This window comes from Thermobifida fusca NBRC 14071 = JCM 3263, assembly GCF_001592045.1.
In the GTDB taxonomy this organism is placed as follows: domain Bacteria; phylum Actinomycetota; class Actinomycetes; order Streptosporangiales; family Streptosporangiaceae; genus Thermobifida; species Thermobifida fusca.
This window is the reverse complement of the sequence record NZ_BCWB01000014.1, coordinates 1-57,671: the sequence shown is the minus strand read 5'-3', so window position 1 is coordinate 57,671 and position 57,671 is coordinate 1. Positions and strand designations below refer to the sequence as shown.

Annotated in this window: 55 protein-coding genes and 1 riboswitch (1 of these 56 running past the window's edge); of the genes, 37 read left to right on the top strand and 18 right to left on the bottom strand. The window is 69.9% G+C overall.

Translation table 11 applies throughout. The features are described from left to right. Positions 1–323, bottom strand: the beginning of a protein-coding gene (locus TF1_RS02395) for an SDR family oxidoreductase (protein ID WP_061783590.1). It extends 595 nt beyond the left edge of the window; only the first 323 of its 918 coding nucleotides appear in the window; it begins with the start codon at positions 321–323; its stop codon lies beyond the left edge, outside the window. Positions 324–507: 184 nt separating this feature from the next. Between TF1_RS02395 and TF1_RS02390 the strand changes: the two genes are divergently transcribed. Further along, positions 508–1,014, top strand: a complete 507-nt coding sequence (locus tag TF1_RS02390; RefSeq protein ID WP_011291495.1) for a YbaK/EbsC family protein — start codon at positions 508–510, stop codon at positions 1,012–1,014. Positions 1,015–1,039: 25 nt separating this feature from the next. Further along, complete coding sequence (locus TF1_RS15700; protein ID WP_011291496.1) at positions 1,040–1,648, top strand: GNAT family N-acetyltransferase; 609 nt, start codon at positions 1,040–1,042, stop codon at positions 1,646–1,648. Here TF1_RS15700 and metF read toward each other — a convergent pair. Continuing rightward, positions 1,566–2,504, bottom strand: a complete 939-nt coding sequence (gene metF / locus TF1_RS02385) for a methylenetetrahydrofolate reductase [NAD(P)H] (protein WP_061783589.1) — start codon at positions 2,502–2,504, stop codon at positions 1,566–1,568. The genes TF1_RS15700 and metF overlap by 83 nt on opposite strands. An 85-nt stretch (positions 2,505–2,589) precedes the next feature. On the opposite strand from metF, the gene TF1_RS02380 reads away from it, so the two are divergent. After that, the gene (locus tag TF1_RS02380) at positions 2,590–3,660 is read left to right on the top strand and encodes a polyprenyl synthetase family protein (RefSeq protein WP_011291498.1); all 1,071 of its coding nucleotides are present in this window, start codon (positions 2,590–2,592) and stop codon (positions 3,658–3,660) included. A gap of 403 nt (positions 3,661–4,063) precedes the next feature. On the opposite strand, the gene bldD is transcribed toward TF1_RS02380, so the two are convergent. Next, positions 4,064–4,561 (bottom strand): transcriptional regulator BldD, encoded by a 498-nt coding sequence (gene bldD / locus TF1_RS02375; RefSeq protein ID WP_011291499.1) that lies wholly within the window; start codon positions 4,559–4,561, stop codon positions 4,064–4,066. A 518-nt stretch (positions 4,562–5,079) separates the two neighbouring features. On the opposite strand from bldD, the gene pyrR reads away from it, so the two are divergent. The 13 genes from pyrR to metK all read left to right on the top strand — a co-directional run bounded on the left by pyrR (position 5,080) and on the right by metK (position 20,274). Then, positions 5,080–5,703, top strand: a complete 624-nt coding sequence (gene pyrR / locus TF1_RS02370) for a bifunctional pyr operon transcriptional regulator/uracil phosphoribosyltransferase PyrR (protein ID WP_011291500.1) — start codon at positions 5,080–5,082, stop codon at positions 5,701–5,703. Next, positions 5,703–6,644 carry an aspartate carbamoyltransferase catalytic subunit gene (locus TF1_RS02365; RefSeq protein ID WP_011291501.1) on the top strand — a complete coding sequence of 314 codons (942 nt, stop codon included), beginning with the start codon at positions 5,703–5,705 and terminating at the stop codon, positions 6,642–6,644. The genes pyrR and TF1_RS02365 overlap by 1 nt, the downstream gene beginning before the upstream one ends. Next, positions 6,641–7,936 carry a dihydroorotase gene (locus TF1_RS02360; RefSeq protein WP_011291502.1) on the top strand — a complete coding sequence of 432 codons (1,296 nt, stop codon included), beginning with the start codon at positions 6,641–6,643 and terminating at the stop codon, positions 7,934–7,936. Before TF1_RS02365 ends, TF1_RS02360 begins: the two co-directional genes overlap by 4 nt. A gap of 83 nt (positions 7,937–8,019) precedes the next feature. Continuing rightward, a complete protein-coding gene (gene carA, locus TF1_RS02355) occupies positions 8,020–9,183 on the top strand; it encodes a glutamine-hydrolyzing carbamoyl-phosphate synthase small subunit (protein ID WP_061783594.1) in 1,164 nt (387 codons plus the stop codon). Positions 9,184–9,275: 92 nt separating this feature from the next. Further along, on the top strand, positions 9,276–12,587 hold the full coding sequence (gene carB, locus TF1_RS02350; protein WP_061783588.1) for a carbamoyl-phosphate synthase large subunit: 3,312 nt from the start codon (positions 9,276–9,278) through the stop codon (positions 12,585–12,587). 182 nt (positions 12,588–12,769) lie between these two features. Continuing rightward, on the top strand, positions 12,770–13,660 hold the full coding sequence (locus TF1_RS02345; protein WP_011291505.1) for a dihydroorotate dehydrogenase electron transfer subunit: 891 nt from the start codon (positions 12,770–12,772) through the stop codon (positions 13,658–13,660). Between the two features lie 45 nt (positions 13,661–13,705). Next, a complete protein-coding gene (locus tag TF1_RS02340) occupies positions 13,706–14,659 on the top strand; it encodes a dihydroorotate dehydrogenase (RefSeq protein WP_038043548.1) in 954 nt (317 codons plus the stop codon). 307 nt (positions 14,660–14,966) lie between these two features. Beyond that, entirely contained in the window at positions 14,967–15,668 is a 702-nt protein-coding gene (gene pyrF, locus TF1_RS02335; protein WP_011291507.1) for an orotidine-5'-phosphate decarboxylase, read from the top strand. A gap of 306 nt (positions 15,669–15,974) precedes the next feature. Continuing rightward, entirely contained in the window at positions 15,975–16,292 is a 318-nt protein-coding gene (gene mihF, locus TF1_RS02330) for an integration host factor, actinobacterial type (RefSeq protein ID WP_011291508.1), read from the top strand. 182 nt (positions 16,293–16,474) lie between these two features. Beyond that, entirely contained in the window at positions 16,475–17,065 is a 591-nt protein-coding gene (gene gmk, locus TF1_RS02325; RefSeq protein ID WP_011291509.1) for a guanylate kinase, read from the top strand. 145 nt (positions 17,066–17,210) lie between these two features. Then, the gene (gene rpoZ, locus TF1_RS02320; protein ID WP_011291510.1) at positions 17,211–17,477 is read left to right on the top strand and encodes a DNA-directed RNA polymerase subunit omega; all 267 of its coding nucleotides are present in this window, start codon (positions 17,211–17,213) and stop codon (positions 17,475–17,477) included. A gap of 133 nt (positions 17,478–17,610) precedes the next feature. Further along, on the top strand, positions 17,611–18,849 hold the full coding sequence (coaBC, locus tag TF1_RS02315) for a bifunctional phosphopantothenoylcysteine decarboxylase/phosphopantothenate--cysteine ligase CoaBC (protein WP_011291511.1): 1,239 nt from the start codon (positions 17,611–17,613) through the stop codon (positions 18,847–18,849). A 231-nt stretch (positions 18,850–19,080) separates the two neighbouring features. Beyond that, the gene (gene metK, locus TF1_RS02310) at positions 19,081–20,274 is read left to right on the top strand and encodes a methionine adenosyltransferase (protein ID WP_011291512.1); all 1,194 of its coding nucleotides are present in this window, start codon (positions 19,081–19,083) and stop codon (positions 20,272–20,274) included. Between the two features lie 66 nt (positions 20,275–20,340). On the opposite strand, the gene TF1_RS02305 is transcribed toward metK, so the two are convergent. The 5 genes from TF1_RS02305 to TF1_RS02285 all read right to left on the bottom strand — a co-directional run bounded on the left by TF1_RS02305 (position 20,341) and on the right by TF1_RS02285 (position 25,178). Then, positions 20,341–21,546 carry a DUF418 domain-containing protein gene (locus TF1_RS02305; protein ID WP_011291513.1) on the bottom strand — a complete coding sequence of 402 codons (1,206 nt, stop codon included), beginning with the start codon at positions 21,544–21,546 and terminating at the stop codon, positions 20,341–20,343. Between the two features lie 219 nt (positions 21,547–21,765). Next, positions 21,766–22,230 carry a nitroreductase/quinone reductase family protein gene (locus TF1_RS02300; RefSeq protein ID WP_011291514.1) on the bottom strand — a complete coding sequence of 155 codons (465 nt, stop codon included), beginning with the start codon at positions 22,228–22,230 and terminating at the stop codon, positions 21,766–21,768. 76 nt (positions 22,231–22,306) lie between these two features. Further along, positions 22,307–23,497 carry an acyl-CoA dehydrogenase family protein gene (locus TF1_RS02295; RefSeq protein ID WP_011291515.1) on the bottom strand — a complete coding sequence of 397 codons (1,191 nt, stop codon included), beginning with the start codon at positions 23,495–23,497 and terminating at the stop codon, positions 22,307–22,309. A 74-nt stretch (positions 23,498–23,571) separates the two neighbouring features. After that, complete coding sequence (locus TF1_RS02290; RefSeq protein WP_011291516.1) at positions 23,572–24,807, bottom strand: CaiB/BaiF CoA transferase family protein; 1,236 nt, start codon at positions 24,805–24,807, stop codon at positions 23,572–23,574. Beyond that, positions 24,804–25,178, bottom strand: coding sequence for a DUF3870 domain-containing protein (locus tag TF1_RS02285; RefSeq protein WP_016188475.1), 375 nt, complete (start codon positions 25,176–25,178; stop codon positions 24,804–24,806). The genes TF1_RS02290 and TF1_RS02285 overlap by 4 nt, the downstream gene beginning before the upstream one ends. Positions 25,179–25,560: 382 nt before the next feature. Here TF1_RS02285 and TF1_RS02280 point away from each other — a divergent pair, with 382 nt between their 5' ends. Beyond that, positions 25,561–26,280, top strand: coding sequence for an SAM-dependent methyltransferase (locus TF1_RS02280; RefSeq protein WP_011291518.1), 720 nt, complete (start codon positions 25,561–25,563; stop codon positions 26,278–26,280). Positions 26,281–26,287: 7 nt separating this feature from the next. Here the strand turns inward: TF1_RS02280 and TF1_RS02275 are convergent, their stop codons facing one another. The 3 genes from TF1_RS02275 to TF1_RS02265 all read right to left on the bottom strand — a co-directional run bounded on the left by TF1_RS02275 (position 26,288) and on the right by TF1_RS02265 (position 30,617). After that, entirely contained in the window at positions 26,288–27,082 is a 795-nt protein-coding gene (locus TF1_RS02275) for a nucleotidyltransferase domain-containing protein (RefSeq protein WP_011291519.1), read from the bottom strand. A gap of 68 nt (positions 27,083–27,150) precedes the next feature. Next, positions 27,151–29,184 (bottom strand): primosomal protein N', encoded by a 2,034-nt coding sequence (locus tag TF1_RS02270; RefSeq protein ID WP_011291520.1) that lies wholly within the window; start codon positions 29,182–29,184, stop codon positions 27,151–27,153. A gap of 107 nt (positions 29,185–29,291) precedes the next feature. Beyond that, positions 29,292–30,617, bottom strand: coding sequence for a glycoside hydrolase family 6 protein (locus TF1_RS02265; protein ID WP_011291521.1), 1,326 nt, complete (start codon positions 30,615–30,617; stop codon positions 29,292–29,294). A 567-nt stretch (positions 30,618–31,184) separates the two neighbouring features. Here TF1_RS02265 and fmt point away from each other — a divergent pair. The 9 genes from fmt to TF1_RS16095 all read left to right on the top strand — a co-directional run bounded on the left by fmt (position 31,185) and on the right by TF1_RS16095 (position 38,652). Beyond that, positions 31,185–32,117, top strand: a complete 933-nt coding sequence (gene fmt / locus TF1_RS02260; protein ID WP_011291522.1) for a methionyl-tRNA formyltransferase — start codon at positions 31,185–31,187, stop codon at positions 32,115–32,117. An 88-nt stretch (positions 32,118–32,205) separates the two neighbouring features. Beyond that, on the top strand, positions 32,206–33,636 hold the full coding sequence (locus TF1_RS02255) for an RsmB/NOP family class I SAM-dependent RNA methyltransferase (RefSeq protein WP_011291523.1): 1,431 nt from the start codon (positions 32,206–32,208) through the stop codon (positions 33,634–33,636). A 43-nt stretch (positions 33,637–33,679) separates the two neighbouring features. Beyond that, complete coding sequence (gene rpe, locus TF1_RS02250; RefSeq protein WP_011291524.1) at positions 33,680–34,348, top strand: ribulose-phosphate 3-epimerase; 669 nt, start codon at positions 33,680–33,682, stop codon at positions 34,346–34,348. A 223-nt stretch (positions 34,349–34,571) separates the two neighbouring features. Next, positions 34,572–34,702, top strand: a riboswitch (FMN riboswitch). A gap of 100 nt (positions 34,703–34,802) precedes the next feature. Beyond that, the gene (locus TF1_RS02245) at positions 34,803–35,420 is read left to right on the top strand and encodes a riboflavin synthase (RefSeq protein ID WP_011291525.1); all 618 of its coding nucleotides are present in this window, start codon (positions 34,803–34,805) and stop codon (positions 35,418–35,420) included. Next, on the top strand, positions 35,417–36,079 hold the full coding sequence (gene pnuC / locus TF1_RS02240; protein ID WP_011291526.1) for a nicotinamide riboside transporter PnuC: 663 nt from the start codon (positions 35,417–35,419) through the stop codon (positions 36,077–36,079). The genes TF1_RS02245 and pnuC overlap by 4 nt, the downstream gene beginning before the upstream one ends. A gap of 41 nt (positions 36,080–36,120) precedes the next feature. Then, the gene (locus TF1_RS02235) at positions 36,121–37,353 is read left to right on the top strand and encodes a bifunctional 3,4-dihydroxy-2-butanone-4-phosphate synthase/GTP cyclohydrolase II (RefSeq protein WP_011291527.1); all 1,233 of its coding nucleotides are present in this window, start codon (positions 36,121–36,123) and stop codon (positions 37,351–37,353) included. 21 nt (positions 37,354–37,374) lie between these two features. Further along, positions 37,375–37,887: a 6,7-dimethyl-8-ribityllumazine synthase gene (gene ribH, locus TF1_RS02230; protein ID WP_011291528.1), complete on the top strand. Its 513-nt coding sequence runs from the start codon at positions 37,375–37,377 to the stop codon at positions 37,885–37,887. Between the two features lie 60 nt (positions 37,888–37,947). Then, positions 37,948–38,418 (top strand): PH domain-containing protein, encoded by a 471-nt coding sequence (locus tag TF1_RS02225; protein ID WP_011291529.1) that lies wholly within the window; start codon positions 37,948–37,950, stop codon positions 38,416–38,418. A gap of 93 nt (positions 38,419–38,511) precedes the next feature. Continuing rightward, positions 38,512–38,652, top strand: a complete 141-nt coding sequence (locus TF1_RS16095; protein ID WP_155983531.1) for a hypothetical protein — start codon at positions 38,512–38,514, stop codon at positions 38,650–38,652. Between the two features lie 39 nt (positions 38,653–38,691). Here the strand turns inward: TF1_RS16095 and TF1_RS02220 are convergent, their stop codons facing one another. From TF1_RS02220 to TF1_RS02205, 4 genes are all read right to left on the bottom strand, one after another. After that, complete coding sequence (locus tag TF1_RS02220) at positions 38,692–39,600, bottom strand: aldose 1-epimerase family protein (RefSeq protein WP_016188478.1); 909 nt, start codon at positions 39,598–39,600, stop codon at positions 38,692–38,694. 173 nt (positions 39,601–39,773) lie between these two features. Beyond that, positions 39,774–42,275 carry a protein kinase domain-containing protein gene (locus TF1_RS02215; RefSeq protein ID WP_011291531.1) on the bottom strand — a complete coding sequence of 834 codons (2,502 nt, stop codon included), beginning with the start codon at positions 42,273–42,275 and terminating at the stop codon, positions 39,774–39,776. A gap of 155 nt (positions 42,276–42,430) precedes the next feature. Next, entirely contained in the window at positions 42,431–42,757 is a 327-nt protein-coding gene (locus tag TF1_RS02210; protein ID WP_011291532.1) for a DUF2470 domain-containing protein, read from the bottom strand. Between the two features lie 101 nt (positions 42,758–42,858). Further along, positions 42,859–43,404: a YceI family protein gene (locus TF1_RS02205; RefSeq protein WP_011291533.1), complete on the bottom strand. Its 546-nt coding sequence runs from the start codon at positions 43,402–43,404 to the stop codon at positions 42,859–42,861. Positions 43,405–43,530: 126 nt separating this feature from the next. On the opposite strand from TF1_RS02205, the gene TF1_RS02200 reads away from it, so the two are divergent. The 11 genes from TF1_RS02200 (at position 43,531) to TF1_RS02150 (ending at position 52,737) form a co-directional block, all read left to right on the top strand. Next, on the top strand, positions 43,531–44,007 hold the full coding sequence (locus TF1_RS02200; protein ID WP_016188480.1) for a MarR family winged helix-turn-helix transcriptional regulator: 477 nt from the start codon (positions 43,531–43,533) through the stop codon (positions 44,005–44,007). Between the two features lie 69 nt (positions 44,008–44,076). Further along, a complete protein-coding gene (locus TF1_RS02195; RefSeq protein WP_011291535.1) occupies positions 44,077–44,781 on the top strand; it encodes an SseB family protein in 705 nt (234 codons plus the stop codon). An 81-nt stretch (positions 44,782–44,862) separates the two neighbouring features. Continuing rightward, positions 44,863–45,669, top strand: coding sequence for a prepilin peptidase (locus TF1_RS02190; RefSeq protein ID WP_011291536.1), 807 nt, complete (start codon positions 44,863–44,865; stop codon positions 45,667–45,669). An 82-nt stretch (positions 45,670–45,751) separates the two neighbouring features. Beyond that, on the top strand, positions 45,752–46,933 hold the full coding sequence (gene aroC / locus TF1_RS02185; protein WP_011291537.1) for a chorismate synthase: 1,182 nt from the start codon (positions 45,752–45,754) through the stop codon (positions 46,931–46,933). Between the two features lie 33 nt (positions 46,934–46,966). Continuing rightward, the gene (locus TF1_RS02180) at positions 46,967–47,485 is read left to right on the top strand and encodes a shikimate kinase (RefSeq protein WP_011291538.1); all 519 of its coding nucleotides are present in this window, start codon (positions 46,967–46,969) and stop codon (positions 47,483–47,485) included. Positions 47,486–47,694: 209 nt separating this feature from the next. Then, on the top strand, positions 47,695–48,801 hold the full coding sequence (gene aroB / locus TF1_RS02175; protein ID WP_011291539.1) for a 3-dehydroquinate synthase: 1,107 nt from the start codon (positions 47,695–47,697) through the stop codon (positions 48,799–48,801). Positions 48,802–48,954: 153 nt separating this feature from the next. Continuing rightward, positions 48,955–49,518, top strand: coding sequence for an elongation factor P (efp, locus tag TF1_RS02170; protein ID WP_011291540.1), 564 nt, complete (start codon positions 48,955–48,957; stop codon positions 49,516–49,518). Next, on the top strand, positions 49,518–49,946 hold the full coding sequence (gene nusB, locus TF1_RS02165) for a transcription antitermination factor NusB (protein ID WP_011291541.1): 429 nt from the start codon (positions 49,518–49,520) through the stop codon (positions 49,944–49,946). The genes efp and nusB overlap by 1 nt, the downstream gene beginning before the upstream one ends. A 40-nt stretch (positions 49,947–49,986) precedes the next feature. Then, positions 49,987–50,745 (top strand): methyltransferase domain-containing protein, encoded by a 759-nt coding sequence (locus TF1_RS02160; protein ID WP_011291542.1) that lies wholly within the window; start codon positions 49,987–49,989, stop codon positions 50,743–50,745. 71 nt (positions 50,746–50,816) lie between these two features. Beyond that, a complete protein-coding gene (locus TF1_RS02155; RefSeq protein ID WP_011291543.1) occupies positions 50,817–52,091 on the top strand; it encodes a DNA polymerase IV in 1,275 nt (424 codons plus the stop codon). 268 nt (positions 52,092–52,359) lie between these two features. Further along, positions 52,360–52,737, top strand: a complete 378-nt coding sequence (locus TF1_RS02150; RefSeq protein ID WP_011291544.1) for a DUF3040 domain-containing protein — start codon at positions 52,360–52,362, stop codon at positions 52,735–52,737. A gap of 39 nt (positions 52,738–52,776) precedes the next feature. On the opposite strand, the gene TF1_RS02145 is transcribed toward TF1_RS02150, so the two are convergent. The 3 genes from TF1_RS02145 to TF1_RS02135 are packed head-to-tail and all read right to left on the bottom strand — an operon-like array spanning position 52,777 to position 57,373. Further along, on the bottom strand, positions 52,777–55,143 hold the full coding sequence (locus TF1_RS02145) for a transglutaminase TgpA family protein (RefSeq protein WP_255266126.1): 2,367 nt from the start codon (positions 55,141–55,143) through the stop codon (positions 52,777–52,779). After that, positions 55,140–56,360 carry a DUF58 domain-containing protein gene (locus TF1_RS02140; protein WP_061783586.1) on the bottom strand — a complete coding sequence of 407 codons (1,221 nt, stop codon included), beginning with the start codon at positions 56,358–56,360 and terminating at the stop codon, positions 55,140–55,142. Before TF1_RS02140 ends, TF1_RS02145 begins: the two co-directional genes overlap by 4 nt. Before the next feature lie 26 nt (positions 56,361–56,386). Continuing rightward, positions 56,387–57,373: an AAA family ATPase gene (locus TF1_RS02135; protein ID WP_011291547.1), complete on the bottom strand. Its 987-nt coding sequence runs from the start codon at positions 57,371–57,373 to the stop codon at positions 56,387–56,389. Positions 57,374–57,671: the final 298 nt, after the last annotated feature.

Genomic DNA, 57,671 nt, shown 5'->3' with positions numbered 1-57,671 from the left:
GACAGGTAGACGATGTGGCGCACCCCTTCGGCCACGGCCGCGTCGATGACGGCCCGGTGGAGTTCCTCGCGGTTCTCCGCGTGGTCCGCGGCGACGAGGAACAGCACCTCGGCGCCGCGGACTGCGCGGCCGAAAGCGGCAGGATCCTCGTAGGCGGCCAGGACCGCGCTCGACTTCGGGAGTTCGGGGGCGCGGTTGAGGTCACGGACAATGAGCCGCTGCGCAAGGCCCAGCCGTGCCAACTGGGCGGCTACTTTGCCGCCGACGGCTCCGGTCGCCCCAGTCGTCGCGATAACACGTTCCGCTCTCAGATCCTCACCCATAGTGTTTATCTTCGGCAAACAGTCCCGGACGTGCACTGACCGGCGCGCCGGACCGCGCGCGAAACGTGCCGGTACCGCCCCGCGCAACGCGGCCCCGGCACCGGGAATCCCCCACACGCGCGGGATGCCCGCACGCCTGCCGGAAGCTGAGCACAACCCGGGGGCTATGTCCTAGGATCGCGCCATGCACCCCAATGTTCGCGCTGTCGCCGAACTGCTCGCTGCCCACGGCGCTTCCGGCACCGTCAAAGAGCTGCCGGACTCTGCCCGGACCGCCGCGGACGCCGCGGCACAGTTGGGCTGCGAGATCGGCGCGATCGCCAACAGCCTTGTTTTCGCCGCGCGCTACGACTCGGCGGACACCTCCCCCGATACGCTCCACCCGGTACTCGTCCTCACCAGCGGCGCCCACCGGGTCGACACCGGCAAAGTCGCCGCCCTCCTCGACGCAGCGGAGGTCGTCCGCGCCACCCCGCAGTTCGTCCGGAAACACACCGGCCAGCCCATCGGCGGGGTCGCTCCGATCGGCCACCCCAAGCCGCTTCCCACCCTGGTCGACGAGTGGCTGGAGCGTTACGAGACTGTGTGGGCCGCCGCAGGCCACCCCAACGCGGTATTCCCCACCTCGTTTACGGAACTCTGCCGCCTCACCGGGGGAAGACCGGCTGACGTGGGGCAAGAGTCGTCCTAAGAGACCGGGAACACCTGGGGGCGGTGTGGAAACCGAGATCGAGTTCTGGGAACTGGCCGCGCCAGCCTTCATCCGCGCCCTGCCCGCGCTGATGGAGATCTACGCGGCTGCCATGGCACCGCCCCCACGGCAGCTGCCGGGGCGGCAGGCCATCATGCGCCAGCACGCCCACTATCCCCGGTTCCATTCCGTGGTCGCGGTGACCGGGGAGCGCAACGCGGTCGCGTTCGCCTACGGGTTCCACGGCTGCCCCGGGCAGTGGTGGCACGACGTGGTCACCGCGGAACTGGGGCGCATCGACCCGGAAGGGGTGCGCCGCTGGTTCGCCGACTCGTTCGAAGTCGCCGAAGTCCACGTGCTGCCGGAGTGGCAGGGCAACGGGATCGGCCGGGCACTCCTGTACCGGCTGCTGGAGCCCCGGCGGGAGCGCACCGCGGTGCTGTCCACTCCCACCGGGGCCACTCCCGCCCACGGGCTCTACCGTTCGTCAGGGTTTGTGGATCTGATCACCGGATTCCGGTTCCCGGGCACAGTGGACCAGGAGTTCACCATCATGGCAGCGCAGCTACCGCTGCCGGCTGGGTGGCGCCCACGAGCCGGTGGTAGACCTCGCGGGTCGCCGTCGAACGGTTGAACGTGATGAAGTGGATGCCCGGCGCCCCTTCGGCGAGGAGCCGTTCGCACAGCCGAGTGGCGTGCTCGATACCGAGCGCGCGCACCGCCTCGGGGTCGTCGGCGACCCGTTCGAACTCTTCCGCCAGCCTGTGGGGGAACGGCGCTCCCGACAACTGCTCGGAGCGGGCGATCGTGCTGAACTTCGTGACCGGCATGATCTCAGGGATGATGGGCACGTCGCAGCCCCGGGCCGCGACCCGGTCCCGCAGCCGCAGGTAGTCCTCGGCTTCGAAGAACATCTGGGTGATCGCGTAGTCCGCTCCTGCCCGGCATTTGCGGACGAAGAAGTCCGTGTCGGTCTCCACGTCGGGGGAGCGGGGGTGCTTGTAGGGGAATGCGGCCACCCCGACGCAGAAGTCACCGCTCTCCTTGATCAGCCGCACCAGTTCTTCGGCGTGGGTGAGGCCCTCCGGGTGCTTGACCCATTCGCCCAGCGGGTCGCCGGGCGGGTCGCCGCGCAGCGCGAGCATGTTGCACACCCCCGCCGCCGCGAACCGGCCGATGAGGTGGCGGAGCTCCCGCACCGAGTGGTTGACCGCGGTGATGTGCGCCACGGGCAGCAGAGTGGTGTTGGTGGCGATCTTCTCGGTGACGTTCACGGTCCGGTCCCGGGTGCTGCCGCCCGCACCGTAGGTCACCGAGACGAAGGAAGGGCGTAGGGCCTCGATCTCCCGGATCGCCCGCCAAAGCATGCGCTCCCCCTCGGGCGTTTTCGGGGGGAAGAACTCGAAGGAGAACGTGGGCTCTTTACGCGCCAACAGTTCGCTGATACGGCGCGGACGAGGCGCCGGGCGCGGCGTGGGTGATCCGAGCATGTCTCCCACTGTAATCGACCATATCGGTGGGGTTTGGGTGTGTCGTGGTGAAGACGGGCGGCGGAACAATCGGTAGCCTGCCCTTATGAGCTCCTCGCACTTGTCTCCCGTCGCCTTCGTGCGCCCCCTTGTCGATGCCGAACTGGCGGCCTTCGTCGCGAGCCGACGCCCGCTGCTGCTGGAGATCGGCGCGGAGTGGGAACCGGTGCTGGCCGCCCTCGAAGCCATGATCAGCGGCGGCAAGCGGCTGCGGCCGGCGTTCTGCTACTGGGGATGGCGCGGCGCGGGCGGGGGAGAGGAGCCCGGCCTCTACACGGCCGCGGCAGCCTTGGAGCTGCTCCAGGCGTGCGCGCTGATCCACGACGATGTGATCGACAACAGCGACACCCGGCGCGGGCAGCCCGCCGTGCACCGCAGGCTCGCCGCCCTGCACCGGGAGTCGGGATGGCACGGCGACCCCGACGAGTTCGGCCGGGGCGCGGCGATCCTGCTGGGGGACCTGTGCCTGGCGTGGTGTGAAGACATGTACCAGTCGAGCGCGCTCCCCGCGGAAGCGCTCGCTGCGGGGCGGGGCCCCTTCGACCTGATGCGCACCGAGGTGGTGGCCGGCCAGTACCTGGACTTGGTGGAGCAGGCGCGCGGCGCGGACACCGTGGAGGCAGCGCTGCGGGTGATGCGGTTCAAGTCGGCCAAGTACACCATTGAGCAGCCCCTCCACCTGGGTGCAGCGCTGGCGGGACGGTACGCCGAGCTGGCCCCCGCCTACACCGCCTACGGCATCCCGTTGGGGATCGCCTTCCAACTGCGCGACGACGTCCTCGGGGTGTTCGGGGACCCGGAGGAGACGGGGAAGCCTGCAGGGGACGACCTGAGGGAGGGGAAGCGCACGGTGCTGGTGGCAGAGACGCTGCGCCGGGCGGCAGCGGACGACGCCGAGCAGTTCCGGCGCCTGCTGGGCGACCCCGAGCTGGGGGCCGAGGAGATCGCCTGGATGCGTTCGGTCATCGTGGACAGCGGTGCGCTGGAAGCCTGCGAAGCCCGGATCGCCGACTATGTGGCCGATGCGACGCAGGCCCTGGAGAACGACGTGATCGCCGACGACGCGCGTTCCGCGTTGGCGGACCTCATCGTCGCTGCCACCGCACGTAAGCACTAGCCTGCCGCGGGGCTTGCTGTCCGGGAAGCGGTCGGGGCGTGCGGGCTGCGGGGTTGCCGGTGTGCCGTGCACTCTGCGTGCGCTGCGGGGCTCTTTCCGCCAGGGTTGACGAACATGTGTTCGAAGGTGTTCACTGGGAGTGTGCGCGGCGGCTTCCTCGCTGCCGGTGAGGAAGGCTCCCGCGGTCGTCGTTTCGGGGCGGCGCCCCCCTGACGTCCCGAAACCTCGCCGGTCGGGCGGGAGGAGGGGAAGCCTCTCGCCCGACCCTCCCAACGGCCCCCTGCGGGGTATGCAGGCAAAGCATGGTAAAGGCGGCTGGCTGCACAGCCAGCCGCCTTTACCATGCTTTGCGGCGTTGTCCCGGACGCCCTCAGCGGTATGGTGCCCGGGCCGTGCGCGAGCCTTAGAAGGCTTCCACTGCGCGCCGCGCCTCGGGGTCGAGGACGCCCCAGTTGATGAACTCTTCGGTCAGTTCAGCGGGCGACCGGTCGTAGATGACCGCCAGCGAACGCAGATCCTCCTGGCGGATGGACAGCACCCGGCCGTTGTAGTCGCCGCGCTGGCTCTGGATGGTGGCCACGTAACGGGCGAGGGGCCCGGCCTTCTCCTTGGGCAGTTGCTGCATGCGCTCCAGGTCGATGACCAGCTTGGGCGTCGGACCCAGCGGGGCGGGTGCGGGCTCGCCCGGCAGAAGCTCCGACATCGGCACGCCGTAGAACTCGGCGAGGTCGGCCAGCTTCTGGACCGTGACCGCGCGGTCACCGCGCTCGTAGGAACCGACGACGACAGCCTTCCACCGCCCCTGCGACTTCTCCTCTACTCCGTGCAGGGACAGTCCCTGTTGCGTACGGATGGCACGCAGTCGGGCACCCAGAGCTTTCGCGTATTCCGATGGTGGCATTCTTTCGTGCTCCCCGGCATGAAAAGTGGCTGAAACAGGAGGCGGGATCCGCTGCGGGTCCGGTGGAGAACCCCGTCGCATCACACCGACCTAGTGCGGCTCAGTCGGCGACTCGCGGCATCACACCCCCACAATGGTTACGCACAGTGACGGTAGGGCGGGAAGAGTGCTCAGGTCAAGCCGTTGGGTGAAAACGCGACGATTCAGTGGCCAAACTGTGTGTAAGTGAGACGACTCTCATAGGTCTCCTCAACAGGACATAACACCCTGGTCGATTTTTCCTGAATGTCACCTCCTGCGAGGTTCCTTCCCTGCTCATCTCGTCACCACGTAAAGAAAGCGTACCTTCCGAATCCGAAAGATTGCGCAGAGTCAAGATCTAAGAGTGTGATTACTCTCATAATCCCTGGATGTTGGGCCCATGCTACGTCATGCGCGGAAAGTCGTCGCTGGTACCGTGAGAGCCGTCCGACGTCCTTTAACGACCTGTCCAGTGAGGCAGGGAAGGAGGTCCGCTTGTGCATGCCCACAACCATGCCGGCGGTGAGCGACCAGACCAGCGACGAGCGGTTCTGGAAGGCCCCGAGATCTCCCGGGCGCTGACCCGCATCGCCCACGAGATCCTCGAACGCACCAAAGGGGGCCACGACCTCACCCTTCTGGGCATCCGCACCGGAGGCGTGCCCCTCGCGCAGCGGCTCGCCGAACGCATCGAACGCGTCGAACAGCGCCCGGTCCCCTGGGGCGCCCTCGACATCACCATGTACCGCGACGACCTGCGGCTCGCCCCGGCCCGCGCCCTCGGCAGCACCGACATTCCCCCCGAAGGCGTCGACGGGCGGACCGTAGTCCTCGTCGACGACGTGCTCTTCTCCGGCCGCACGGTCCGCGCCGCCCTGGACGCCCTCAACGACCTGGGACGCCCGCGCGCCGTGCAACTGGCGGTCCTCGTCGACCGCGGCCACCGGGAACTCCCCATCCGCGCCGACTACGTGGGGAAGAACCTGCCCACCTCGCTCCGCGAAAGCGTCACCGTGCTGCTCGAAGAACTCCACGGGCGCGACGCGGTCCTCATCGGCCCCGCCAAGCCCCGTCCCGGAGCGCCCGAGTCCGCCGCAGCCACCCCGGGAGGAGCACGCTGATGCAGCACCTGCTTTCCGCCGGAGACCTCACCCGAGACGAGGCCCTGCTCATCCTCGACACCGCGCGGGAACTCTCCCAGGTCAGCGAACGCTCCGTGAAGAAGCTGCCGACCCTGCGCGGCCGCACCGTCGTCAACCTGTTCTACGAAGACTCCACGCGCACCCGGATCTCCTTCGAAGCCGCCGCCAAACGCATGTCGGCGGACGTCATCAACTTCTCCGCACGCGGCTCCAGCGTCTCCAAAGGAGAAAGCCTCAAAGACACCGCGCTGACCCTGCAGGCCATGGGCGCCGACGGGGTCGTCATCCGGCACAGCGCCCCCGGAGCGGCGCGCCGCCTCGCCGACTGGGTGGACGGCGTCGTCATCAACGCCGGCGACGGCACCCACGAGCACCCCACCCAGGCGCTGCTCGACGCCTACACCATGCGGGAACGGCTCGGCCGCGTCGAAGGCCTGCGGGTCGCCATCGTCGGCGACATCCGGCACAGCCGCGTCGCCCGCTCCAACGTGCTGCTGCTCACCACCCTCGGCGCCGAGGTCACCTTGGTCGCCCCGCCCACCCTGCTGCCCGTCTCCGTCGACACCTGGCCCTGCGCGGTCTCCTACGACCTCGACGAAGTCCTGCCCAAGAGCGACGTCGTCATGATGCTGCGGGTGCAGGCCGAGCGGATGCACTCCTCGTTCTTCCCCTCCGCGCGCGAATACAGCCGCCGCTACGGCCTGGACGCCGACCGCCTGGCACGGATGGCCGACCACGCCATCGTCATGCACCCGGGCCCCATGGTCCGCGGCATGGAGATCTCCGCGGAGGTCGCCGACTCCGCCCGCTCCACCGTCACCGAACAGGTGACCAACGGTGTCAGCGTCCGCATGGCCGTGCTGTACCTGCTGCTCGGCGGTGCCATCCACAGACCGGGAAACCAGGGGGAGCCCCGATGACGACCACCACGCGCTACCTGATCCGCAACGCCCGCATCCTCGGGGGCGAGCCCACCGACCTGCTGCTCGCCCACGGCCGTATCGACGCGATCGGCCCCGACCTCCCCGCTGACGGCGCCGAAGTGGTCGACGCCGCCGGGGCCATTGCCCTGCCCGGCCTCGTCGACCTCCACACCCACCTGCGGGAGCCTGGACGCGAAGACGCAGAAACCGTCGCCACCGGGTCGCGGGCCGCCGCCATGGGCGGCTACACCGCCGTCTTCGCCATGGCCAACACCGACCCCGTCGCCGACACTGCCGGCGTCGTCGAACAGGTCTGGCGGCTGGGCCGGGACGCCGGATACTGCGACGTCCACCCGGTCGGGGCGGTCACCGTCGGCCTGAAAGGCGAACGCCTCGCCGAACTCGGCGCCATGGCGGACTCCCCGGCCAAAGTCCGGGTCTTCTCCGACGACGGCATGTGCGTCTCCGACGCCCAGCTCATGCGCCGCGCCCTGGAATACGTCAAAGCGTTCGACGGCGTCATCGCCCAGCACGCCCAAGAACCGCGCCTCACCGAAGGCGCCCAGATGAACGAAGGCGTCGTCTCCGACCGCCTGGGGCTCGCCGGCTGGCCCGCCGTCGCCGAAGAAGCGATCATCGCCCGGGACTGCCTGCTCGCCGAGCACGTCGGCTCGCGGCTGCACGTCTGCCACGTCTCTACCAAGGGGTCGGTGCAGATCATCCGCTGGGCCAAGAGCCGCGGCTGCGACGTCACCGCCGAAGTGACCCCGCACCACCTGCTGCTCACCGACGAGCTCGCCGAGAGCTACGACCCGGTCTACAAGGTCAACCCGCCCCTGCGCACCGCGGAAGACGTCGAAGCGCTGCGTGAAGGACTGGCGGACGGCACGATCGACATCGTCGCCACCGACCACGCCCCCCACCCCAGCGAAGCCAAAGAAACCGAGTGGAACCAGGCCGCCATGGGCATGATCGGCCTGGAAACCGCGCTGTCGGTGGTCCAGCACACCATGGTCGACACCGGCCTCCTCGACTGGGCCGGAGTGGCGCAGCGCATGTCCGCCACCCCCGCCCGCATCGGACGCCTCACCGACCAGGGCCGCCCCATCGCCGTGGGAGAACCCGCCAACCTCACCTTGTACGATCCCACGGCGACGCGCGTGATCGACCCTGCGACGATGGTGTCGAAGAGCCGCAACACGCCCTTCGCCGGAATGACCCTGCCCGGACGTGTCCTCGCCACCTTCCTCCGCGGGGTACCCACCGTTCTCGACGGGAAGATTCAGTGAGCACCAGTCACCACGCCCCAGCAGCCGTCCGCCTGCCCACCGCAGCAGCGGACGCCCAGCGCCAGAGCGACCAGACAACCACCATGCCCGCAGAGGGGAACAAGAACGTGCAGGTACCCGCGATCCTGGTCCTGGAGGACGGCCGAGTCTTCCACGGGGTCTCCTTCGGTGCAGAAGGGGAGACCTTCGGTGAAATCGTGTTCCACACCGGAATGACCGGATACCAGGAGGTCCTCACCGACCCCTCCTACCACCGCCAGATCGTGGTGATGACCGCACCGCACATCGGCAACACGGGGGTCAACGACGACGACGCCGAATCCCACCGGATCTGGGTGGCCGGATACGTCGTCCGCGAACCCTCCCGCATCGTCTCGAACTGGCGGGCCCAGCGCACCCTCGAAGAGGAACTGCGCCGCCAAGGAGTCGTCGGCATCGCCCTCTCCGGCACCCGGGCGCTCACCCGCCACCTGCGCGACAAGGGCGTGATGCGCGCCGCCATCAGCACCGTGGAAACCGACCCGGACAAGCTGCGGGAACGCGTCCTCGCCAGCCCGCAGATGGTCGGCGCGAACCTGGCCGGAGAGGTCACCACCGCCGAGCCGTACACGGTCCGCCCGCCGGACGGCGTCCCCGTCCGCTTCACCGTCGCAGCGGTCGACCTCGGCATCAAAGCGATGACCCCGCAGCGGCTCGCCGAACGCGGCTGCGAAGTGCGGGTGCTGCCCGCCCACACCACGGCCGAGCAGATCCTCGCCCTCAACCCGGACGGCGTGTTCTTCAGCAACGGCCCCGGCGACCCTGCCGCCGCCGACGCCGTGGTGGAGACCATGCGCGGCATCCTGGACGCGGGCACCCCGCTGCTCGGCATCTGCTTCGGCAACCAGATCCTGGGACGCGCCCTCGGCCTGGAGACCTACAAGCTGCCCTTCGGCCACCGCGGCGCCAACCACCCGGTCCGCGAGACCCGGACCGGGCGCGTCTACATCACCAGCCAGAACCACGGATTCGCGGTCCGCGCGCCCCTCGACGGCCCGTTCGACACTCCCTACGGCCGCGCCGAAGTGAGCTACATCGGCCTCAACGACGGCGTGGTGGAAGGACTGCGGCTGCTCGACCGCCCCGCGCTCAGCACCCAGTTCCACCCGGAGGCCGCCTCCGGGCCCCACGACGCCGCGGACGTGTTCGACACCTTCGTGGAGATGATGACCGCCCACCGGCAGGCCCGCGAGGCCGCGCGCGCCTGACCTGTGTCGCGCAGCTCGGCGTTGCCCGCCGGGACTGCTGGCGGGCCGCCACCCCTGACGTGATTTGCGATACCTGAGGAATACCGACGACTATGCCGCGCCGTACTGATCTTTCGTCTGTGCTCGTGATCGGCTCCGGGCCGATCGTCATCGGCCAGGCGTGCGAATTCGACTACTCGGGCACTCAGGCGTGCCGGGTGCTCAAAGCCGAAGGGCTGCGGGTGATCCTGGTCAACTCCAACCCGGCCACGATCATGACCGACCCCGAATTCGCGGACGCCACCTACGTGGAACCCATCACCCCGGAGATGGTCGAGAAGATCATCGCCAAGGAGCGTCCCGATGCGCTGCTGCCCACCCTGGGCGGCCAGACCGCGCTCAACACCGCGGTGGCGCTGCACGAGGCCGGGGTGCTCGACAAGTACGGGGTCGAACTGATCGGCGCCAACATCGACGCCATCCAGGCCGGGGAAGACCGCGACAGCTTCAAACGCGTCGTGGAGCGGGTCGGTGGCGAGTCGGCCCGCTCGGTGATCTGCCACTCCATCGAAGAGTGCCTGGCCGCCGCCGAAGAACTGAACTATCCGGTCGTGGTCCGCCCCTCCTTCACCCTGGGCGGCGCCGGCTCCGGGTTCGCCCACAACGAGGAGGAGCTGCGCCGCATCGCGGGGCAGGGGCTCGCGCTCTCCCCGACCACCGAGGTGCTCCTTGAGGAGTCCATCCTCGGCTGGAAGGAATACGAGCTGGAGCTGATGCGCGACGCCAACGACAACGTGATCGTCGTCTGCTCCATCGAGAACCTCGACCCCATGGGCGTGCACACCGGCGACTCCATCACGGTCGCCCCCGCGATGACGCTCACCGACCGCGAATACCAGCGGCTGCGCGACCTGGGGATCGCCATCATCCGCGAAGTCGGGGTCGACACCGGCGGCTGCAACATCCAGTTCGCGGTCCACCCCGAGACCGGGCGGACCATCGTCATCGAGATGAACCCGCGCGTCTCCCGGTCCTCGGCGCTGGCGTCCAAAGCCACCGGGTTCCCCATCGCGAAGATCGCGGCCAAGCTCGCCGTCGGCTACACCCTCGACGAGATCACCAACGACATCACCGCCAAGACGCTGGCCAGCTTCGAGCCGACCCTGGACTACGTCGTCGTCAAAGTGCCGCGGTTCGCGTTCGAGAAGTTCCCCGGCGCCGACCCCGGCCTGACCACCACCATGAAGTCGGTCGGCGAAGTCATGGCGATCGGCCGGTCCTTCCCCGAAGCGCTGCAGAAGGCCATGCGGTCGCTGGAGAAGAAAGGCAGCTCCTTCACCTGGACAGGAGACCCCGGGGACAAAGAGGAGCTGCTGCGGGCGGTCCGGACCCCCAGCGAACACCGGCTGCGCCAAGTCCAGCAGGCCCTGCGGGCCGGGGCCACGGTCGCGGAACTCCACGAGGCCACCAAGATCGACCCGTGGTTCCTCGACCAGATCCTCCGGTTGGACGAGAAGGCCCGCGAACTCGCCGCCGCTCCCCGCCTCGACGCGGACCTGCTGCGCTCCGCCAAACAGCTCGGCTTCTCCGACGCGCAGATCGGCGAGATCACCGGCCGCTCCGAAGAAGTCGTGCGGGAGCTGCGCAACGCCCTCGACGTGCACCCGGTCTACCTGGCCGTGGACACCTGCGCCGCCGAGTTCCCCGCGACCACGCCCTACCTGTACTCCAGCTACGACGAGGAGACCGAGGTCCCGCCCAGCAGCAAGCCCAAGGTCATCATCCTCGGCTCCGGACCCAACCGGATCGGCCAGGGCGTGGAGTTCGACTACAGCTGCGTCCACGCGTCCTTCGCCCTGTCGGAGGCCGGCTACGAGACCGTCATGGTCAACTGCAACCCTGAGACGGTCTCCACCGACTACGACACCAGCGACCGGCTGTACTTCGAGCCGCTGACCCTGGAAGACGTGCTCGAAGTGGTGCGCGCCGAACAGCAGACCGGCGAAGTCGTCGGCGTGATCGTGCAACTGGGCGGCCAGACCCCGCTCGGCCTGGCCAAGAAGCTCAAAGAAGCCGGGGTGCCGATCGTGGGCACCAGCCCCGAGGCGATCGACCTGGCCGAAGACCGCGGCGAGTTCGGCCGGGTCCTGGCCAAAGCCGGGCTGCCCGCCCCCAAGCACGGCACCGCCCAGTCCTTCGACGAAGCCCGGGCCATCGCCGAAGAGATCGGCTACCCGGTGCTGGTCCGCCCCTCCTACGTGCTCGGCGGCCGCGGCATGGAGATCGTCTACAACGAGGCCATGCTCGCCGACTACATCGAGCGCAACGCGGAAGTCAGTGCCGAACACCCGGTGCTGGTGGACCGCTTCCTCGACGAAGCCATCGAGATCGACGTGGACGCCCTCTACGACGGCACCGAACTGTACCTGGGCGGTGTCATGGAGCACATCGAGGAGGCGGGCATCCACTCCGGCGACTCCGCCTGCGCTCTGCCCGCGATCACCCTGGGCCAGGAGGACATTGAACGCATCCGCTACTCCACGGAGGCCATCGCCGCCGGGGTGGGGGTGCGCGGCCTGATCAACGTGCAGTACGCGCTCTCCGCCGGCGAACTCTACGTGCTCGAAGCCAACCCGCGGGCGTCGCGCACCGTGCCGTTCGTGTCCAAGGCCACCGCGGTCCCCCTGGCCAAGGCTGCAGCCCGGATCATGCTGGGGGCGACCATCCAGGAGCTGCGCGACGAGGGCCTGCTGCCGCGGCACGGCGACGGCGGCACTCTGCCCCCGGACGCACCGGTCGCCGTCAAGGAAGCGGTCCTGCCGTTCAACCGTTTCATTGACCGCCACGGCCAGGGCGTGGACACCGTCCTGGGCCCGGAGATGCGCTCCACCGGTGAAGTCATGGGCTTGGACGTGGACTTCGGCACCGCGTTCGCCAAGTCCCAACTGGCCACCTACGGCACGTTCCCCACGTCGGGAACCGTGTTCGTCTCCGTGGCCAACCGCGACAAGCGCACCATGATCTTCCCGGTCCGGCGGCTGGCCGACCTCGGGTTCGAGATCCTGGCCACGGAAGGCACCGCGCTGGCGCTGCGCCGCCACGGGGTGCAGGCCCGCGTGGTGCGCAAGCACAGCGAAGGGCCTGGACCGGACGGGGAGCCGACCATTGTGCAGCGCATCCACAACGGTGAAGTGGATCTCATCGTCAACACGCCGTTCGGCGGCCCCGGCCAGTCCGGACCGCGCCTGGACGGCTACGAGATCCGCACCGCCGCAGTGGCGCGCGGCGTGCCCAGCGTGACCACGGTCCAAGGCCTGGCCGCCGCCGTGCAAGCCATCGAGTCGCTGGTCAACGGCAGGATCCAGGTGCGTTCGCTCCAGGAGCACGCCCAGCGGCTGCGCGACGCATCGCAGGCGACCGCGTAGGGTCGACCGCTGCCCCTCGGGGCGGGCGGGCATTCCCGTCCCCGAGGGGCAGCCGGTTGCGGAACAATGGGACAGCGAGCGCCCGGGGAGCGGGGTTTCTCCGCGGGCCCCCTCGCGGCCCGTCGCAACGACGTCCGGGAAGCGCTCGAAGCGATGGTGGAGACCGGGAGGGGACCCTCTCAGTGAGTGACGTGCGGCCGGTGCAGATGAGCAGCCCGGTACTGACGGTGCGGCAGGTGGACGCCTACCACGCCATCACGGTGGTCGCTCCGGGGATTGCGGAGCGGTTCCGGTCAGGGCAGTTCGTGGCTGTGGCGGTCGGCGGCGAGCACTCCGCCATGCTCACCCGGCGGATGTTCGCGATCCACGAGGTCAAACCCGACTACGGCGGCACCGTGGAGTTCCTGTTCACGGTGCGCGGCAAGGGGACCGCCTGGCTGGCGGAGCGGCGCTCCCGCGACCTGCTCGACATCATCGGCCCGCTGGGGCGGCCGTTCCCGCTGCCGCGCGACCCGGTCAACTGCGTCCTCGTCGGCGGCGGCTCCGGCAGTGTCCCGCTGTTCCCGCTCGCCCACGCGCTGCGGCGGCGCGGCTGCCGCGTGGACTTCGTCCTGGGCGGGGCCACCGCCTCACGGGTGTTCAACGCGATGACCGCGCGCCGGATCGCGGAGACCGCGACTTTCACCACCGACGACGGTTCGCTGGGCACCAAGGGCCGGGTCACCGACGTGCTCGCCCAGGTGATCGAGGAAGCCTACTCCGACGTGGTGTACGCGTGCGGCCCGATGCCGATGCTGCGCGAAGTCACTGCGATCGCGATGCACTACGGCATCCCGATCCAGGTGTCCGTGGAGGAGACCATGGCCTGCGGCACCGGGATCTGCATGTCGTGCGTGGTCCCGGTGGTCGGCGAGGACGGGATCACCCGGATGGCGCGCGCCTGCGTGGACGGCCCCGTGTTCCGGGGCGAGCGGGTGCGGTTCGACGACGTCGGTACAGTTCCGTTCGACGCTCTAGGAGCCCCTGGCTGGAAGGCGCGGAGCGTCGAGGACCAGGCCCGCGAGGCTGGGTGAGTGACGATGCCCTTGGACGCGGAGACGGTGGCGGAGACAGCGGCGATGATTCCCGATCTGCGGGTCAGGCTGGGGGAACTGGAGCTGGCCAACCCGGTGGTGACCGCGGCCGGATGCGCCGGGGCCGGGCGGGAGCTGGCGCGGTTCTTCGACATTGCGCGGATCGGCGCGGTGGTCACCAAGTCGGTCACCGTGGAGCCGCGGGCCGGCTGGCCTGCGCCGCGTATCGCCGAGACCCCGAGCGGGGTGCTCAGCACGGTTGGCTTGCAGGGGCCAGGCATCGACGTGTTCGTGCAGCGGGACCTGCCGTGGCTGCTCTCCCGCGGGGCGCGTGCCGTGGTGTCGGTGGCCGGGGGGAGTGTCGACGAGTACGTCACGCTCGCCCAGCGGCTCTCCGAAGCTCCCGGGGTCACCGCGATCGAAGTGAACCTGTCCAGCCCGGACTTGAGCCGCGGGGGCGAGCATTTCACCGCGGACCCCGAGGCCGCAGCCCAGGTGGTGGCGGCGGTGCGGGAGACCGCACGGTCCGACATCCCGGTGTTCGCGAAACTCTCCCCGGACGTCGCCGACCTGGTGGCGCTCGCCGGCAAGTGCGTGGCTGCGGGCGCCGACGGGCTGGCCCTCGTCAACACGGTGCGGGGCATGGTCATCGACGTCGACACGATGCGTCCCGCCGTGGCCGGGGGGATGGGCGGCCTGTCCGGTCCCGCGATCCGGCCGATCGCGGTCGCCTGCGTCTACCAGGTGCATGCCGCATACCCGGAGGTGCCCATCATCGGGATGGGCGGGATCGGCACCGGCCGGGACGCGCTGGAGTTCCTGCTAGCCGGGGCGAGCGCAGTAGCGGTCGGGACCGCGCTCTTCCACGACCCTTCGGCGTGCATGCGCGTGCTGCGGGAACTGGAGCGGGAGCTGATCGACCGGGGAGTGGAGCGGGTCGAGTCGCTGATCGGGGCCGCCCACCACGGGATGGGAGGCCTCGGTGTGGCCGCGGGATGAGCGGCCTGCCGCTTCCCCCGGCGTGGCGGGCACCCACACCGCGCTGAAACGCGCGGTAACGTCCTGCGCTGCTGCGCGCGAGTTTTTTCCTCTGCCGCCGGATGCCGTGCCGCAGAGAACGCGTTGAGCGGGTTCTCTGCGGCACGCGGTCGGGATGCGGCATACGGTGTCCCGGGCGGACTGCTGCCGTCCGCCGCGCCCGATGCGCTAGGAGGCCGGAGCGCCGTATCCAGCGGCGCGCCTGTTCCGTGCCCTGCCGCGTGCGGCGGGACGCGGAAAACAACCACGACACGAAGGAGGACCACTGTTGGCCGCACCCATCGCCGTCGCGCTCGACGCCCCGGATGTGGAGACCGCTTCCCGCTGGGCCGCCGCGGTCGCCCCGCACGTCAGCACCCTGAAAGTCGGGCTGGAGCTGTACCTGCGCTACGGGCCCGCGGTTGTGGAGGCCGTGCGCGGTGCGCGGGAGACCGCGCTGTTCCTCGACCTGAAACTGCACGACATCCCCGCCACGGTCGCGGGCGCTGCCCGATCGGTGGCCGGGCTTGCTCCGGCGTTCCTCACCGTGCATGCGGCCGGAGGCGCCGACATGGTCCGCGCCGCGGTGGAGGCGGCACCCGAGACGCGGATCGCCGCGGTGACCGTGCTGACGTCGCTGGACGAGGCCGCGCTCGGCGCGGTGGGGATGCGCGGCCCGGCGAGGGACGCGGTGCGCCGGCTTGCGGTGCTCGCAGTGGAGGCGGGGGCCCGGGCCTTGGTGTGCTCCCCGCAGGAGGCGGCTATGGTCCGCGCCGAGGTCGGCCCGGACGTCACGCTCATCACCCCGGGGGTGCGGCCGGCCGGGGCCGCCCAGGGGGACCAGGCGCGGGTGGCGACTCCCGAGGCGGCGCTGGCGGCCGGGGCGGACCTGCTGGTCATCGGACGGCCCATTACCCGCGCACCGGATCCGGGGGCGGCGGCTGCGGCGCTCGCCGCAGAGCTCCAAAAAACCGGGGCGTCCCCCTCCTGACCGGCCAGGATCTGTTACGGTCATCCATCGGTTCCCGGTTTCTTCGTCCGAAATACGGTTTTCTGGCGTTGATGTGGCGAACCTCACGTCAATGTCGTCAGTGGTGTCCGGGGCTCTGTCCGGATTGTCAAGCAGGCAGAAAACCTACAAATTGACGACATTGGGTAATTGGTAGGGTGCTTAGCGTAATTCCTTGAAGGAAATAGCGCATGAAAAGCGCCTTTGCGTTGCCGAAGAGGGGCGGAACCTACTAACTTGCGCAGGCGTCCGCCCTCTGAAAACGAGAGAAAACCGAGGTGACCCGGCGTGGCCCTTCCTCCCCTCACTCCTGAACAGCGCGCCGCGGCTCTTGAGAAGGCCGCGAAGGCCAGAAAAGAGCGCGCGGAGGTCAAGCACCGCCTCAAGCACGGCGGTATCTCGCTGACCGAGGTCCTCAAGCTCGGCCAGACCAACGAGGTCATCGGCAAGATGAAGGTCTCCGCCCTGCTCGAGTCGCTCCCCGGCGTAGGCAAAGTCCGCGCCAAGCAGATCATGGAGCGGCTCAACATCGCCGAGTCGCGGCGGATCCGCGGCCTGGGCGCCAACCAGCGTGCCGCGCTGGAAAGCGAATTCGGCGGCCAGTAGTTCAGGGGAGCTACGGCGCGCCCACTGTGCGCGCCGCTACTGTGTGGACCGGCTCGTCGCTGCACGGCGGTGACGAGCCGGTCCCCGTTGAACTGGTATAAAAAGATCCACCGCGGCGCGAAGCCGCGGCGACGAACCACCGTCCATCCCGTGCGCAGCGGGAGCCGGGAATCGGAGAATCAGTGCCTGTTGAGTCCGGAGCCGGTAACGACCAGCCGAAACGTCTCACAGTCCTGTCTGGTCCCTCCGGGGTAGGAAAGAGCACCGTCGTCAAAGAGCTGCGCCGCCGCCGTCCCGAAGTGTGGCTCTCGGTGTCGGTCACCACGCGGCCCCCGCGTCCCGGCGAGACCGACGGGGTCGAGTACTACTTCGTCGACGACGCCGAGTTCGACCGGCTGGTTGCCGAGAACGAACTGCTGGAGTGGGCCGAGTTCGCCGGCAACCGCTACGGCACCCCCCGCGAACCGGTGCTCAAGCGGCTCGCCGCCGGACAGCCCGTGCTGCTGGAGATCGATCTCAACGGCGCACGCCAGGTGCGCGCCAACATGCCCGACGCGTTCCTGGTGTTCCTCGCCCCGCCGTCCTGGGAGGAGCTGGTCCGCAGACTCACCGGGCGCGGCACCGAATCCCCCGAGGTCATCCAGCGCCGGTTGGAGACCGCCCGCATCGAACTCGCCGCCGAAAAAGAATTCGACGTCACCCTGGTCAACACGTCAGTACACGAAGTCTGCGACGAACTGCTAGCTTTGATAGCTGCGCCGTCAACACAGTGACCAGGCGCGTCCCGGGGCGCTCGGCCTGACCACTCCAGGCACGGGACCGCTGGAGCGGTCCGCGCCTCGCAACCTTCTTCCGTCCGCACTCCCGGCCGCCGCGCTGTGCGCGCGGGGCCGACCGATCGTCGAGGGGTTAGGCACCTTGGCTGGTACACCACCTGTTGCCGAAGGCATTACCAACCCGCCGATCGACGAGCTCCTCGAGGTCGTCGACAGCAAGTACAGCCTTGTCACCATGGCTGCCAAGCGGGCCCGGCAGATCAACGCCTACTACGCCCAGCTGGGCGAGGGGCTGCTGGAGTACGTGGGCCCGCTCGTCGAGACGCAGCCCCAGGAGAAGCCCCTGTCCATTGCGCTGCGCGAGATCCGGGAAGGACTCCTGACCGCGGAAACCCAGGAGGAAGCGTAGCCGTACCCGCTGCCGGCTTCCCCCGACCGGAGAACCTCACCCCGCCCGTTTCCGCCAGACGGGCGGTGGATAAGGTCACGGTCGGCGGGAAGCCGAACTAGTTGTGCAGCGACAAGAAGGGACGGTGCCACCGATGGCGGCTCAGCGCGCACCCCGGGTCGTTCTCGGTGTAGGCGGGGGGATCGCCGCCTACAAGGTCTGCGAACTGCTGCGCCGTCTCACCGAGTCCGGGCACCACGTCCGGGTGGTCCCCACCCGGGACGCGCTCCGCTTCGTGGGCGAGCCCACCTGGGCGGCGCTCTCCGGCCAGCCGGTCGCCACCGAGGTGTGGCAGGACGTGCACGAAGTCCCCCACGTGCGGCTGGGACAGCAGGCAGACCTCGTCTTCGTGGCTCCCGCCACCGCCGACCTGCTCGCCCGCGCCGCCCACGGCATGGCCGACGACCTGCTGACCAACACGCTGCTCACCGCGCGCTGTCCGGTCGTGTTCGCTCCCGCCATGCACACCGAGATGTGGGAGCACCCGGCCACCCAGCAGAATGTCGCCACGCTCCGCGCGCGCGGAGCGATCGTGCTGGAACCGGCGACGGGACGGCTGACCGGGGCCGACACCGGCAAAGGACGGCTGCCGGAGCCCGCCGAGCTGTTCGACGTGGCCCGCAGGGTGCTCGCCCGCGGCACCCTCGCCGCGGACCTGACCGGGCGGCACGTGGTGGTCTCCGCGGGCGGGACGCGGGAGGCCCTCGACCCGGTCCGCTTCCTGGGGAACCGGTCGAGCGGGCGGCAAGGGTACGCACTGGCCGCTACCGCGGTGGCGCGCGGCGCCCGCGTCACCCTCGTCTCTGCGAACGTGGCGCTTCCCGCCCCGGCAGGAGCCGACGTGATTCCGGTCACCTCGGCTGTGGAGATGCGCGAAGCAGTGCTGGCTGCGGCTGCCGACGCCGACGCGGTCGTCATGGCTGCCGCGGTCGCCGACTTCCGCCCCGACACGAAGGCCGCCGGGAAGATCAAGAAGACCGGGGGACCGCCCCCCACGATTACCCTCGTAGAGAACCCGGACATTCTCGCGGAACTCAGCCGGAACCGCCCCCGCAAGGACCAGGTCATCGTCGGCTTCGCCGCGGAAACGGAGAACGCGGTCGCCTACGGCCGCAATAAGCTCCAGCGCAAGGGGTGCGACCTGATCGTGGTCAACCAGGTCGGAGAGGGGATCGCGTTCGGCACCCCGGACAACGAGGCGGTGGTCCTCGACCGGGACGGCCGAGCCGTGGAGATCCCCCGCGGTCCTAAGGAAAACCTTGCCGACCGGGTATGGGATCTTGTCGTGGAACGTCTTGGCTCCGTGAGCAAAACCCCTGATACTGGGCGGTAGCACAATAGCTCGGCCAGCTCCGGAGGAGGTTTGCCGGGAGCCGGGGCGCGCGAGAAGTGCGCCACGATCCACAATCCGACCCGCACAATCGGTCCGGCATGTGCTGATCCCCACTACAGTGAACCAGTAAACCAACTGCGTCGGTCGGGAACAGCCGAGGCGCTCTCCCGGGCCCCCGGACCGGCCGGCACCGACAAGTCAGCCAGCAGCCGCTGCAAGGAGTCCCACACCGTGTCCCGTCGACTTTTCACCTCCGAGTCGGTCACCGAAGGCCACCCCGACAAGATCGCTGACCAGATCAGTGACGCGATCCTCGACTCGATGCTCAGGGATGACCCCCACAGCCGGGTCGCGGTGGAGACCCTCATCACGACCGGCCTGGTCCACGTCGCCGGCGAAGTGACCACATCCACCTACGTCGACATTCCCACCATCATCCGCGAGAAGATCCTGGAGATCGGCTACGACTCCTCGGCCAAGGGGTTCGACGGCGCCTCCTGCGGAGTGTCCGTGTCGATCGGCGGGCAGTCACCCGACATCGCCCAGGGCGTCGACAACGCCTACGAGGCCCGGGAGGAAGAGATCTTCGACGACCTCGACCGGCAGGGCGCAGGCGACCAAGGCCTCATGTTCGGCTACGCCAACAACGAGACCCCGGAGCTGATGCCGCTGCCGATCACGCTGGCCCACGCCCTGTCGCAGCGACTCGCTGAAGTGCGCCGCGACGGGACCATCCCCTACCTGCGGCCCGACGGCAAGACCCAGGTCACCGTGGAGTACGACGGGAACCGGCCCGTCCGGTTGGACACCGTGGTGGTCTCCAGCCAGCACGCGCCCGACATCGACCTGCGGGAACTGCTCACCCCGGACATCAAGGAGCACGTGGTCGACCCGGTAGTGGCCCGCTACAACCTGGAGGCCGACAACTACCGACTGCTCGTCAACCCCACCGGACGGTTCGAGATCGGCGGCCCGATGGGTGACGCCGGGCTGACCGGCCGCAAGATCATCGTCGACACCTACGGCGGCTACGCCCGCCACGGCGGTGGCGCGTTCTCCGGCAAGGACCCGTCCAAGGTGGACCGCTCCGCCGCGTACGCCACCCGCTGGGTCGCGAAGAACATCGTCGCCGCCGGGCTCGCCGACCGAGTCGAAGTCCAGGTCGCCTACGCGATCGGCAAAGCCCACCCGGTCGGCGTGTTCCTGGAGACCTTCGGCACCGAGAAGGTCGCCCCGGAGCAGTTGGAGAAGGCGGTGCTGGAGGTCTTCGACCTGCGTCCCGCCGCGATCATCCGCGACCTGGACCTGCTGCGCCCCATCTACTCCCAGACCTCGGTCTACGGCCACTTCGGCCGGGAGCTGCCCGACTTCACCTGGGAGCGCACCGACCGCGTCGACGCTCTCAAGGCTGCCGTGGGCGCCTGATCCAGAGTTTCCTGCCGTAACGCCGGTGGGGCCCCGTTACGGGACCCCACCGACGGTGGTGCCGGATCAACGCCGCGGGCTACCGGTGAACCGCGAGACGACGGACTTCTGCACCCACTCCAGCGGTCCGTACCGGAAGCGCCGCAGCCACAGCGAAGCGCCGACCAGCAGGCCCAGGCTGACCGCGGTCCACAGGCCCAACGTCCACCACGGCTGGGCCCCGCCCAGCTGGGCCGCGAGCCCCAACCCGAACCCGTAGCACAGCAGGGCGCACACCACGTTCTGGGCGATGTAGCCGCTCATAGCGGTGCGGCCCAGGGCGGAGAAGGCGTTCGCCACCACCCCGAATTTGGACAGGCGGTCCACGACGACCCCGATCAGGCCGATGTAGCCCACCGCCACCACGGGGGCAGCCACGTAGCGGTCGAGCAGGAACAGCTCAGCACCCCCGAGCGCGGTGGCGAGGTTCAGCGGAAGCCCCACACCCAGACCCCAGCAGGCCAGCCGGACCCGCAGCCGTCGGCCGGACACGTCCGGGTGGAACGCCCCGGCACGCAGCAGGCCCACGCCGATGAGGAAGAGCGCCACCAGCAGCCCGAAAGTGATGATCGGCTCGATGCGCAGCAGCAGCGCATGGTCCAGGCGGAACAGCACCTGCTCCAGGTAGCTTCCCTCGGCGTACAGCGCGGTGAGCTCAGCGGTTTCGCGGGCGCTCGGCTCCTGGACGTTGGCGGTAGCCAGCGCCGCGGTGACCAGCGTCATGAACAGCACGTGCCCGGTGGCCGCCGTCCACAGGACGATGCGGCGCGTCCGCGGAGAGCGGGTGAGCAGCCAGGCGACGACCAGGCCGGTCACCGCATACCCCATGAGCACGTCCCACGCGAACACCAGCACGAAGTGGAGGGCCCCCTCCACCAGCAGGAACAGGGCTCGGGCCAGGTACGTGCCCGGCCAGCGCCGGCCGCGGCGGGCCGCGGAACCGTATTGGATGGCGAGCCCAGCGCCGAACAGGATGGCCAGCAGGGCAAGGAACTTGCCGTTGGCGAGGAAACGGAAGACGCTCTCCACCACCTGCCCGACCCCGGAGGCCGACACCGTCAACTCGGTGGAATACAGCGGCGTGACCTCCCCCAGCGGGGCGGTGAACAGCCACACGTTCGTGGCGAGCGTGCCGAGGATCGCTGTCCCGCGCAGCACATCGAGCAGCGGCAGACGGCTGACAGGAGGAGAATCGTGGGCGAGCGCGGTCGATCGGTGTTCCGTTGCGGTCATGTGTCAGCGGCCCCTCTCGCATGCAAGTGACACCGCGATGATCGCGGGGCCGCGGTCCCCGGCACATCAGGAAGAGGAAGGAAACCGCGTACTACTTTCGGAGGACAGAGGCGGAGTGTGTGCCGGACCGTGCCGCCACTCCGCAAGGAAGCGCGGCACGGTGGCACGCCGCACTGCTGCTGCCCGGGGCAGCAGACCCCTGCCCGGACCCGGGGAAGGTCAGATCCGGACCACGGTGCTGCGCACGATCTCGAAGACCGGGTGGTGCACCGCCTCCCGTTCGAACTCTTCCAGGGACGCGTCCGGGCCGACCCGGAAATAGGGGCCGACGACGGCAGCACGAGGATGGTTGAGGTAGTCCCGCAAGACCGGGGCGGCCCGCTGCGGACCGACCTCTTCCACGCTGATCAGCTCAATCCAGCCACCGCGGCGCAGCGTCGCATACCCCTCTTTGCGGAGGTTGCGCACCCAGCCCACCTCCCCGTAGGGAGCGACCAGGAAACGGCCGTCGGTGTTGTCCACCACGCTGACGGGAACGGTGCGGAGGAACCCGGTCTTCGCCCCTCGAGTGGTGAGTAGATGCAGGTCCCGAGTGCCTAGTCCGTAGGCGACCGCCCCGCCGATGACGGCGTTGAGGACCCGCCGCACCCGGGTCATTCTGAACCGTTTCGTCCCGTGCTCCATCGCACCCCTTCCTCTCACACCCCTATTGTGGGGGGTGGTGGAATGCTTCGCCTCTGCGGCATACCCGGGCAATCCGCTACCGGAACGCGGAGATTCCGGTGACCGCCTGGCCGAGGCTGAGCGTGTGGATCTCCTCCGTGCCCTCGTAGGTGGCGACCGTCTCCAGGTTCAGCAGGTGCCGCAGCACCGGGTAGTCCAAGGTGATGCCGTTGGCGCCGTGCACGGATCGGGCCTTGGCGGCTACCCGCTGGGCCGCGGCCACGTTGGCGAGTTTGCCGAAACTCACCTGGTAGTGGTGGCATGCCCCCGCTTCTTTGAGCCGCCCCAAATGCAGGGCGGTCAGCGACGCCTGGTTGACGTCCACCACCATCTCCGCGAGTTTGCGCTGGGTGAGCTGGAACGCGGCGATGGGCTGGCCGAACTGTTCGCGGGAGGTGGCGTATTCCAGTGCTGCCTCGTAGCAGGCGCGGGCCGCGCCCGCCGCACCCCAGACGATGCCGTACCGGGCCTCGGTCAGGCACGACAGGGGAGCGCGCAGCCCTGCTGCGAGCGGCAGCCGCGCGGAGTCGGGGAGCCGGACCTCGTCCAAGGAGAGCGCGGCGGTGATCGACGCCCGCAGGGAGAGCTTGCGTTCAATCACCGTGGCCGTGAACCCGGGGGTGCCGGCGGGGACGAGGAACCCCCGGATCCCCTCTTCGGTGCCCGCCCACACCACGGCCACGTCGGCGACTGACCCGTTGGTGATCCACATCTTGGTGCCGGTGAGCACCCAGTCAGCACCCACCCGGCGGGCCCGGGTCCGCATCGCCCCGGGGTCGCTCCCCGAGTCCGGTTCCGTCAGGCCGAAGCAGCCGATCGCCTCCCCCGCGGCCATGCGGGGCAGCCACTGCTGCTTCTGTTCTTCCGAGCCGTAGCGGTGGATGGCGGTCATGGCGAGCGACCCCTGCACGGAGACGAAGCTGCGCAGCCCCGAGTCGACCGCTTCCAGCTCCCGGCAGGCCAGCCCGTAGGCGACCGCGCCCGCCCCCGGGCACCCGTACCCGTCCAAGTGCATGCCGAGCAGGCCGAGCTGCCCGAACTTCCGGGCTAGGCCGTGCGGGTCGGGGATTGTGCCGGCCGCAAACCATTCAGCGACGTGCGGCAGCAGCTCGCGACGGCCGAACTCGCGCACCGTGTCGCGCACAGCACGCTCCTCCGCGCTGAGCGAAGAGTCCACGGCCAGAAAATCCAGCGGGTCAGGGGCGGCAGGGCCGTGACTGGTGGACACGAGAACTCAACTCCTCCACACATTCGGACAGCGACAGCAGAACAGCACGGTACCGACTGGCCGGAATGGCGCGGTCAGTGGACGGGGTGCTGGACGACAGTGCCGCGCTCCACCAGGGCGGTGATGCGCTCCTCCGACAAGCCGAGCTCGCGGAGGACTTCCACCGAGTGCTGCCCCAGCAGCGGGGGAGGCAGCACGGCAGGACCGTGCTGCGGGGCTGCGCCGGTGAAGCGGAACCCGGGGCGGATCAGCTCCACTGCGCCCAGCACGGGGTGGTCGACGGTCATGGTCGCCTCATCCCCGGAGGCGTCGGCGGTGCGGAGCGCTTCAGCCACCCCGCGCACCTTCCCCACGGGCACCCCGGCGTCGCTCAACAGCGCGGTCCACTCCTCGGCGCTGCGCTTCGCCAAAGCGGCGGTGAGCTCCGCCACGAGGATGTCCCGGTGCGCGACCCGGTCCGCGTTGCGGCGGAACCGCGGATCCTCGGCGAGGTCGGGGCGCTCCACGACCGTGCACAGGGCGCGGTAGAGCGCGTCGTTGCCGGCGGCGATGATGATGTCGCCGTCAGCAGTGGGAAACGTCTGGTAGGGGACGATAGACGGGTGCGCGTGCCCGACCCGCTCCGGTTCTGCCCCGGTGACCAGCGCAGACTGGCCTACTTGGACGAGCGCGGAGAGCGCCGAGTTGAGCAGCGAGACGTGGATGTGCTCCCCGCGCCCCGTAGTGGCGCGCCGCACCAGGGCCGCGCAGACCGCGGTGGTGGCGTTGAGGCCGGTGAGCACATCCGCGAGCGGGATCCCGATCTTGGTGGGCCCGCCCTCCGGCGTGCCCGTGGTGCTCATCAGACCGCTCTCACCTTGGATGACCACGTCGAACCCGGGACGGTCGGGGCGGAGGTGCCCGGGACCGAACCCGCTGATCGAGCAGTAGACCACCCCGGGGTTGTCGGCGGCCACGTCGGCATACCCCAGGCCCAGCCGTTCGGCCGTGCCAGGCCGGAAGTTCTGCACGACCACGTCGGCCCGCGCACACAGGGTCCGCACCGCGGCCAGCCCGTCCGGGTCTTTGAGGTCGACGGCCAGGCTCCGCTTGCCCCGGTTGAGCGCGAGATAGTAGGCGGACTGGTCGCCCGCCCACGGCGGGCCCCATGCGCGGGTGTCGTCCCCGCGCTCGGGATGCTCCACTTTGACCACGTCCGCGCCCAGGTCGGCCAGCAGCATCGTGGCGTAGGGCCCGGCGAGTACCCGGGACAGGTCGGCGACGAGCATCCCGGAAAGCGGGGCGGAGGACGGGGCAGGCGGTGCGGTCACGGCCGGTCCTCCCCCGCACGCTGCGTGGTGCGCAGGTGCAGCCCGGACTCCAGGCAGCGGCGCAGCGCAGTGGCTAGGGCGGCACCGGACTGTCCCGCGTAGCGGGTCTGCACGCGGTGCACGATCTCCGCGAGGTCGTCGTAGATCGACAGGCCTTCGACGAGGACGCGGAAGAACTCCCGGGCCAGCTCGGTGATCAGGGTGCTGTCTGCGGCCACGATCCGGCCGGTGGACCGCTCTACCGCCAAGACGACACCGAGCCGTTCGTACTGGTGTCGGCCTGCCACGGTGTCCGGCAGCCGGGCGTATCCGGAAATGAGGACGACGTCAGGGTTGTCCAGGAGACGGCGTGCATGCTCAAGCACGAGCAAAGCCCTCTTTCATGACACAGGAAGGCATACGGGACTCTCGCGCTGGAGTCTCACGCCTGGCAGGACGTCGGCGGGAAGTAGTGCGGGACTTCTCGATGGCGTCCTCGGCGAGAGGGCAGGCTTTTTCAGTATGCCTGCGCGCCGCCGATCATTGTCAAGGGTCGGGGTTCCTAGAGAAATGCCCATAAGGCGGGGGCGGTGCGGCCGAAGAGCGGGTAGGCAGCATAGTGGGAAACACCGTGAGAATTGCCCGATAGGGGATTCTCCGCGGAGACGCTACGATCAGGAGGTCAGTGACCGAGGTCACGGTGGGCGAGCGCGGAGTTGAGCCACCCGCTCGTCGGCCGCGTCCTCGCCGGCCGACGGTTGGGGGAAGGTAATCGTGATCGAACAGCGGCAGGCACTGCCCTTCGACGACGAACCCCGCTCCCTGGGCGGGCACGCCCCCCGGGTGATCCCCCTCGACGACCACCGCACCGGCAGCCGCCCCCCGGCGGACGCCCAGAAACGCGCCCAGAACCTCCGCCTGGCCGAAGCCGAGCGCCGCTTCCTCACCCGCTGTCTCAGTTACCTCATCGTCGACGTGGGCATCCGGCAGTACGTGGATTTCGGGTCCCGGGTACCGCACACTACCGGGGTCCACGCCCTGGTCACGGAGCAGTGTCCCGACGCCCGCGTGGTGCAGGTCGGCATCGGAACCGCGGTGCCGCTGCATCCGCGGGCGTCGGCGCTTCAGCCCGCCATGCTCTGGCTGGAGCAGGTGCGCCCCGACGACGTGGCCGCGCACCTCAGCCTGCGCGGCCGTATCGACCTGGGGGAGCCGGTGGCAGTGCTCATCGACGTCGACCTGCTGCCTGGCGGGGACGTCCGCGACCTGGTCCCCGCGCTGCACCGCGTCCTGGCGCCCGGCAGCCACCTGGTGCTCCGCCAGCGCCCCGCCAACCCCGCCGACCCGTACGCCCGAGCGCTCGCCGCCGCGCTCTTCGACCCTTTCTGCCTGGTGGAACCGGGGGTGGCCGACCTCGCCTGGTGGCCCTACCCGGATGAGGAAGTCGTCGCTGAAGGAACCGGGATACTGGCCGGGCTGGCCCGCCGCTGCTGATCGGCGGTCACCTGGAGGCGCCCTGCTGTTCCCAGGAGCGCCACGTCTCCCGGTAGACCCGGACCAGCCAGGCGTCCGCCCACGCATGGTCGGCCTGATCGGGCAGGTCGGAACGGGCGATGAGGTCGACCAGCCGCTGCTCGTAGTCGGCGGCCACGTCCAGCACCTCGTCGCGGCTGTGCCGTCCTTGGCGCAGGTCCCGCAGCCAGGTCCGCCACGGTTCCCGCATCGGCAGGGTGAGACGTCCGGTCTCCAGCAGCTCCACCCCTTGGATGCCCAACCGGACCAGGTGGGCGGCGAATTTCACGTCGAAACCGTACCTGTCGACGAGCTCGGGACGGTTGGTGTGCCGTCCGCCGCGGCGGCCCAGCAGGCGGTCCCGCTGGTCGCGCAGATAGCCCAGGAACCGGCGGCCGGCAGTCCGGGACACGAACCGGTCCGCATGGGCCCGCAGCTCCCGTCCCACGTCGGTGATGCGGACGATCGCCGTGTCGGGCACGAACAGCGGGATCAGCACCGTGGGGTTGCCTGCCAACGCGAGCCGGGTCCATTTCCGCAGGGAGTACACGGTCACGTCGAGGTCGCCCGGACCGGAGCGGGACCCCTCGGGCTGGGTGCGGTAGAGGTACTGTTCGAACGAGCGCAGCCCGATGACGTATTCGGGCGGCTCGATGCACATGCCGATCTCGTCGCGGTCGCCGTGCCCGGGCACGGCAATGCCGTGGACTTCGGAGCCGACCTGGCACCGCAGCACGGTGCCGCGTTCGGCGATAGCGGCGAACTCCGGTGTGGAATGCTTCACGGGACCTCCCCGGGGGGCGGGCTCGGCCGCTGTGGCCGGGCTGGGCAGGAGACAGCGAGCGAAGCAGGCTACAGCACGTCGAGCGGGTCCACTCGCACGTGCACCGATTTTTCTTCCCGGCGGGCGCTGCGGGCCGCGCTCGCCGCTTTGAGGGCCGCGGACAGTTCCCGGGCCGCGGCCCGCCGGATGCGCAGCAGGGCGCGTTCGGTTCCGTCGGTGCCGACGGGGACCGGGCCGAGCAGTTCCGCTGCTTCGGGCAGGTCGAGCTGCGCGAGGAACTCCCGCACCCGCTCCGGGTCCCCCGTGACCGACGCCATGGTGACCGCGGGCGGGAAGCCGAGCTCCCGCCGTTCCGCGAGCTCCCGTTCCGCGAAAGCCGCCGGGCTCCACCGGATGAGCGCCTGCACGGCGGGGAGCGCCGCATCCGCCAGCACGACGACCTGGCCTCCCTCGGCTGCGGGGCGCACTAGCGCGGCAGCGTTGCACCAGCGGCGCAGCGCCTCCTCGGCGGCGCGCAGGTCGGCCCGTCCCAGCAGGGCCCAGCCGTCGAGCAGCACCGCCGCCGCATACCCTCCAGGCACTGTCGGCTCGGCTCCCGGTGTCGCCACGACCAGTGCCGGGGTGGCGGGGACTTCGGTGAGCACTTCGTCGCGGCCCGACGTGCGCACCGGCAGGGCAGGGAAGGCCCGCCCCAGTTCTTCGGCGGTGCGGCGCGCCCCCACCACGGTGGCGCGCAGCCGGGGGAATTCGCAGGACGGGCAGCGCCAGTCTCCGGCGATGTGCCCGCACCAGCGGCAGTAGGGGATGGCGTGGGCGCTGCGCAGGGCGAGCGGCCCCCGGCAGGCGGCGCAGCGGGCCGGAGTGCGGCAGCGGGCGCAGGCCAGCGCGTTGAGGTAGCCGCGCCGCGGCACCTGGAACAGGACGGGGCCGTGGCGTGCGGCCTGTCGGGCTACCCGCAGCGCGAGGCTCGGCAGCCGGGCCGTGCGGGCCGCCTCGTCGCGGGCGAGTTCCGCGTCGTCGCCCGCGGCTCGCACCAGGGGGGCGCGGCGCCGGACGAGGGCCCGGTCGGCGACGATCGGGTGCGCCCACCCCGATTCGACGAGGAGGGCGCTTTCCGCGGTCCGTGTGTGGGAGCCGATGAGGACCGCGGAGCGGCTGTAGTGGGCGCGCAGCGAGAGCACGGTGCGGGCGTGCGGATAGGGGGCGTGCGGGTCGCTGTGCACGTCGTCGCCGTCGTCCCACAGCACCACCAGGCCCAGGTCGCGGACGGGGGCGAACATGGCGGCGCGGGTGCCGACCACGACCCGCACGTGGCCGCGCAGGACCGACAGCCAGCGCCGGTAGCGTTCGGCGGGACCGAGCTCGGCGGTGAGCGCGACGTGGTGGCCGGGGCCGAGCCGCGCGGTCAGCGCTGCGTCGAGGCTCGCCACGTCGCGCCCGGTGGGCACGACGATGAGGACTCCGCGTCCCGCGACGGCCGCGGTGTGGGCGGCCGCCGCGATCGCGTCGCGCCACTGGGGCCCGGGCAGTGCGGTCCACACGGCGCGCGGGGCTCGCTGGTCGCGGAGTGCGGTGAGGAACGCCGGGCCGGTCGGATAGTCGGCCCAAGGCCCGGGGTCGGGGTCGGGTTCGGGGAGCGGGGGTGGTGGGGGCGGGGTGTGCGGGGTTTCTTTCTCGACGCGGGCGTGCCGGGGCGGGATGGCCAGCCGGAGCACGTCGCTGAGCGTGCCCGCGTAGTGGTCGGCGACGATCCGGGCCAGTGCGGCGATCTCCGGGGTGAGGACCGGTTCGGGGGAGACCACCTGGTGGAGGTAGGCCAGCCGGCCGGGGAAGTCGGAGGTGTCTGCCCGCTCGAGCAGGAAGCCGTCGAGCAGCTGCCCGTTGAAGCGGACCCGGACCCGGCAGCCGGGCACGGCGTCCTGGTCCAAGGATTCGGGGACCCGGTAGTCGAAGGGGTGGTCCAGGTGGGGCAGCGGGGTGTCCACGACGACGCGCGCCACGGACCGGGTGGGGGCTGGGCGGCGGCTGCGGGGACGCGAGGGCTTGGAGGCGCGCGGCGCTTCGAAGAGGGCTTCCTCAGCGGGATCGGTCTGGTCAGACATGGCTTCTCTGTCTTACCAGAGCCGCTGGTGGTGCAGCGGAGGTCACAAAAAAGGGGTGGCTTAGGCCCCAGCACGGCCTAAGCCACCCAGTGCACTGCCAGGAGGGGTCAGCTGGCGGCGCAGGTAAGGGTCGGAACAGAGTTGGAGTTGCCCTTAGAGCCGACGAAGCCGAACTCTGTGGAGGCTCCCTGGGAGAGCGTTCCGTTGTGGCCGACGTTCCGCGCGGTCACCGAGGAGCCGCTGGTGGACACGTCGGCGTTCCAGGCGTTGGTGATGGTCTGGCCGTCGGTGAAGGTCCACGTCACGGTCCAGCCGGTGATGTTCTGGTTCGCGGTGACCGTCACGGTCGCCTGGAAGCCGTCGTTCCACTCGTTGGCGATCGTGTACGTCGCCGTGCACGCCCCCGAGGAGCCGGGAGGCGGCGTGGGGGTCGGAGTGGGGGTGGGCGTCGGGTTGGGGTTCGGGTTGGGGTTGGTGCCGCCCGCGGCGATCGCCATCTCGTAGGCCGCCTGCGGGACGAACTGGCCGGCGCCGGCGATGCAGCCGTCGGCCTCACCCGGCAGCTTGATCCACAGGAAGGCGTCGATCATCGGGTCGCCGGTGTTGGTGGTGCTGGGCGTGCCGATGGCGCGTCCGCTGGGGTCGCACCACTCGTTACCGGCGGGGCCGTTGCCGTTGCGGCTGGTGTCGATGACCGCGCGCAGGGACGGGTTGCCGATGGCCGAGAGCACCGCCTTGGCGTAGGCGACCTCGTCAGCGGTCCACCGGTAGTTGGAGGTGTTGGTGGCGATACCGTGCGCGCTGTTGGAGATGTCGGCCTGCTGGAGCCAGGAAGCCATCTGTGCGGGCGAGTGCCACGCGGAGTGGCCGGCGTCGAAGTAGATCCGCGCCTGCGAGGACCCGGCCTTGAGGGCCTTGCCCGCGTACGCCATCGTCTCCAGGACTTCCTGCTGGACGTGCTGCATGCAGCTCGACATCAGCGAGATCAGGTCCGGTTCGACGATGATGTAGGCGGGACGGTTCTTCAGTCCGGCAGCGAATTCGTCGATCCAGGACCGGTAGGCGCTGTGACTGGGGGCGCCGCCGCTGCTGTGGTTGCCGCAGTCGCGGCCCGGGGCGTTGTACACGACCAGGATCGGGATCTTGCCGGCGGCCTGGGCGGCGCTCATGAGCGCGTCGACCTGGCCGGTGATCTGCCCGGGGTTGTGGTGGGCGAACCAGGTGCCCTGCGGCACGCTGGCGATCCGGTCGCGGATTACCGGGGTACGCGGGTCGTTGGGGTTGTTCCGCACCCATTCGGCGGAGGACATGTTGGGGTTGACGTAGAACGGAGAATCATTGGCCGCCGCTTGCGACGGGAAGGCCAGAGCAGCCGCGCTGACCAAGGCCGCCGCCGCGGCGCCCAGAAGAGCGCGAAGAGGTCTGGGGGACATTCGGGGCTCCTAACGAGCACAAGGCTCAAAAGAAGTGAGGGGCACGAAGAGGAGCGCATGGCTGGGAGCGCTCCCAGATCGTTTTCCGTTCGGACGATAACCATTGGCAAGGGAGCTGTAAAGACCGCGCCTACTCTCCGTTGCGGTTTTGTTCCTTGGTGAAACGGAGAACTCCCAAAGAAAGCCGTAAAAGCGACAAAATGGGTGAATGTCTAGGGTGACAAGGGGATTCAGACGTCAGATCATCCATATCGATAATGGGCGTCACAACGGAGTCGGAGGAAAATAGCAGAAAAAACGCGGAAACACAGGGGAAAACCCGTGGTGGTCGGAGGTAGGAGAACTCCGGAAACCCGCCGGAGAAAAACGCGTGGCGTAACTACCGGCCGGGCAGGGTAGTGCCGGGCAGCGGGAGGACACCGGCGCACTCCCCGACGCCGTGGCACAGCAGGACCGAGACACCCGCGAAGATCAATACGCTTGGACCACGGTCGGACAGAACCGGCAGCAGGAGAGCCCTGCGGTGCAGCGGCCGTGGTCTCACCATCGCGGATGAGGGGGTCGTACATGAGACTGGTCTTCGCGGGCACGCCCGAGGTGGCCGTGCCGTCCCTGGATGCGCTACTCGCCTCCGAGCACGAGGTCGTCGCGGTCGTGACCCGGCCCGATGCGGCCGCAGGACGGGGCCGCCGCCTCGTCGCCAGCCCGGTTGCGCGCCGCGCCGCCGAAGCCGGAATCGAAGTCCTCAAACCCGCGCGGGCCGACGACCCCGCCTTCCTCGACCGGCTCCGCGAGCTCGCCCCCGACTGCTGCCCTGTGGTGGCCTACGGCGCACTGCTCCGGCAAGAAGCCCTCGACATCCCCCGCTACGGCTGGGTCAACCTGCACTTCTCCCTGCTTCCCGCCTGGCGCGGCGCTGCCCCCGTGCAACACGCCATCCTGCACGGCGACGACATCACCGGAGCCACCACCTTCCAGATCGAACGGGAACTCGACGCCGGCCCCGTCTACGGCACGGTCACCGAGCCCATCGGCCCCCGCGACACTAGCGGAGACCTGCTCGAACGCCTCGCGAAATCGGGCGCGGAACTCCTGGTGCGCACCATCGACGGCATCGCCAAGAACGAGCTCGTCCCCCGCCCGCAGGGCAGCGAAGGCGTCAGCTACGCCCCCAAACTCACCCCCGACGACGCCCGGGTCGACTTCACCGCCCCCGCCCTGCGCGTCGACCGCCTCATCCGCGCCTGCACCCCTGCCCCGGGCGCGTGGACCCGCTTCCGCGGTACCCGGATCAAACTCGGCCCCGTCGAACCCCTTCCCGACGCTGCACCCCTGCCCCCCGGCCAGCTCGTCGCCACCAGCCGGGACGTGCTGGTCGGCACCGCCACCCACCCGGTGCGGCTCGGCGAAGTCCAGCCGCAAGGCAAGAAAGCCATGCCCGCCGCCGACTGGGCCCGCGGTGCCCGGATCGGCGACGGGGAACGCTTCGGAGACGACTGAGAATGCCGAGGCAGACCGATACCCTCGTTGGTGAGGGACGTACCGCAAGACACAGCGTCACCACGATCAGGGACGAGGCGGCTCAACCGTGACCCAGAGATTCTCATCCCCGTACCGCACGACCCGGCGCAGCCCTCGCGGTTCCGCGTCGCGGACCCGCCCCCGGGACCCGGCCCGCCGCGTCGCCTACGACGTGCTGTACGCAGTCCAGACCCGCGACGCCTACGCCAACCTGCTGCTGCCCGTCCTCCTCCGCGAACGGGGGATCACCGGACGGGACGCCGGGCTCGCCACCGAGCTGACCTACGGGACTCTGCGCCTCCAAGGCTCCTACGACGCTGTCCTGGACGCCTGCGTGGACCGCTCCCTGCGCTCCGTCGACACCGAAGTCCTCCCCCTGCTGCGCATGGGCGCCCACCAACTGCTGTCCATGGACGTCCCCCCGCACGCCGCGGTCAGCAGCACCGTCGACCTGGCCCGCCGGATCGTCGGCCACCACCGCGCCAGATTCGTCAACGCGGTCCTGCGCAAAGTCACCGCACGCGACCTCACCGGATGGCTGAGCGTGCTCGCCCCCGACCGGAAGACCGACCCTGTCGGACACCTCGCGATCACCCACAGCCATCCCCGCTGGGTGGTCCAGGCGTTCGCGGAAGCGCTCGGCGACGAGACCAGCAGCGGCCTGAAAGAGACCGAACGGCTCCTCACCGCCCACAACGAGCGGCCCCGCGTCACCCTGCTCGCCAAACCCGGGCGCGCCACCGTCACCGACCTGGTCGACGAAGGCGCTGTCGCCGCCCGCTACTCGCCGTACGGGGCGGTCCTCCCGGAAGGGGACCCCGGCATGCTGCGCCTGGTCCGCCAAGGCCGCGCCGTCGTGCAGGACGAAGCCAGCCAGCTCGTCGCTCTGGCCCTGAGCCGGGTGCCGGTCTCCGGCCCTGACCAGCAGTGGTTGGACATGTGCGCCGGACCGGGCGGAAAAGCCGCCCTCATGGCCGGACTCGTGGGGGAGCGCGGCGGACGCCTGCTCGCCGCCGAAGTGCAGCCCGCACGGGCCGGACTGGTCGCCCGCGCCGTCCACCGGTCGCTCGGCAACTCCGCCCGCGTCATCGTGGCCGACTCCACCCAGCCGCCGTGGCGGGACGGCATTTTCGACCGGGTGCTCGTCGACGCGCCGTGCACCGGCCTGGGCGCGCTGCGCCGCCGCCCCGAGTCGCGGTGGCGGCGCACCCCGGAGAACCTCGCCGAACTCGTCCCGCTGCAGCGCGCCCTGCTCAACCGGGCCCTGGACGCGGTCCGCCCCGGCGGAGTGGTCGGCTACGTCACCTGCTCACCGCACCTCGCGGAGACCCGCGGCGTCGTTACCGACGTCCTCGCCGGACGCGACGACGCGGACCTGCTCAACGCTGCCCGCCACCTGCCGGAAGTCCCCGACGTCGCCGCCGACCGCTTCGTGCAGTTCTGGCCGCACCGTCACGGCACCGACGCGATGTTCCTGGCGCTGCTGCGGAAACGCTGAGCCGGTCTGACCTTGAGATTCGGCCCCAATACACTCTCCTTCCGTGGCAATCCAGATCTCACCCAGCATCCTTTCCGCCGACTTCGCGCGCCTGGCCGACGAAGTCGAGGCCGTCGCCGGTGCCGCCGACTGGCTGCACGTCGACGTCATGGACAACCATTTCGTGCCCAACCTGACCTTGGGCCTGCCCGTCGTGGAGTCCTTGCTCAAGGTGGCGCCGCTGCCGTTGGACTGCCATCTGATGATCGAGGACCCGGACCGGTGGGCCCCGGCCTACGCCGAAGTGGGCGCGCAGAGCGTCACCATCCACGCCGAAGCCGCCAAGGCGCCGGTACGCACGCTCCGGGCGATCCGTGCGGCCGGGGCCCGCGCCGGGCTGGCACTCAACCCCGCCACCCCGGTCGACGGGTACGCCGACCTCCTGGGTGAGATCGACATGCTGCTGGTCATGACGGTCGAACCCGGTTTCGGCGGCCAGAAGTTCCTCGACCTCGTGCTGCCGAAGATCCGCCGCGCCCGCGAACTCATCCGCAACGCCGACGCTTCGGTGTGGCTCCAGGTCGACGGCGGAGTGAGCGCGGAGACGATCGAACGGTGCGCGGAAGCCGGGGCCGACGTCTTCGTGGCAGGCTCCGCGGTCTACGGCGAAAAAGACCCGGCGGCCGCCGTCGAGCACCTGCGCGCCCTCGCAGAGCGGGCCACCGCCCGCTAGACCCGCGGTCGGACCGGCTCCCGCACCCGACTGGTCCGACCACCGCGGCATCCCGCCCGCACGATCCGTTTCCTTTCCGTCACTTTTGTTGCAGGTGATGAACGCAATAAGAACAAAAAGTATTTTTCCTGCAACGAAGAGTGAATAGTGCGGGATTCGGTTCCCCACCCTGGTCTGGCCGCGGAATACCCCTCCGTGGCACACTGTTGGGCAAGAAGTACACACGCGTGCTCCGGGGTCGGTGAAAGTCCGAACCGGCGGTGACAGTCCGCGACCCAGTCGAAGCCATCGGCTGGTGGAACCGGTGAAACTCCGGTACCGACGGTGAAAGTCCGGATGGGAGGTAGTACGTGGTGGATCTGTGCGGTACTCGCTGCTGTGTGCCGCGGCAGTCCGATGGCGTCTGATGCCGCCTTACCCCGGAGCCTGACCTGGCTAGGGGGAAGGCTCTCGCATGTTCACCGGCATCGTTGAAGAACTCGGCACGGTTGTCGAGGTCACCCCGGTGGGATCGGATTCCGCGGATGCGATCCGGCTCACCATCCACGGTCCTGACGTCACCTCAGACGCGTCTCCCGGCGATTCCATCGCGGTCAACGGGGTCTGCCTGACCGTGACCGAACTGGCCGACGGCCGGTTCAGCGCCGACGTGATGAAGGAGACCCTGGACCGCTCCAACTTGGGCGCGCTCACCGTCGGCTCCCCGGTGAACCTGGAACGCGCCCTCAAAGTCTCCTCCCGGCTCGGCGGCCACATCGTCCAAGGGCACGTGGACGGCACCGGCGTCGTCACCGAGCGGGTTCCCGGCACGGACTGGGAAACCGTCACCTTCTCCCTGCCCGCCCGCCTGTCCCGCTACGTGGTGGAAAAAGGGTCCATCGCCGTGGACGGGGTGAGCCTCACCGTTGCCGCCTGCACCGACTCCTCGTTCACGGTCAGCCTGATCCCTACCACGCTGCAAGCCACCACCCTCGGGTTCGCCACGGTAGGCACGAAAGTCAACATCGAGGTCGACACCCTGGCCAAATACGTGGAGCGCCTGCTGGGCGACCGGGTGGGCGGTATCCGATGAGCGGCCCCGGCAGCGCATGGCTGGAGTGGGCCTACGCCGGGTTCACGCTGTTCGGTGAGCATGTCCGCTGGGCCGACCTGATCGGCAACCTCGCGGCCCTGGCCACCGTGGCGCTGGCGATCCGCCGCACCCTGTGGACCTGGCCCGTCCAGCTCACCGGCACGTTCCTGCTCTTCGTGGTCTCGGTCGACGCCCACCTGGTCGGCAACGCGCTCAAACAGGTGGTCGTCGCGGGGCTCGCCGTCTACGGGTGGTACCGCTGGGCGCGCGGAATCCGCGACGAAGGAGACCTCGCGGTACGCCCCGCCCACCGGGCAGAACGACTCCGCCTGATCGCCGTCCTGGCCGGAGGAACCGCCGCCGTGGGCTGGTTCTTCACCGTCACCGGCTGGTCCTGGGCGCCGTGGCTGGACGCGTTCATCTTCGTGGGAAGCGCAGTGGCGATGTACGCCCAAAGCCGCGGGCTCGTCGACTTCTGGGTGGTGTGGATCGTCGTGGACATGGTGGGCATCCCCATCACCGTGCTGTCCGGCCTGTGGGTGAGCGGTGTCGTCTACGGCGTGTTCTTCGTGCTCGCCGTCCTCGGGCTCCGCAACTGGATGCGCCACTACCGGGCCCGCCGCAACGCTGAGGCCCCAGCAGTGCACTCGTTCGCCTGACCGTCGTGACCTACCGTTCCTGCCGCACAGAGGAGTTTGCCGTGAACCGCACCGCCAGCCCCATCCCGCTGGACGACATCGACGAGGCGCTCAAAGCCATCGCCGCGGGACGCCCGGTCGTCGTCGTGGACGACGCCGACCGGGAGAACGAGGGCGACCTGGTCTTCGCCGCCGATGCGGCCACCCCCGAACTGCTGGCCTTCATGATCCGCCACACCTCCGGGGTGGTGTGCGTGCCGATGCTTGGCGAAGACCTGGACCGGCTCAACCTGCCGTTGATGACACCGCGCAACGAGGACCGGCTGCACACCGCCTACACCGTGACCGTGGACGCCCGTACCGGGGTGCACACCGGCATCTCCGCCGCGGACCGTGCCCGCACGATCCGGCTGCTCGCCGACGAGGCCAGCGAGCCCGGCGACTTCGTCCGGCCCGGCCACATCTTCCCCCTGCGCTACCGTCCCGGCGGGGTGCTGGTGCGGCGCGGGCACACCGAAGCCGCCGTGGACCTGGCCCGGCTCGCTGGCCGCCGCCCCGCCGGGGTGATCGCGGAGATCGTCAACGACGACGGCACCATGGCCCGGCTGCCGGAACTCCGCGCCTTCGCCGACGAGCACGGCCTCGCCCTGGTCTCCATCGAACAGCTCGTGGCCTACCGCCGCCGCACGGAGACCCTCATCGAACGGGTCGTGGAGACCCGGATCCCCAACCGCTACGGCGAATGGCGGGCGGTCGGCTACCGCTCCGTCGTGGACGACTCCGAGCACGTGGCCCTCGTCTACGGCGACCTCGGCACCGGGGAGCGGGCGCTGGTCCGGCTCCACTCTGAATGCCTCACCGGGGACGCGTTCGGCTCGTACCGCTGCGACTGCGGCGACCAGTTGGACGCGGCCATGGCGCGGATCGCCCAAACCGGTGCCGGAGTGATCGTCTACCAGCGCGGCCACGAAGGCCGCGGCATCGGCCTGCTGCACAAGCTCCGCGCCTACCGGCTCCAAGACCAGGGTGCGGACACGGTGGACGCCAACCTGCAACTGGGGCTGCCCGCCGATGCCCGCGAATTCGGCACCGGAGCGCAGATCCTCCTCGACCTGGGCGTGCGGTCGGTGCGGCTGCTGAGCAATAACCCGGACAAGGCCGCCGGGCTGGCCGCGCACGGCGTCGTGGTCGACGAGCGGATCCCGCTCCCCGCCGCCATCACCCCCGACAACCTGCGCTACCTGCGTACGAAACGCGACCGTATGGGCCACGACCTGCCGGGTCTGGCCTCCTGACCGTGGTGGAGAGCAGTAACGATGAGCGGAGCTGGACGGCCTGAGTACACGGTAGACGCCCAAGGGCTGACCCTCGGGGTGGTCGCCACCCGGTGGAATGCCGAAGTCGTCGAACCGATGCTGGAGCGGGCCCTAGCCGCGGCTGAACAGTGCAAGGTGGCCGAGACGACGGTGGTGCGGGTCGCCGGAGCCGTGGAGATCCCCGTCGTCGCCCAGGAACTGGCCCGCACCCACGACGCCGTCGTGGCGCTGGGCGCGGTTATCCGCGGCGACACCCCCCACTTCGACTACGTGTGCCAGTCCTTCACCCACGGGCTGACCGAGGTGGCGCTGCGGACCGAGGTCCCCGTGGGCAACGGAGTACTGACCTGTGACACCCTGGAACAGGCACGGGACCGTGCCGGCCTCCCGGACAGCAAGGAAGACAAGGGATGGGAGGCTGCGGTAGCGGCACTCGACACCGCCCTCGTGCTCCGCAAACTCCGGGACGCACGAGGACAACGGGACGGACGGCCGCGGCCGACAACCACGTGACGGAAGAAGAGCACAGAGGGGAAGCCAGGCGTGCCGATCCAGGATGCGGGAGACAGGGGCATGGTGAACGGGATGAACCGGCAGGCGCCGCGTGCGCTGCCGGTGACCTTCCGACCACGCAACCTCCGCATCGTCGCCTACGGACTCGCCGCGCTCATCATGGCGACCATGGTGTTCCTCGCCGTCATCATGCCCCCGAACTGGGGGATCCAGGACCGCATCTCGCTGATCCTGGTGGGCGCGCTGATCGGGGGCGGGCTGCGTTTCCTGGCCCGGCCCCGGCTCGAGCTGACCGAGCACCGGGTGACCGTGGTCAATGTGATCCGCACCCACGTCCTGGTGTGGCCGGAGATCATCGACGCCCGAATGCCGGTGGGGGAGCCGTGGCCGAGTATCGACCTGGCCGACGGCTCCACCCTGGCGGTGATGGGGATCCAGAGCAACGACGGGGAACTGGCCCGGGCCTACCTCGAAGAGTTCCGGCACCACCTGCGGGAGCGCGGCGAAGCAGCAGAACCCAGCCGCGGCTGAGTCCGCGGGCGTCCCGGCCCCGGCCAGGGCGGTAGGGATCCTTCAATTCCTGTCATAACGAGGTAAAAACCTGGCCGAAACTGAGAACCTTCCGTGGAGCGGAAACGTCCTAAGGACATGGGCTCCAAACATTGGGGAAGGAAGTACCGCCATCAGAGCCGGATCGACCGGATCGTCATCACTCTGCTGTGGCTGACGATCATCGTCCTGGCGCTGACCTCGATCCTGACCTAGGAGCCCCGGAGCCGCGGACGCCCCGCATGACGTGCCGCGTCACTCCGGGGTAGAGGTGATGCCGAAGGACGACTCGATACTCTGCCCCGGGTCCAGCACGATCAGGTCGGTTCCGGTGACGAACGCATTGGGCGGGCAGGTCATCGGTTCGACAGCCAGATGGCGGCGGCGTTCCGGGCCGGGATAGTCGGCGGAGAACACTTGGAGCCACGGGTGGCTGTCATCGGCCCAGAGGCCGACGCACAGCTCCCCGGCGCTCAGCACCGTCCAGGAACGCCCCGCCTCGTCGAAGCGCAGGCCGGTGAACGCCGTGTCCAAGACGGTGGGGCCGACCTGCCGGGGAGTGCGGAAGTCGTAGTCGGTGCCGGCCACGGAGCGGACCGGTCCTGTGGGGATCATCCGCTCGTTGACGGGCTGCCATTCCGCGGCGGGAAGCTGCAGGGTGACCTCGTCGACCGGGAGTCCCAGAGTGAGGTAGTTGTGGCTGCCGTGGCCGTAGGGTGCCGGGCCGTCCCCCGTGTTCTGCGCCCCGATGCGGACGTGCAGCCCGTGGTCGGGGTCGAGGCTGTAGCACACCCAGAACTCCATGCGGAAGGGGTAGCCGGGCGCGCCGTCGAACGCAAGGGTGAAACGGACCGAGTCCGCGGTGATCTGGCTCGGCTGCCACAGGAGTGTGCTGGTCAGCCCATGGATCGCGTTGTCGAGTTCCGGTTCGGTGATCTCCAGTTGGTAGGTGGTCCCGCCAAAGGAGTACCGACCGTGGTCGATCCGGTTCGGCCAGGGGAGGAGGATCTGTCCCTGCGCGAGTTGGGGGCGGCCCTCCGGGTATCCCCAGACGAGTTCCCGCTCACCCCAGTGCAGCGTGCGCAGGGCGGCACCGAGCGGGTCGACTGTGGCGCGGTACTTTCCCGCTTCCAACGTGATAGCGGAATGCGAACCCTCGGCCATTTTCTGCACCAGTTCTCCGATTTGTGGGGCTGACGAACCGTTTGCGAATATAACCCTTTTCCGCTTCCCGGAAACCGGGGTGGCCGGGGGCGGTCAGTTACTCTGGGCTGCCTACCAGGCACATTGTGTTCCACAAGAGTTTGGTTAGATTTTCGGCACCCCCGCAGCCCAGCTCAGCCGGCCAAGAGCGCGGCGGGAATCAGCACCCCCATGAACAGGAAGAACAGCCCGTGGGCCAGTGCTCTGACCACGACGAGCACACTGGCGACCACCGCGAGACGGTAGGCGACCAGCCGGGTGCGGGCACTGCGGTGCTGATTGGCCGCGGTCCGCCCCAAGGCGAACAGCAGCACCCCCAGCAGGACCGGGAACCACCAGACCAGGCCGATCCCGCCCGGCAGCAGCTCCAGCAGCGACGAGCAGAGCTGGGCGGCCAAGGTGACCAGGCTGTTGTCGCGGATCGCCTCCGCCCACCCGAACGCGGTCACCACCCACTCCTGGTCGGTGAACAGGCCGCCCTGGGACTCCCAGAGCCACAGCCCGCACCCGTCCAGCAGCCCGGCCAGCGCCGCGGGCCGGGCGAAACGGCGGCAGCGGCCCGCCGCCATGGCCCGCTGGAGCCGCGCCATCCCGCGCTCCATCCGCCGCGCTTCCCGGCGGCGCCGCCGCTCCTCCCGCGCCTCCGGCGTATGCCATTCGAACGGGCCGGTACGCCGCTTCTCCCACTGCCGGGCCAGCCGAGCCCGCGTCGCCGACCAGCGGGACTCGACCGACGAGGTGAACCGCTCCCAGCGCTGCTGGCGCCGCTCCCGGGACTCGGTCGCCGCCCGGGCCCGCTGCGCGGCCCCCGCCTGCACCGCGCTGGGCAGCAGCAGGACCGCGGTGACCAGGGCCGCCCGGGTGCTCCGGGCCGTGCGGTCGCCGCGGAGCGCAGTCGTGCGCTGCTCGGTCCACCACCGGGCGCGGGCAGCATCACCGTAGCGGCCGGGCAGCCACGAGCGGGTCAGCAGCAGCCGCCGGTAGCGTGCCGCGGCCTCGGGGTCCAAGACGAGTTCGGCGGCGCGCGCCCAGGCCGCATCCCAGTCGTGTTCTTCCGGCGGGGTGAAGTCGGGTGTCTGCGCCAGCCCGTCCACGGTGGCCCGCACCTGCCGCATGATGAGCGGAACCTCGTGGTGCACCAGTTCCAGCAGCTGGCAGCGCCGGGTTTCGTGGCTGCGGCACCGCGGGTGGGTGCACCAGTGCCGAGCCGCCGACTGCACGGCCCCCCACTCGATCGCCTCGCGCAGAACCGCCTGCTGGGTGCTTTCCCCGCGGGCGAGCTCCAAGACGCCTTCGGCGGTGATCTGGTGGCCCCGGTAGCGCGGGGGCAGCCCTGGCACGTACTGGGCGGCCAGGGCGCTGATCGCGACGTGCGCCCGCTCCGGGCGGGTGCGGAGCTGCTTCAGCGGGGCCGGGTCGAAGGTGAGGTCGTGGACTTCGCGGGACAGCCACGTCTCCACCTCCTGGTGGCGGCGTTGCAGCCACACCGCCCCCTTATCGAACCGGTCCATCAAGTCGAAGGCGAGACTGGGCGGGTCCTCGTGCGCCACGCCTTCGAATGTGATGGGCCGGTGCTTGCGCGGCCGGGCCACGCTGGGGCGCTCCCCGCGCAGCCACTGGCGCACCTGGGCGTCACCCCAGCGCGTCTTAGGGTCCGGGGTGAGCAGGCCGCGGATCAGGAGCCGCCAGCGTTCATCGGCGACCGCGGAGAGGTCCACCGCGGTACTGCGGGCCGTCAACCAGTTGCCGCTGCGCGGGGGACGCTGCCCGGTGACCAGCTCGTGCGCGATCACCCCCAGCGACCACCACGCGGCCGGGGCTTCCCGGCGCCCTTCGATCACCTCGGGCGCGGCGTAGGCCTCGGTGATGGCCTGCCCGCCGTAGATCTGGCTCATCGTCGCGCGGACGGCTCCGCCGAAGTCGGTCAGCGCGAACACCGGAGGATCCAGGGAGCGGATCAGCAGGTTCTCCGGTTTGACGTCGGTGTGGTTGTAGTTCAGCGACTGCTGCCAGTAGCCGAGGCAATCGCTGAGGGCCGCGATGACGGCGCGGGCCTGGTCGTCGGGGAGCGGGGCCTGGTCGATAAGGGTGCGCAGCGAGCCCAGCGCGAAGTACTCCTGCGCCTCCCAGGCGATCTCCTCCCCCCACGGAGCGCGGGCATACCCGTAGCCGTGCAGCACGGGGATGTGCGGGCTGACCGTGCCCAGGGCGCTGATCCGGTCCAGCAGGTCCCGGTTGATGTCGTGTCCGGACCGGTACAGCTTGAGCGCGATCGGCGGTCCGTCGCGGCCCACCGGCACGGCCCGGTAGACCACCGCCTCGCCGCCCGCGCCGACATACTCCTGGACGGTGTAGCGTTCCCGCAGCTCCGCAGGGATCCGGTATTCGACTTCGCTGGCCGGTCCTTCCAGTACCCGCCAGGCGAGCCGCCCCAGCCTTCCCCGGCGCCGCACCGGCCTGGTCAGCACCGCGGTGCGCGGCTCGGCCGCGGGAAGGCGCCGCGTGGCGCCGGGCCGCAGCAGCGCGGTGAGCTTGCGGGTGACACCCGGCTCCGAGGGGGTGAGCTGGACGGTCGGCTCGACCGCCTCGATTTTGCGGGTGGGCGACTCAGGGTCAGAGGGTTGGGGAACTGTCATCGGGAAGCGACGCTCCAGGAACGGTGGGCCGAACTGTCGGCCCTTCTCAGGGTAGGTGACCGGGCGCGGCCCAGGCGCGCTTTCCGGTCATCCGATGAGACGCAGTGGAGCGCGCCGCGGATGCGTCGCAAGGGCACGGGACCGCGCCAGGCAGCTCAGTGCTCCGTCCCCTCCTGGGCTTCCCCGCGCGGGGCGACGCCGAGCCGCGCGCAGGCCTCCCGGTACAGCCGCACCACTTCGGTGCGGATCTGGGCGCGTTCGGTGAGCGGCTGGGACCAGGGGATGCGCACGGCGACCTCTCGGCCGTCGACGGTGGCGGAGTACTCTCCCGCGGTGCCGTCCAGACCGGTCATCCGCGCCGCAGTCGCCTCCGGATAGCCGCCGAAAGCGCGGACGATGAGCAGGGTGTCGTCCGGGTGGTCGTCGTTCATGTGCTGCGTGACTGCGGCGACGACGTCGGGGGAGAACGGGGTGGCAGACACGCTGACGTCCTTTCGTGTGCGGAATGAATGCGGGGCCGCCGGTGTGCACCGGCGGCCCCATCACGATAGCGAGAGCGCTGGAGAAAGCCTGTCGAGGAGGGTCAGTCCTGCTTGAGGGTGAACTCGGCGTCGATCTCGATCGTGATCTTGTCGCCGACCACGACACCGCCGCCGTCCATCGGCATGTGGAGGTCCACGCCGAACTCCTTGCGGCTGATCTCAGTGGACGCGTGGAAGCCGGCGCGCTTCAGGCCGTAGGGGTCGGTGGTGGAGCCGTTGAACTCCAGCGCCAGTTCCACCGGGCGGGTGTTGCCCTTGATGGTCAGGTCACCGGTGAGGACGAAGTTCTCCCCCTCCTGGCGCAGCCCGGTGGAGGTGAAGGTGAACTCGGGGTGGTTGGCGACGTCGAGGAAGTCGGCGGAGCGGACGTGCTCGTCGCGCTGCGCGTTGTTGGTGTTGATGGAGCTGGCGTCGATGGTGGCGACCACCGAGGACTGGAGCGGGTCTTCCGGCACGGTCAGCGTGGCGTCAAACTTCTCGAAGCGGCCGCGCACCCGGCTGACCATCATGTGCCGCACGCTGAAGCCGACCTCGGAGTGGGCGGCGTCGATCGTCCACGTGCCTGCGGGGAGCTGCTGTTCGGTCATGGTGGTTTCCTCCCAGGGGTGATGGATGGATCCGTGGAACAACGTTGTTTAATATACAACAACATCCGAAGAATTTTCTTCCTGAGAAGAAAAAGTGAGTGCATGGAGAGAGAAGGCGTAAGTACGATGGCCGCCATGGACGCGGTCAACTGGCTCACTGAGGAAGAGCAGCGCCTTTGGCGCAGCTTCCTCACAGTCAACTCCCTGCTCCAGGAGCGGCTCGACCGGGACCTGCGGCGCAGGAACGGGCTCACCCTGGTCGAATACGGCATCCTGGTCCACCTGTCCGAGGCGGAAGGACGGCGGATGCGCATGCGCACCCTCGCCGAGACGGTCCTCGTCTCCAAAAGCCGCCTCTCCCACCAGGTGGCCCGCCTGGAGCGGGACGGATACGTGCGCCGGGAAGACTGCGTGGAGGACCGGCGCGGCTTCTGGGCGGTCCTCACCGACAAAGGCGCTGAAGTGCTGCGGGCCGCCGCTCCCGGCCACGTCGCGCAGGTGCGCGAATACCTCTTCGGTCGGCTGACCGACGAACAGACCGCCCAACTCCGCGACATCCTGGCGGTCCTCGAACGCGGACTGCGCGACCCCACCGCGCACTAGACCGCGACACCCGCGCATTCCCTGGGAGTACACTCAGGGGACCCGCCACTACGCAGTAGAGTCACCACTGTGGCTGGACCTACCATTATCGGCGCGCAGCAGTTCCGTAACGACGACGGCAGTGCTGACCCCCGCGTCCGGGAGAAACTCGACGCCTATGCCCGAGGCAGGGTCGGCGACCGCCAGGTGCTCGAAACGCTGCGCCACTCGCGGCTCCTCGTCCCTGTGGTGGCACGGCCGGTGAAAACCGCCACCGGCCCCGACGGCCGCGTCCGCGAAAAACGCAGCGAAGTCGCGATGCCCGTGCTCATCGGCAAGGACGGGCGGCGCGGTGTCCTCGCCTTCACCTCGGTCGACACGGTCAAACGCTGGCGGGAAGACGCCCGGCCCATCCCGGTCACCACCCAGGACGCCTGCCGTGCCGCCTACGAAGACAAAGCCGACGCCGTCGTCATCGACGTCGCAGGCCCCGTCACCTACGCGATCCAAGGCCGCTTCCTGAGCGCCCTCGCCGAGCACGGCATGGTGCCCGAGCCCAAAGACGACCCGCAGGTCCTCGCGCTGATCTACCGGATCACCCACACCGAATTCGGTATCGAGCGGGTCCGCATCCACGACTCCGAGCGGGCCGACATCGGCATCCGGCTGGAACTGGAGCGGCGCGACGACGAAGTGATCCGCAAAGTAGCCAAACGGCTCGCTACCGAACTCGCCGTCATCCTGCCCGGGGGCGTCGAGCTGAGCGCAGTGGTCCGCGCCCGCCGCGACCGGTGAGACGCATCTCACCTCCCGCAGCGGTCCCGGTGTCCACAGCCGCGCGGATCCCGCTGCCGCCGGGGGCGGGAAAGCGGCAGAATGCCGGACATGTCCTCCGCGCTGCCGCTCGCCCTCGCCATGGCCCCCCTCGGCGGCCTGCTCGCCTTCTTCACCGGGCGCGTCGTCGTGCTGTTCCCCGACTACCCGCCCAGCGACGACCCCGCCTCACCCGGTCCGCCGCCGCCCACCCTGCCCCGCTCGGGACAGGTCGTGCCCTGGCCGCCCTGGTCCCCCCTGCCGTGGCGGCTCGTGCTGACCGGACGCGGCCCCGGCGGTGAAACCGTCCGCGCCCCCTGGCCCACCGTGGCCGCCGCGGCCGCCGCGTTCGCGGCAGTCGGCTTCGGCGCCGCGCACCGCTCCGCCGCCGAAATCGCGGCCCTCGCCTTCCTCGCCCTGTGGGGCACCCTGCTCTCCAGCATCGACCTGCGGGTCACACGCTTGCCCCGCCTCCTCGTCCGCCCCGCCTACCCCATCGCCCTCGCCCTGCTCGGGGCCGCTGCCCTCACCACCCCCCACGGCGGCACCGCCTTCCTGCACGCCCTCGGCGGCATGGCCGCCCTGTGGGGCTTCTACCGGCTCCTGCGGGCCATCTACCCGCCCGGCATGGGATGGGGCGACGTCACCCTCTCCGGCCTGATCGGCCTCTACTTGGGCTGGGACGGCTGGACCCCCGTGGTCAGCGGCACCTTCCTCGCCTTCCTCGCCTTCTCCTGCGTGGGCCTCGGACTGGTCCTGCTCGGCCGGGCCAGCCTGAAAAGCCACCTGCCCCTCGGCCCGTTCATGGTGGGCGGGGCCCTCGCTGTCCTCCTTTTCGGCGACCCGATCCCGCTGCTCCTCGCCGCCTAGCCCCGCCCGCCGCACGCGGGAAACCGGTCAAAGGGTGAGATCGATGTCGCTGTGCGGGACAGGACGTGAAAAGATCGGAGTCATGTTGCGCTGGCTGACCGCTGGGGAGTCCCACGGGCCGGCACTCGTCGCGATCCTGGAGGGCCTACCGGCCGGCGTGTCCGTCACCTCGGACGACATCGCCGCCGCCCTGCTCCGTCGTCGCGCCGGGTACGGCCGGGGCGCCCGCATGAAGTTCGAGAAGGACGAGGTCTCCATCATTGGAGGGATCCGTCACGGCCGCACCCTCGGCGGGCCGGTGGCGATCCAGGTGGGCAACACCGAATGGCCCAAATGGCAGAAAGTCATGTCCCCCGACCCCGTGCCCGCCGAGGAGCTCGAAGGGGTGGCGCGCAACGCCCCCCTGACCCGCCCCCGGCCTGGGCACGCCGACCTCGTGGGCATGCAGAAGTACGGCTATGACGAAGCCCGCCCGATCCTGGAGCGCGCCAGCGCCCGCGAGACCGCCGCGCGCGTCGCCCTGGGTGAAGTCGCCCGCCAGTTCCTCCGCCAGGCGCTCGGCGTGGAAATCGTCAGCCACGTCGTGGCGATGGGCAGCGTCTCCGTCCCCGACGACGCCCCCATCCCCGCCCCGGAGGACCTCGCCCGCGTCGACGCCGACCCGGTGCGCTGCTTCGACCCGGAGACCAGCGCCCGCATGGTCGCCGAAGTAGACGACACCCGCAAGACCGGAGACACCCTCGGCGGAGTCGTCGAAGTCATCGCCTACGGGCTGCCGCCCGGCCTGGGCAGCCACGTCCACTGGGACCGCCGCCTCGACGCGCGGCTGGCTGGGGCCCTCATGGGCATCCAGGCGATCAAAGGCGTGGAATTCGGCGACGGCTTCCGCACCGCTGCCCGGCGCGGTTCCGCCGCCCACGACGAGATCGACGTCGGCCCCGACGGGATCCGCCGCCGCAGCAACCGGGCCGGCGGCGTGGAAGGCGGCATGAGCACCGGCGACCCGCTGCGGGTCCGCGCCGCAATGAAACCCATCGCCACCGTGCCCCGGGCCCTGGACACCATCGACGTGAGCACGGGCCAGCCCGCCCAGGCCCACCACCAGCGCAGCGACGTCACCGCGGTCCCGGCTGCGGGAGTCGTCGCCGAGGCGATGGTCGCCCTGGTGCTGGCCGACGCCGCCCTGGAGAAGTTCGGTGGAGACTCGGTCGCGGAAACCGTCCGCAACCTGCGCGGCTACCTGGACTCGCTGATCGTCCGGTAATCGCGCCCCTCTGGGAAGTGCAAGGAGTTCCCGATGAGCAGCCGACCCCTCGCGGTCCTGATTGGCTCCCCCGGTGCGGGCAAGACCACCGTGGGCCGGGCCCTCGCCGAGCGACTCGGTGTCGACCTGCTCGACACCGACGCCGAGATCGAACGGCGCGCCGGTAAAACCGTCAGCGACATCTTCGTCGAGGACGGTGAAGAAGCGTTCCGGGCCTTGGAACGGGAGGTCGTCGCAGAAGCCCTGGCCAGCCACCCCGGGGTCGTGGCCCTCGGCGGCGGGGCGATCCTCAACGAGCAGACCCGCGCCGACCTCGCCGGCCACCGCGTCGTCTACCTCGAAGTGGAGTTCGCCGACGCGGCCAAGCGAGTGGGCTTGGACACGGCGCGCCCACTCCTCCTCGGCAACCCGCGCGCCCGCCTCAAAGCTCTGCTCCGCGAACGGCTGCCCATCTACCAGAGCCTCGCCACGCTCACCGTCTCCACGAGCGAGCACACCCCTGAAGAGGCCGCCGAACTGATCGCGAAAGAACTGCCCGCCGCCGGCGACTGAAACGTCCGCCATCGCGGCACCCGACGGGCCCTGCGGAAACCGGGGAACGCCATCCCCCACGCCCGGGGCCCGTCCCCAACCGACAGAAATTGAGCCCACCCCGCAACCGGCACGGGCGGCACACAGCGCTGCGGTGAACGCATGCCCGCCCGCGCTCCCGGTTGCCCGGGGGAGAACACCCAAGGCGTACAGCAGCGAGTGGAGCAGCCATGACGGTCACCCGCATCGGAGTCGGGGGCACCTCCACGCCCTACGACGTAGTCGTGGGCAACGGCATCCTGGGAGAACTGCCCGCCCTCGTGGGGGAGCGCGCCCAGCGGGTCGCAGTCATCCACCCCGACACCCTGGAGGAGAAGGCCCGGCCCGTGTGCGAGATCCTGCGCACCGCCGGATACGACGTCTTCCCGCTCCCCGTCCCGGACGGGGAGGCCGCCAAAGACGTCTCCGTGGCCGCAGACCTGTGGGCTCGGCTCGGCCAGGCTGCCTTCACCCGCACCGACGTGATCGTGGGCGTGGGCGGCGGGGCCACCACCGACCTGGCCGGATTCGTTGCAGCCACCTGGCTGCGGGGGGTGCGCGCCATCCTCGTGCCCACCACCCTCCTCGGCATGGTCGACGCCGCGGTCGGCGGGAAGACCGGGATCAACACCGCTGAAGGGAAGAACCTCGTCGGCGCGTTCCACCCGCCCGCCGGAGTCGTGTGCGACCTCGACACCCTGCCGTCCCTGCCGCGGGAGGACTACATCGGCGGCCTCGCCGAGGTCATCAAAGCCGGGTTCATCGCCGACCCGGTCATCCTGGACCTGGTCGAAGCCGACCCGGAGGCCGCCACCCGGCCCGACGGCGCACACACGCGGGAACTCATCGAACGGGCCATCGCGGTCAAAGCCGAGGTGGTCTCCGCTGACCTGCGCGAAAGCGGACGCCGCGAGATCCTCAACTACGGGCACACGCTCGGCCACGCCATTGAACGCGCCGAGAACTACACGTTCCGGCACGGCTACGCGATCTCCATCGGCATGGTCTTTGCCGCCGAACTGGCCCGCCTGGACGGCCGGATCGATGCGGCGCTCGTGGCCCGGCACCGCCGTATCCTGGAATCGGTGGGACTTCCGGTGCGCTACCGCGCCGACGCCTGGCCCGCCCTGCGGGACACGATCCGGGTGGACAAGAAGACCCGCGGCGCAACCCTGCGCTTCGTCGTCCTCGACGACGTGGCCGCACCCGCGATCCTGGCCGGTCCCTCCGATGCCCTGCTGGCCCAGGCCTACCAGGCGGTGAGTGGCGTCGCGCCGGACGCGCCCGACACCGACTAGACTCACCCATGAGCGGTTCCGGCAGCTCATCACAATCGCCCGCATTCGACCGGGCAGACCGGATAGCGAATCCCTTGTCGGGGAGCCGCGCACCCCAAGAGCGCGGCCGCGAACCACGAAACTGTGCCCTACTGGCTGAGAGAGACGACTGAAGTGGCGACGACGAACGACCTGAAGAACGGCATGACCCTCCGGCTCGACGATGGTGAGCTGTGGAACGTCGTTGAATTCCAGCACGTCAAGCCGGGTAAGGGCGGCGCTTTCGTGCGCACCAAGCTGAAGAACGTCACCACCGGCAAGATCGTGGACAAGACCTTCAACGCCGGGGTGAAGGTCGAGGTCGCCACCGTCGACAAGAGGGAGATGCAGTACCTCTACTCGGACGGCGACTCCTACATCTTCATGGACACCGAGACCTACGACCAGATCTACGTTCCCCGCGAGGTGGTCGGCGACAACGCCAACTACCTGCTGGAGAGCGCCATTGTGACGGTCGCCGTCAACGAGGGCACGCCGCTCTACATCGAGCTTCCGGCCTCCGTGGAGCTGACGATCGCCGAGACCGAGCCCGGTCTGCAAGGCGACCGCTCCACCGGCGGCACCAAGCCCGCCACGCTGGAGACCGGGGCCGTCATCCAGGTGCCGCTGTTCGTCACCACTGGAGACAAGGTCAAGGTCGACACTCGGACTGGCGAATACTTGGGTCGCGTCAACTGATGGGTGGGTCACGGCGCCGTGGGTCACGGCACAAGGCCCGAGTGCGTGCGGTAGAGATCCTCTACGAGGCCGAAGTCCGCGGGGTACCGGTCTCCGAGGTCATCGAGCGCCGCCGGGCGCAGACCGAACCGCCGATCAACGAATTCACCGAGCAGCTCGCCACCAGAGTGGACGAGCACCGCGCGCGGATCGATGAACTCCTGGAGACCTACGCCATCGGCTGGACACTGGACCGCATGCCGGTGGTGGACCGCAACATCCTGCGGATCGGCGTCTACGAACTGCTGTGGGCCGATGACATTCCCGACGGGGTAGCGATCGCGGAGGCAGTGGCGATGGCGAAGGAGCTGTCCACTGACGAATCGCCGGTCTTCGTCAACGGTCTGCTCTCCCGTCTGATGGAAAAGAAGCCATCATTGTCGCTGTAGCGTCGCCCCACCGAGCGGGGCGGGAGGGAAAGGACTCAACGTGGACTCCTCCAAGGTCAGCTCCGGGCGCGCCTCCAGCGCCGCACGCACCGCAGTGGTTTGGGAGGCGTTGACCGCCGAGCTGGCACGCCTGGCAGAGGAGTTCGTCGAGCCGTTGAACATCGTCGATGCGGGCGGCGGCACCGGGGGTGCCGCCGTGCCCCTCGCGAGACTCGGCCACCGGGTCACGGTCGTCGACTCCAGCCCGGACTCCCTGGCAGCGTTGGAACGCCGCGCTGCCGAAGCCGGGGTGCGGGTGAACGCGGTCCAAGGGGACGCGGAAGGCCTGCGGGAACTGCTGCCTGAAGCGTCCGCGCACCTGGTCTTGGTGCACAACGTCGTCGAGCACGTGGACGATCCGCTAACCGCGCTGCGCGACGTCGTCTCCATCACCCAGCCTCGGGGAGCAGTCAGCGTGCTCGCGACGAACGCGGTCGCCGCGGTCCTGCACCGGGCGCTGGCCGGGCACCTCGCCGATGCGCTGGCCCTCCTGCAGTCGAACGAAGGCCGGTGGGGGCCGAGCGACCCCATGCCGCGCCGCTACACCGCGGAGCAGCTCACCGCACTCGTCCGCGAGGCCGGTCTGGAAGTGCACGAACTACGCGGGGTGCGGATCCTCGGCGACCTCCTGCCCGGCCGCGTGTTCGAAGACCCGCAGACCCCCGACACCCTGCTGGCCGTAGAGAAGGCAGCCTCCGCCCACGCGGAACTGTCGCGAATCGCCACCCAGTTGCATGTGATGGCGCGGCGTCCCGCCTAGCCCCCGCTTCGGCGCACTACCCCTGCTCCGCGGCCCCGGCACCACTACCATGCTGGGCAGGAGGGCGTGGGATGAGTCGTCGACAGTTGGAACGCGGCGAACCGATGCGCGGGGTCATGACCGACCGCGGCATTGTCCCGTACGAGGGTCACCCCGTCAACGACGCCGACTGCACCATCCTGCACATCGACATGGACGCCTTCTTCGCGAGCGTGGAGGAGCTGCGCCACCCCGACGTCGTCAGGCGTCCCGTGCTCGTCGGCGGCACCGGGCCGCGCGGGGTCGTCGCCTCCGCCAACTACCAGGCTCGCCGCTACGGCATCCACTCTGCGATGCCGATGTCCCGTGCCCTGCGGCTCTGCCCGCACGCGGTGGTCTTCCCGCCCGACCACGAGACGTACCGGCGCGTCTCCGCCGGCGTGATGGACCTGCTGCGTTCGATCACCCCGCAGGTGGAGCAGCTCTCGGTGGACGAAGCGTTCCTGGACGTGGCCGGGGCAGACCGCCGACTCGGCGGCGGACCGCTCCACATCGCCCAGCTCATCCGTGCCCGGATGCGCGCAGAACAAGGGTTGACTTGCTCGGTGGGGATCGCCGCCACCAAGTTCGTCGCCAAGCTCGCCTCCACCCGCTGCAAGCCCGACGGGCTGCTGGTGGTCCCCACCCGGCACGTCACCGCGTTCCTGCACCCGCTGCCGGTCGGCGCCCTGTGGGGGGTGGGGGAGCGGACCGAGCAGGCGCTGCGGCGCATGGGGCTGCGCACGGTCGGCGACGTGGCTCGGACCCCGCCTGATACGCTCCGCCACGAACTGGGGCAGGCGCTCGGAAACCAGCTCGCGGAACTCGCGTGGGGATACGATCCCCGGCCGGTCACCCCGGAGACCGCGGACAAGAGCGTGAGCACGGAGGAGACCTTCCCCACCGACATCCACGACCCTGAGCGGATCCGCCGCGAACTGCTGCGCCTGTCCGAGAAAGTCGCCCGGCGGCTCCGCGCCTCCGGACAGGCGGGACGTACCGTGGGGGTCAAACTGCGCCGCGCTGACTTCAGCACAGTTACCCGTTCCCGCACCCTGCCGGAGCCCACCGATGTGGCCCGGCAGATCGCCGCGGTGGCCCGGGAGCTCTATGCTGCCTCCGGACTGGTGGGCGCCCCGCTGCGTCTCGTCGGGGTGCGGGTGGAAGGGCTGGTCAGTGCCGACCGTGTCCACCACCAGTTGGCGCTGGATGAGGAAGGCCCGGGGTGGCGCGCCGTGGAGCGGCTGCAAGACGAAGTGGTGCGCCGTTTCGGAACCGGTGCCCTCCGACCAGCATCACTGGCATTATGTGAGGAAGATGACGTATGACGCGGCAGGTTTTCCCCCCTGCGAGCGTTGTAGAGGGTGAGGCGGTCCGAGAGGCGGACCAGGAATACGATTCCCCGGAGTGACGGGAGGGCGGGCAGGCGAGTGGAAGCCAGTGTGGTCGAAGGTACTGTGGTAGACGGAAGGGGCTCGTGCGCACATCTTTTCTTTTCACCGAGCGCTAAGTCCCCGTATTCTGGGCATATCACTGGCCATCAGATAGTTGTTCAGCACCCGTTGCCCCACCCGGGGACTGCTTTTGGGAGGCGCCGTGCCGCTCTCTGAACACGAGCAGCGCATGCTCGAACAGATCGAGCGGGCGCTGTATGCGGAGGACCCGAAGTTCGCTCACACCGTGCGGCAGACGAACCCGCAGGTCCACTACAAGCGTCGGCTCATCAAGGCGTCGATCGGCTTCGTGGCCGGCATCGGCCTCCTCCTGGGAGGCATGGTCTTCCAGACAGTACCGGTCAGTGTTGCCGGCTTCCTCATCATGTTGGTGTGCGCGCTGTGGGGGCTGTCCGGGTGGCGGCGTGCCGCCGGAAGCAGCTCTTTCACCATCGACAGAGGGTCCAAGCGCCAGCAGCGCCCCGGCATGATGGATCGGTTGGAAGAACGCTGGCGTCGCCGCCAGGAAGGCGAACAGTAAGAACACCCCCGCAGGCGCTGACCAGTCGCCCGTGTGACGTCACGCGTGTGGGTCGCGGCGGGGAGCACGGCCCACACGCCCGGCTGTGCCCGAAACCTCCGGGCTGCGCAGGTGGGGGGCCTGCCACAGCGAGCGGGGGAGGAACAGCGCGCGAATCCGGGACGTGCGGGGAAACGATGCGGCGAGCGCCCGCCGCACAGTACGGCAGTCGTCGGCCAGGTGGGAAGCAGCGGGAGGACGCGGGGCGTAGCGTGCCGCCTCCTCGGCTGTCACGATCCGGTGCAGCGCGTCCCGAGCCTGCGGGGTGACCCGCCCCTGGGAGACCAAGAGGCGTTCCACGGTGCGCGGGCTGTGCGCCGGGTTCCACTCCCAGCCCAGGTCGATCAAGTCGTCGCGCAGTTCTGACCAGGCGGCACGCACGTGTGCGGGCACGTCGGCAGCCCGCCGCCACCGCAGCAGACGCACCAGGCGGCGCAGGAGCGCGGGCAGCACCAGCATCAGGGCTGCTGCTGCCGCAACGATCCCGGCGTTGGTGAGGACGGCATCCGTGCGGGGCGCTCCTGTGCCCGGCGCAGGAGTGGATTCTGCCGCGGAAGGCTCCGCGGGCTCGCGGGTTTCTTCCGGGGCGGACGGCTGCGCAGGAGTGTCCTGCGGTGCGGGAGCAGACGGCGACGCAGGCTCCGAGTCGTGCGGCGACGGCTCGTGGACGGGGGCCCGCTCCGGGACGGTCGCAGCGTACTCGGGGACCGCAGCGTTAGGCTGGCCTTCACCCGGCGTGGGTTCGAAACGCAGCCAGCCGTAGTTCGCGAAGTACAGTTCCGGCCAGGCGTGGGCGTCGCTCTCCCGCACCATCCAATGCCCGGAGCCGATGCGCTCCCCCGAGGTGTACCCGACGGCGACCCGCGCGGGAATCCCCACGTACCGGGCCATGACCGCCATCGCTGACGCGAAATGCTGGCAGTACCCGGTCTTGCTGTCCAGCAGGAAGTAGGCGAGCGGGTCCGCGTTGTCGGGGACCCGGGGCGGGTCCAGGTCGTAGGTGAATTCCCCGCTGGTGAACCACGCTTGCAGCGCGAGCGCCTGGTCGAAGGGGGAGTCCGCGCCCGACGTGATCTCCTCGATCAGCTGGGTGACCTCCTGCGACAGCGGTGGAAGGTCCACGTACCGCTGGTCGACCCGGAACGCGGTGGCGGCGGGGGCCGCGCGCAGCGCGTCCTCGTCCGGCACGGACGAGATGCTGGTGACCCGGTAGGTGAGCCCGGCGGCGTCGTCGTTGGGGGAGAACACCATGAGCGTCTCAGGGTCCACATACCATTCGCCGTTCACCTGCACGTCCCGGCTGGGGTAGGGCAGCGGCAGGAAGTCCATACCCCGCGCCTCGGTGGAGATCGTGATGTCGGTGACCACCGATTCCGCATCCGAGCCGGTGGAGAACCCTGGCGGGTGCGGGATAGTCCCGTTGAGCAGGTCCTTGGTGGAGGCTTCGACCGGGGACATGGTCCAGGTTTCCCCGTTGAACGAGTCGAGCACGTGGGTGCGCAGGTACTCGGGGGCGGGGTCGCTGGTCCGGTACTCCAGGACACGGCGGTTCCCGGTCGAGGTGAGTGTGCCCCGCAGACTCGTCAGCGGGTCCACGGTGCTCACCGTGCGCCCACCCGACCGCAACTGGTTGATCAGGGAGAACACGGAGCCGTTGCTGACGCCGGGCAGGAGCGCGGGCACCAGCAGGGCCAGCACGATGCAGACCGCGGCGGTTCCGGTCACGCCCAGGCCCCACAGCCCTGCCGCGGCAGCGGTCCACGCCCCCGCCTCCCAGGAGACGGTCCGGACCAGCGAGTCCCCGGCGAACAGCAGCAGGAACCCCACCGCGGCCCAGGTGAACGCGGCCCCGTCCACCCCTTCGTGGTGGACGGTCAAGGGTACCGCGATCAGGGACAACAGGGCGGCCGCGGCCACACCGGGCACACGGAGGGTGACCGCGATCCAGTGGGCAGAAATGGTGAGGACGCCCAGCAGCAACGTCACCAGCAGGACGATTCCGTCCGTGGCCGGCACCGGGATGACATGGGTCTGAATGTCCGCGACCCCGGAGAACGCGAGCGCGATGATCTGGTCGACCACGCCCGGTGTGGGGAGGATGCCCAAGGGTGCGGTGTCCCGCAGCACGTGCGCGGTCACGGTGATGGCCAGCGCCACCAGTTGCACGAGAGGGGTGACCACTGCGGGGACGCGGATCCACTGGGTGACCGCGCCCGCGGCTGCCACGGTGACCGCTGCGCTCGCCGGCCGCGTCCACCAGTCCGCGTCCGCGAACAGCGGTCCCAAGAGGGGGAGCATGCACAGAGCGGAAGCCGCCGTGGTGAGCGAGAGCAGGGCCGCTAGAAGCGCCTCCTTGACGGGTCTCACCGTGCCTCCCCCGAACTCCGCCACAGGTCAGGCAAGTCGTCGAGCCGATGGGGACACAGCACCCGCCATCCCGCGTCCGCGAGGCGGCCTGCGGCACGGTCACGCTCCTGGTCGGTCCACGCGGCCTGCGGCGCAAGCACCGCGATCCGCGGCCGGGTCCGGTCGGCCGCGCAGGCCGCGAGGGCGGCGACTTCGTCGCTTGTGAGCGCTCCCACCACGGCGACGAGGACGCCGCGGCCCTCGGCCGGGCTGCGCGACAGGCGGGTGATCTCCGCCAGCAGGGACGGCTCCGGCACGGGCTGGGCGAGGGCGAACAGGTCCAGCACGGCGTCGCGGTGGGCGGGGGACGCGGCTGCGGCAGCCACGCCCAGCAGTCTGAGCTGGTGTCCCCGGTCCACGAGGTGGACCGCGATCGACGCGGCCAGGGCCACCGTCTCCTCCAGCGACGACGCGGCGGGGAGGACGGTGTGCGCGGCAGCGCGAAGGTCCACGAGAAGGGTACTGCGATCGCGGTAGGGCTGTTCTTCCCCGCGCACCATGAGGTGGCCGCGCCGCGCTGTGGACCGCCAGTGCACGCGGCGTACATCGTCCCCGGGGCGGTAGGGGCGGGGCATGGTCCCCGCCTCCGGCCCGGTGGGCACCGGGCGGGGCCGCTGGCCGTCCACCAGGGCTGTACCGGGCAGCGGGACGGCAGGCAGGTCCACGGTCCGGGGGAACACCAGCAGCGGCGTCTGCGGGTCGAGGGTCCGAGTGAGCCGGGCACAGCCCAGCGGATCGGTGACCCCCACGACGAGCGGGCCGATCGAGTGGCGGCCGCGCACCTGCGCAGCCAGCAGATAGGACAGGGTCCGCTGCTCCCCGGGACGGAGCAGTCCCAGAGTGAAGCGAGGCGATGCGCCGAGCGCGGGCGGCAGCCGGTCTTCGACGAGGACTGGCCCGGCGGGCAGCGGCCACCGGTTGTCCGAATAGGACAGGGTGACCGTGGCCTGGCACTCCGTCCCCACGGGGAGGCGTGCCGCGGACAGCGTGCGGGTGTGCGTCACACGCCGGGGCGCGCTCACCGCCAGCAGCACCAGGCTGACGAGCGGGAGCGAGACGACGAGGACGGCGACGCGCAGCAGGTCGCGTTCGGCAAGCAGCAGCGCGCCGACCCCGACCGCTGCCCCCACAGCCACCAAGGTCCACCCGCGCGGGGTGAGAGCACGCAGTACGTCCACCGTCCCGGTCGTGTCCTTACCAAGCGTCAACTGTGGGTGGGGATGGGAACTTGGGCCACCAGTTCATTGACCACTTCGGCGGGCGGCCGATGCAGCGCAGGGTTGGGCAGCAGGCGGTGCGCCAGCACGGGAACGGCGAGCGCCTGGATGTCGTCGGGGAGCACGTAGTCGCGGCCGTCCAAGGCAGCGTAGGCGCGGGCGGCCCGCACCAAGTGCAACGTCGCCCGCGGGGACGCCCCCAGGGACAGGGCCGGCGTGGTCCGCGTGGCGGTGACCAGGTCCAGAGCGTAGCGCTTGATGGCGGGGGCGACGTAGATGCGCCGGATCCGTTCGATCATCGCGTTCACTTCGGCGACCGTGGTCACCGGGGTGAGCTGGTCGAGGGGGGAGTGCGCCGCGTGGGCGTCGATCATGGCGAGTTCCGCGCGCGGGTCGGGGTACCCCATGGAGACGCGCGCCATGAACCGGTCCCGCTGCGCTTCGGGGAGCGGATACGTGCCCTCCACCTCGGTGTCTACGGGGTTCTGGGTGGCGATCACCATGAACGGCCTGGCGAGCCGCCGCGTGACCCCGTCCACACTGACCTGCCCCTCTTCCATGCACTCCAGGAGCGCGGACTGGGTTTTCGGGGAGGCCCGGTTGATCTCGTCGCCCAGCACGATGTTGGCGAACACCGGCCCGGGACGGAACTCGAACTCCCGCCGCTGCTGGTGGTAGACGCTGACCCCCGTGATGTCGCTGGGCAGCAGGTCAGGGGTGAACTGCACCCGGCTCACTGTGCAGTCGACGGCCCGCCCCAACGCCTTGGCCAGCATGGTCTTTCCCACGCCTGGGACGTCTTCGATCAACAAGTGCCCCTCGGCCAGCAGGACGGTCAGCGTGATCCGGATGACCTCAGGTTTTCCGGTGATCACGGTTTCGATCGCCGACCGGACCCGGTGGGCGGGGGCCAGAAGGCCGCTGACGCCTACGGGACTGTCGGCGGGACCGCCCACCCAGGTGTCGAGCGACACGTGTCCCCCTCGTCATGTCGTGACTGTCCAACACGAGGCTAGGGCCAAAGCGGAGGTTTGCAAACAAGAACGGGGCGGGGACACGCCGTGGCGCGGCGCCGGTGTCGGCCGCGCGCGGCCGGGAAACCACCAGGGCTCGCACAGTTCCTCCACCTTCATCCACCCCGTATCACCTGCGGTTTTGTCGTGTTTCTCCGGGTTTAGAGGGCGGTTTGCTGTTGACGGTGGAGGAAAGTGGAGTACAGTGGAGCCAAGTGGAGGAAAGCGTCGTCGCGGTGACTCGGGAGTGAAGAAGACG

Bases quoted from the DNA above. Each gene is read 5' to 3' on its own strand.
- TF1_RS02300 (WP_011291514.1), bottom strand. From the start codon at position 22,230: ATGGAGCACGGGACGAAACGGTTCAGAATGACCCGGGTGCGGCGGGTC.
- TF1_RS02220 (WP_016188478.1), bottom strand. From the start codon at position 39,600: ATGGCCGAGGGTTCGCATTCCGCTATCACGTTGGAAGCGGGAAAGTAC.
- TF1_RS02155 (WP_011291543.1), top strand. From the start codon at position 50,817: ATGAGTCGTCGACAGTTGGAACGCGGCGAACCGATGCGCGGGGTCATG.
- TF1_RS02200 (WP_016188480.1), top strand. From the start codon at position 43,531: ATGGCCGCCATGGACGCGGTCAACTGGCTCACTGAGGAAGAGCAGCGC.
- ribH (WP_011291528.1), top strand. From the start codon at position 37,375: ATGAGCGGAGCTGGACGGCCTGAGTACACGGTAGACGCCCAAGGGCTG.
- fmt (WP_011291522.1), top strand. From the start codon at position 31,185: ATGAGACTGGTCTTCGCGGGCACGCCCGAGGTGGCCGTGCCGTCCCTG.
- TF1_RS02225 (WP_011291529.1), top strand. From the start codon at position 37,948: ATGGTGAACGGGATGAACCGGCAGGCGCCGCGTGCGCTGCCGGTGACC.
- TF1_RS02180 (WP_011291538.1), top strand. From the start codon at position 46,967: ATGAGCAGCCGACCCCTCGCGGTCCTGATTGGCTCCCCCGGTGCGGGC.
- bldD (WP_011291499.1), bottom strand. From the start codon at position 4,561: ATGCCACCATCGGAATACGCGAAAGCTCTGGGTGCCCGACTGCGTGCC.
- coaBC (WP_011291511.1), top strand. From the start codon at position 17,611: ATGGCGGCTCAGCGCGCACCCCGGGTCGTTCTCGGTGTAGGCGGGGGG.
- nusB (WP_011291541.1), top strand. From the start codon at position 49,518: ATGGGTGGGTCACGGCGCCGTGGGTCACGGCACAAGGCCCGAGTGCGT.
- aroC (WP_011291537.1), top strand. From the start codon at position 45,752: ATGTTGCGCTGGCTGACCGCTGGGGAGTCCCACGGGCCGGCACTCGTC.
- TF1_RS02190 (WP_011291536.1), top strand. From the start codon at position 44,863: ATGCCGGACATGTCCTCCGCGCTGCCGCTCGCCCTCGCCATGGCCCCC.
- TF1_RS02390 (WP_011291495.1), top strand. From the start codon at position 508: ATGCACCCCAATGTTCGCGCTGTCGCCGAACTGCTCGCTGCCCACGGC.
- carB (WP_061783588.1), top strand. From the start codon at position 9,276: ATGCCGCGCCGTACTGATCTTTCGTCTGTGCTCGTGATCGGCTCCGGG.
- TF1_RS02245 (WP_011291525.1), top strand. From the start codon at position 34,803: ATGTTCACCGGCATCGTTGAAGAACTCGGCACGGTTGTCGAGGTCACC.
- aroB (WP_011291539.1), top strand. From the start codon at position 47,695: ATGACGGTCACCCGCATCGGAGTCGGGGGCACCTCCACGCCCTACGAC.
- TF1_RS02365 (WP_011291501.1), top strand. From the start codon at position 5,703: ATGCAGCACCTGCTTTCCGCCGGAGACCTCACCCGAGACGAGGCCCTG.
- TF1_RS02265 (WP_011291521.1), bottom strand. From the start codon at position 30,617: ATGTCCCCCAGACCTCTTCGCGCTCTTCTGGGCGCCGCGGCGGCGGCC.
- metF (WP_061783589.1), bottom strand. From the start codon at position 2,504: ATGCTCGGATCACCCACGCCGCGCCCGGCGCCTCGTCCGCGCCGTATC.
- TF1_RS02270 (WP_011291520.1), bottom strand. From the start codon at position 29,184: ATGTCTGACCAGACCGATCCCGCTGAGGAAGCCCTCTTCGAAGCGCCG.
- TF1_RS02380 (WP_011291498.1), top strand. From the start codon at position 2,590: ATGAGCTCCTCGCACTTGTCTCCCGTCGCCTTCGTGCGCCCCCTTGTC.
- TF1_RS02205 (WP_011291533.1), bottom strand. From the start codon at position 43,404: ATGACCGAACAGCAGCTCCCCGCAGGCACGTGGACGATCGACGCCGCC.
- pnuC (WP_011291526.1), top strand. From the start codon at position 35,417: ATGAGCGGCCCCGGCAGCGCATGGCTGGAGTGGGCCTACGCCGGGTTC.
- TF1_RS02215 (WP_011291531.1), bottom strand. From the start codon at position 42,275: ATGACAGTTCCCCAACCCTCTGACCCTGAGTCGCCCACCCGCAAAATC.
- carA (WP_061783594.1), top strand. From the start codon at position 8,020: ATGCCCGCAGAGGGGAACAAGAACGTGCAGGTACCCGCGATCCTGGTC.
- TF1_RS02340 (WP_038043548.1), top strand. From the start codon at position 13,706: ATGATTCCCGATCTGCGGGTCAGGCTGGGGGAACTGGAGCTGGCCAAC.
- TF1_RS02360 (WP_011291502.1), top strand. From the start codon at position 6,641: ATGACGACCACCACGCGCTACCTGATCCGCAACGCCCGCATCCTCGGG.
- TF1_RS02305 (WP_011291513.1), bottom strand. From the start codon at position 21,546: ATGACCGCAACGGAACACCGATCGACCGCGCTCGCCCACGATTCTCCT.